Source organism: Mammaliicoccus sciuri (assembly GCF_002901825.1).
GTDB classification, from domain to species: Bacteria; Bacillota; Bacilli; order Staphylococcales; family Staphylococcaceae; genus Mammaliicoccus; species Mammaliicoccus sciuri.
In genome coordinates, this window is sequence record NZ_PPQD01000018.1 from 17,078 (window position 1) to 72,708 (window position 55,631).

Consider the following 55,631-nt stretch of genomic DNA (forward strand, 5'->3'; position numbering starts at 1 on the left):
ATACAAGTCTTGGGATATCAGAATGGCGCTATGAAGATGTGCCGTCTAAAGTTTGGGCCATTCAACCTTTACGAGACATGTGGGGAATCAATCGACGTACAGAAGCTAAGCTTAATAAGAAAGGTATATTTACGATTGGACACTTAGCTAACTATCCTGTGGAATATTTGAAGCGGGACTTTGGCGTTATTGGCGTTGACCTTCATTTGCATGCTAATGGTATTGATGAAAGTGTCATTAGAAATCCTCATCGTATATATGATAAATCTTTAGGTAAGTCCCAAATACTTATGCGTGATTACAGTATGAATGAACTTAAGACCGTATTAAATGAACAAGTAGATGAAGTTTACTTTCGTTCTAGAAAACTCAATTTATACCCTACACGTATTAGCGTGAGTGTCGGTTATGCAGACGTTGGAGGTGTGCGGAAACAATTTACAAACAAAACGGGATTTATGAATACTTATGTTATCACACAATTATTATGGGATTATTTATCTCAATGGTTAGAACCGGACAGACTTTATAGAACAATGGCTATATCATTTGGTAAATTTATTCCGAACCAAATTAAGCAATTATCTTTATTCGATGATCCGTATCAAATTAAGACAGAGACGCTCGAAAATCATTTAGATTTTATACGTATGAAATATGGTAAGGATGTTGTTATGCGCGGTTCAAGCCTATTAAATAGTGGAACATTATTAGAAAGAAAAGGTTTAATTGCAGGTCATAAAGCTTAATATTTATGGAGTGTATTGTAATGAAAGAACTTAATATAAACTGGGAAGCAGATTTTATTGAATACCAAACTTTATTATATAGTGGAGTCCATCCAGAATGGTTCTATGCTTGTATTAGAAATGATGTATTAGTACCAGCATATACAGGACAAGGCAAACAATATTTTTGGACTAAAGATATCCTCCAAGCTCATAAAATAATACCAATATTTTAAAAAAAACAACTATTTACTACAATTATTGTTTAATTTTACCAAATATTTTCTTTATAAGTGTTTAACGTATCTTCACTTTGGATATATATAAAGAAGTGTAAAAATAGGAGGTAATAATATATGGGCTTTATATTAATGTTAATCGTCGGCGGTTTAATCGGCTGGCTAGCAGGCGTTATTTTAGGTAAAGATATTCCAGGCGGTATTATTGGTAACATTATCGCAGGTATTATCGGTTCAGCAATTGGTGGTAAATTATTAGGAGATATGGGACCAGTAATAGGTGGAATTGCAATTATTCCAGCATTAATCGGTTCAATCATCTTAATCTTGATACTTTCATTCATTTTAAAAGCAATTAAAAAATAGAAAGTACAATAAATATAAAGAAGTATATCACTTAATTGATTTCGTGATATACTTCTTTTTTTAATACATATATATCTAACAAATAGAAGCACCACACAAATTTGTGCGGTGCTTATGTCATATACGAATAAATATTTTCAAAACCACTCTAGGTAAATAGCTTTGTAATAATAAAATACCCGACGTATATAAACTCTAAACATTATTTTAATAATAATCTAAAGAAATTCATGAATTTTTAACGTTTATTAGAACCTTTACTAAAAAGATTTCTTATAAGTCTCATGATTAGAACTGTACCAACATATCTTAAAATACGTTTTACTACGTTTCCCATCCTTATCAGCTCCTCTTACTCTATATCATTTACTATTACTTCTTCACTACTTTACCCAATTAAGTCTTTCATTACACATATAATAAAAAGATTTCGTAGTCCCGCCCCGGCAAGGATGACTAGAGTTAAAAAAGCTTGGTACAAGCGTATTTCAATTCAGTCATCTACTGATAAGATACTACAAGAGACTGAGACATTACATTATGTCCCAGTCTTTTTTATATGGAAAAATCAATATAAACGTGAGGTTCTATGTTGCTTGTTTGATGTGTCTTGCAACATACAGAGGCGCCTATTTATCTTGTTTCACATGTCTTGATAAATACGAAGCGTTTATTTATCTTGTTTCGCATGTCTTGATAAATACGAAGCGTCTATTTATCTTGTTTCGTCAGTCTTGATAAATACAGGGTCCTCAACATTGCTTGTCACACCTCACTTGCAATATTCAGACCTCCAACATTGCTTGTCACCCTTCACTTGCAATATTTAGCCCTTATTTCTAAAATATGAAAAAGAGTCTAGAACATTTCTGTCCCAGACTCTTTAATATAAATTAAGATTTTGTACTTTCGTTATGCCACCATAATGAATCTTTCGGATTTTCTACAGCATGAACAAATTCTTTTTTCGATGCTACAGTTGGATAAGATCCTTTTAATGATTTTTTAGAAGTATCTTCAAATAATGTTAAGACAACGATAAGGCCAATGACACTCACACCTAGTAAGTAGAATGCAGGTGCTAAATTATTACCTGTCACGTGTACTAACCATGAAGCTACTAATGGTGTTGTACCACCAAATAACGAAACTGAAATATTAAATGTCCATGATAATGTTCTATAACGAATATCTGTATGGAACAATGTTGGTAATGAACCTGGCATTGTACCTTCGTAGACTGACAATACGATACCTAACAATAGTAATCCAAAGAATAAGAAACCAAGTCCACCAATATTTAAGAATTGGAATGAAACGACAGATACTAATATACCTAAGATTAAACCGAAAGATATCACTTTCTTATTACCTATTTTATCACCAAGTCTACCAAATGTAAGCGCGAATGGTACCATAATCAGTAATACAACCGCTGTTATCGGCGTACTAATACGATCACTAATACCAACCGTTTCATCTAGGTATGAAGGCATGTAACCTAATAATACATAGTTTGTAATGTTGAAGAAGGCTACAAACACAATACATAATAAGATATCTTTTTTATATTGTTTTATAATTTCAATAACGCTTAGTTGATCTTTTTGATCAGCGATATCATTTTCAAAAATTGGTGTTTCTTCTAAATGTGTTCTCAAGTAAAGACCAATCAATCCAATTGGTGCACTTAAGAAGAATGGAATTCTCCAACCCCAAGAATTCATTTGAGCGTCCGATAGTGTCCAGAATAATACTGTAACAAGGATAGATGCCACAATATAACCAGATAAAGTACCGATTTCTAAACCACTACCTAATCTAATTCTTTTATTATCCGGTGAAGACTCTGCGATATAAACCATCGCACCAGCATATTCCCCACCTACTGAGAAACCTTGTAAAATACGAGCTAGCAATAATAAAATTGGTGCCCAAATTCCGATTTGATCATATGTAGGTAATAGTCCAATAATCAAAGTAGAAATTGCCATCATAATAATTGTAAATGTTAAGACAACTTTTCTACCTAGCTTGTCACCTATTTTACCAAAGACAATGCCGCCCACTGGTCTAAGTAAGAATGCTATCGCAAATGTTGCAAAAGTGAAAATTAATTTTAATTCATCATTTTGAACTGGACTGAAGAAATTCTTACTAATGATAACTGCAAGGTAAGAATATAGAGCAAAGTCAAACCATTCCATTGCATTACCAATACCAGTAGCAAACACACTTTTCTTTGCCATACCGATATCTACGACGTTGATTTTCTTTTTATTAAACTTCAAACGTATACAGCTCCTTTTCATGTTTAAAGAGTATACGCTCACTTTTTTATAGTGTCAACTTAATATTTAAATATAATAATATACACTTTTCATCTAATGGTATACAAATAAAAAATGTCCACGCTTACATCATAGTAAGCATGGACATTATAAATTTAAACAATTTTTACTTAAGTAAATAGTATATATGACAAATAAATAACAATTGAAACTGTGACTGAGCTCAATAATGTAGAGAATAATACAATTTGAGCATGTAGTTCTGGCTCCACATCATATTCAAAAGCAATCGTTGATGTATTTCTTGAAGTTGGAAAGGCACTAGCTATAAATAAAGATTGTGCAATAACGCCATCAATATGGAATAAATAAATTAAACTAAGTGCAATAAGCGGTCCAATTATCAACCTACCAATCAACGATCCCATAATTGCTCTATGCAATAATTTCAATTTAATATGCGCTAATTGAGCACCTAATAAAATTAAAGCAATTGGCGCAAAACTATCTGAAATTTGGTGAATAGGAATTAGAAACACTTGAGATAATTTAATATGCCCTACTTGAAATATAATACCTAAAATCAGTGCATGAAAAACAGGTAGCTTCAAAAAAGAAATGACTATATCTTTTAAACTTTTAGTAGTAGAAAGTAAATTATACATACCATAAGAATACGTAAGTAGATTTTGAAAAATAAGCACGAAGATTTGTACCGCAACACCAATAGGATTTTGACTAAAAATTAATTGACTGACCGGCAAACCATAGTTACCAGAATTCATCAAAGAGATACTATTCTTTAAAGCAGCACTCTCACCTTTTTGAAGGTTCAATACTTTAGCAAATAAATTACCAATTAAGATCATAACTAAACTATAAGCTACAATATAGTAAAGAACCTTTAACAGCAAATCCATCTGAATCGTAATATCATAAATATTCGCAAAAACCGCAACAGGCATTAAACAATAAGTAATCAGTGTAGAAAAATGTTTTAAATTAAATGCAAACTTTCTCTGTAATAAAAAACCAACAAAAATTAAAATAAGAAGCGGCAATAACACTTCCGTTAAAATGAAAACAAACATAATATCCTCTTTCTTTCTATATTTCCTTTATATTCAAACTATCACAAATAAATCATAATAAATATGACAAATTTAGTATTTTGAATGATAAGTTTAAGTTATGAATATAGAAATATAGATAACTAAAGCTTAGGTAGTTTTATTAAATTTTTCCATTCTATAAATACCTTCATCATCTTGAAATTTGATACCATTCTTGAAATCATAACCATACTTTCTATAGAATTCTACTGCTGTAACAGAAGCTGGAACCTCTATACGTTGTGCACGTTTATAATAATAGTCATTTTCAAGGGTTTCTATTATAAGCTTACCTATACCTCTTCCTTGATGATCTGGTGATACAAAAATGGTAAACAAGCTACTTTCAGTTTGGCTATCCCAATACGGTCCTATTGCACCTGTTGCTATTATTTGATTATTTTCTTCAAATATATAAAAATTTGTAAAACTTGCTCTTTTAATTATTGCTTCAGGTGTCATGCTACTCACAACTTTTTCTATTTCTTCAACTGGTTCGTCTTTTACATTAGTTGTTCTCAATGTGTGAATAATCATTTCACTAACTGCTTTAGCATCTTTTAAATCAAACATTCTAATTTTCATACAATCATCCTTTATATCTCACCAATTTTCTTATATTGAGACAAGTGGTTCACTTGGTTACATTCTAATATTTCTACTTTATCGTCTGATATTTTTAATGATGTAATACCACCGTTTGCAAGTTTAATTTTTCCTGTCCCTGTTTCTCCATTTGAATAATGATATAATATGGCATTAATAAAGGCACCATGTGATACGACTACTACATTTTGATTATGATATTTATCATGTATTTCAGCTAATCCTGTTAAAAATCTACGCTCGATGCTAGCCCCATCTTCACTATTAGGATATATTCGATCTGGGAAGCGTTCGAGTTTTTCAGCAAGCGTCATACCTTCAGCGTCACCAAATGATAATTCAATAAATGCTTCTCTTTCAATCAAATCTACATTCAATTGTTCTTGCACAATTTCAGCAGTTTTTTTAGCTCTTTTTAAAGGACTCGTAATAATCACATCAATTTTTTTATCTTTTAAAGCAGCACCGCTTTCCTTTGCTTGTAATTCGCCATTATGATTCAAAGGAATATCCGTTCTACCTTGAGTTCTACCTTCTAAATTCCAATCCGTTTCACCATGTCTTAAAAAATATACATTTGTCATCATTCAAACCTCACATTAAATAATTTAAAATCTATTGTATCACTTATAACGGTACATAACACGCTAAATTTCAGTATATATACATTTATAATTGAAAAGAAAGCTTTCGAATTGGACTTAACATTATTGTATAATATTTCCATATATTACAAACATGATAGCTTCCATCATGGTCAACACCAAACCCCCTTATTCCGTGAAAATAAGGGGGTTTTTTTAGTGTGGTTAATTATCTATTATTTCTAATTCTAATGGATACCGTTTCAACAACAATACTAATTAAAGTCATTACGATTAATAGTACAACTAAACTCCAAACATATCCTAATTCCAAATAATTAGTTAAAGTGGTACATCCCCAAATAGCTAAGAAATAGATTAATAACCTTAAGATAAAAAATATAATGTTATTATACATAATGATCTACTTTAACTAAGATACATAAAAATAAATTTAATTTACTTCACATGCAAAGTTATCTTTATCTCTATCTAGTTTAGCATTGTATGCTGGATGTGTGCTTGGTACGCCATTTGGATATACTTTTCTAAGTGCCGTACAGTTTGGATAATATTCTGACCCTGCATTTTGAGAAGTATTATTTGGTGTTTGTGTTGTAGCACTTCCTGCTCCATTTGAACTTTGCGTATTACTTGATGCTGGTTGCTCAGTTGTATGTTGTTGTGTACTTGCTTGATTATCTTCAAATGCACTTCCTAAACTCCAAATACCTAATTTTTCTTCTTTTGCTTTTTCTTGTGCACTTTCTAATTGATCTAAGTATCTTGTATTAGGTGGATATACATATGCTACTTTAGCTAATCCTTCTCTGACCAATATTTCATTAAGCATTTTACCATCTACATATATGTATGCTAAATAACGTTGATATTTATCTGTTTGTCCACCTACATCAAACTCTACTTCAATTTTATTTGCATTAGTTAACAATTCTTTCGTTCTATCTGATGCTTCTTGACCAAATGGCTGTTTACCTAATCTTGGGTGTTTCGTTTCAGGTGTATCAATCAGTAAAAATCTAAATGATTTTTGACTGCCATTATAAATAAATTTCGCAGTATCTCCATCAACTGTACCCGCTAAATCAACTGGAATTCTGTCTGTCGTACCAGGTTTGTATGATTTTTCTTGAGTACTATTTTGACTAGATTTCTCATTATTATTTGAATGTTTCTCGGAATTCTCTACTTTTTCCTTCAGCTTTTTATTTGTCTCTTCTAATTCTTTTTGTTTACTTTTTAATGCTGTATTCTCTTGTTTTACTTTTTCTTTTTCACTATTATCAGTACTTCCATTACTACAACCACTTGCAATGGTTGCTAAGAATAAAATACTTACACATAACAATATAATCTTTTTCATAACACTTACTCCTACTTAAATATTCATTTTACTTATTATACCAAATTTTGAAGATTTTATAATTATATTTTGAAATTTCGCTCAATTTAATTAATTTACCTTAAAATATCAAGGTTATTATATGTATTAACAAGGAATATCCAATGGCTATAATCTCAAAAAAATAAAAAACACCTTTACGATGTTTTTAGTCAAATAACCGAAATATGATTCTAAATATCCAGCCTATAGCTCTTGGAATTGTCACGAATATTGCTCTGATAATATCTCCTATATAAAAGAAGCCTTCTAAAAAATCTCCAAAAGATAATTTATCAGCTTTATGTTTTTTATTTTCTTTACCCATATGACGCCTCCTATCTTAATTTATAAATGTACTAAAACAAATTCAACTAGATAATTGATACCTTTTATAAATATATAAAATGCATAAGCCATAGTGCCTAAAATAAATAAAGCAGACATTATTTTAATTTTTTCTCCCTTTTCTCTATAAACAATATGGACAATAATAAACATTGTCATTAAAGAAAGATAAGCAAAAGCCACTGCTGTTAACGTACCTAACGCATTCCTTTTAGTAGGAAAGTGACTCGTAATCCATGTATCATAAAATGCATCTCTAATACCGATATGTTCAGTATAAAGATCAAAGCCTATTCCTAGTAATATCAGTAAACCTTCAAAAATAAATGCCATCAACAAAATGAATGCTTTCATTTAATCACCTTTAGTATTTTAATTAATTCTACAATTAATAAATAACATTAGTTATGGAATAATAGTAATATACTTATGAAATAAGGGCAACATGTCGAAACACATTGCCCTTCGAATATTTTTATTAATTTTTAGATAAGAATGGATATGTAAAATAAAGTAAGGATTTCACATTAATATCTTAACAGTTTATGATAAAATAATGATATTCAAAAAACATTCATTCTGACCAGACTGAGGCACTATGTACTTAATATGTGGCATTACGCTAATACTTATAAGCATTATCATATTTATCTGGGAAGGCAAAAGTTTCTTCAATATATTTATATTTGCTTTAGGAATTTTATTAACTTTAGGTTCTTTGTTAAACCTCCTTTTAAATTTAATATAAAAAACTAGTCATATGATCATAACAAGTTTTACGTACAAATATAAATCTTCTTCAATAGCACCGCTTCTATATCCACCAATATTCATATAACTACTCTCCTAAGATATCCTTTAAATTCAGCGAAAAATACCACTTAATCATAAAATAGTATAGTTATTTTAATATTTCTTTGTTATATTATTTAAAATAAAACATAACTAAGTGGTGTTGCATATATGGATAATTGGTTAAGTTTCGTAGTTATTGCTTTAATGATTATTATTATTCCAGGACCAGATTTCTTCATTGTATTAAATAATACTTTAAAAGGAAATGCTAAAAATGGCATTATGGCAGGTTTAGGTATATCAAGTGCACATGTTTTTTATTCAGCTTTAGCAGCATTTGGATTAATTTTCATATTAACTACATCATATTATGTATTTAGTGCTATCAAAATATTAGGTTCTGTTTATATTGCCTATTTAGGTGTAAAGACCATTTTAAATGCTAAAAAGACTTTTAACATTACAACTGAACCAACAATTCAGTCTAATATTAGTCTGACATCATCATATAAACAAGGGTTTTTAAGTACAATTTTTAATCCGAAAGCAATACTATTTTATGTGAGTATATTACCTCAATTTATTACAAAACAAGACGGATCAATGACAATAATCATTCTATCCACTTTATTTATCATTACAGTATTTGTGTGGTTCTTTATCTGTAGCTTCCTATTTAACTACATAAGACAATTATTTAATAACCATAAATTTAAATCCATCCTCGACTATGCAATAGGCACCGTCTTAATCGGCTTAGCCATCAGCATATTTAGATTGGAGAAATAATTAAAGTCCTGGCTAATAAAATAGCTAGGACTTTTGTTAAATATAAACATTCATTTTATTCTTCAATTACTCTAGTATCTATAGTTAGGAAGATACTTATAATAATATATTATTTTCCTTTTCATAATCTTCAATTTTCTGGCGACTCTCCTCTTCTTTATCTAAAGTAATATGTAATTCAAATGTTTTATTCGTATATTCATCTATGGAAAGATAAGTCTTTACATCGACCCCTGCAAAAACTTTTCTAAACGCATCAATAATCTCCTGATCTGCATCTGTTACAGGTACATTCAGTATCTCAGAATAAGGGTAATAAGGTTCGCTATTGAAATAATCATTTACTAAATCATGTAATACTCTATTACAATAGCTTGGTTGGTTACTTTGGAATTCAATAAAATGTTCTTTTGGGTCAAATAATAAATCATATATTTTTTTGCCTTTTAACATGTGATACAACTCATATAAACAATGATTAGTATTGTTTTTTATTTTCTTTACCCGTTCTTCAGACTTCTCTTTATTAACTCCAAAAAAACTAGTATGCTCTCCATCATTTCGAATCATATGAAAATATGGCTGAAATTCTTTTCTAAAATCTCCATATAAGCCAGATCCAAAGTTCACTTCATATTCATATATATCATAAAACATACAATACCAATCTATATAAAATTCAACATAAGCTTTATTTGTCAAAAGTAGCACCCCCAATAGGTTATCTCATTAAGAGCTATTAATTTATTTCAAACTCGGTCAAAATTAGTAATGATTATTTTTTATGTTTTTTACGAAATCCTGTTATTCATTATCAGCTGAATCATATTCATATCCATATTTTTCAGCATTTCGTTTTCTAATGTCTTCTTTTTCAGCTTCCGTTGCATTATTCCATTCGTCCTGTCCATTAACCCATTCTTCATGTGCAGCTTGTTCTTCAGGAGTTCTGTATACACCATTATTCTCATAATCGTAAGTTTCTTCTTCATCTTCATTAGCTTGTTCATCATAAATAGATTTTTCTTGTCCACTTTCAACTCTTAACGAACTTTCATATGCAGCTTGTGCTGGCCCTTCGAGTACATTGCCTTGAGGGATAACACCATTTGAAACTGCACTATTGTAAGCAATAATTTTCTGCTCTTCAGTATAATTACCATTCAAAATTTGAACTAATGAATTTCTATCAGTTATATTGTTGTAATCAATTGAGCTAGTTAACTCTTGTTCGTTTGAAGATTCTTGTTCATTAGTCATATTTTCCTCAGTAGACTCTTCTTCTGTTTTAGGTTCTGATTCCTTAGTTGTTTCTTTATCTTTCGAATCGTTCTTTTCTTTATCTTCTTTTTTAGTTTCTTTCTTTTCTTTTTTATCTTCTTTTGGTGCAGGATCTAATATTGATTCTTCTTTTTTCTCTCCACATGCGCCTAATACTAGTAATGATGATAATAATAAAACAATTAGCTTTTTCATATTTCTCCCCCTAATATAAGTATATTCTTATTAACTTGATTATAATCTAATTACACTTGATTAGTATATACTTTTTATATTTAATTTTGAGCGTAAATATTTTATTTATTCTTCTACACCTTCCACCTGTCATTTGAAATAGACAACATAAATGAAATATGTTAATTTATATATAGAAAAAGGGCGACACACATATTGTGTATCACCCAAGTGAGCCCGTTAAAAAGACGGTGACTTTGTAAAAATGCTTAAATAACCATCAAACTCGATCAAAGTTAGTGATGGTTATTTTTTTTGGTTTTCTTTAATCATGACTAAAGCAATGACAGTAAAGACTATCATTAAAATCTCATAGTCCGACATGTTATTCCTTTCTATGAGTAACAACTATAACCATAAGCTTCTACTATTGTTCAATATCAGAAGATTCTACAGTATATTTATTAGATGTGTTATTCACCGTAGAAATACTCGAACTATTTATTTCCCATTTTGCTTGAGTCGGCTCAATGTTTGGCATAAAGTTCATTTCCAAAGTATATTTATCATTATCAGGTACATCATATACGATATATCCAGAACCTGTATTGTCTTTATTTAGTTGATGTGAGAAACCAACTGCCCTATCACTATTACCAAACCATTCTTGATAGTTTTCTCCATTAACTTTCATGCTAAAACCATCATTTTGAATTAGTACTTGTGCATCATTATTATTCTTAAATTTGAAATAAACTTTCAAAGCTTTACCATTATTCGGTGGAAAATTTAGATCATCAGTAGGCTTTACAAATTCAGCTTTAACCAATGTTATTTCTACTCCATCATTCTTAACCGTATCAACTAATTCATAAATCTTGTTCGAAATTTCTTTACGAGCTATATGCACTTCCTCTTTTTCATTAATCTCTTCATCTATAGCAAAGAAAAAAAGAATTAAAATCACACCAACAATTGTAATTACAATCATAATTCCACCTAAACAACCTAAAAGTGCGTAAAGCCAACCATTTCCACTTTCAATTCTTTGATTTCACTTATCCATTCCACATTGCTCCTTTACCCTATATACAATCTACAATACCTATTTTTTACAATTTTAATAGCGCTAAATTGTATTTTCAACATTTACTATTCATTATTATTAAAAACATTAAAATTCATTTATAGTCAGTGAATCCCTATTATTTTTCATAAAAAACAACCAATATCACACGATGATATTAGTTGTTTCGTTTCAAACTATTTATTTACATTTTTGAAGGTTTTTAACCTGTCTTAATATATCATTTTCCATTCTCAGTTGTTTGAGTTCTTGTTCCATTTCATTTATTCTCTTTTGTTCTTTAGTTAGATTACATTTAAATAAAGAGAATCCACAAAAATTAATTTCCCTATATATTTGCTAATGATTATAATCATTCGTTAAACTAGAAATAGAAAAATATAGGAGTGTTAATATGAAACTTAGAGCACTAGAAGTTAGTGATTTACCATTTGTCCATAAATTGAATAATGAATATTCAATCATGTCTTATTGGTTTGAAGAGCCTTATGAATCTTTAACGGAACTTCAATATTTATTTGATAAGCATTTATTAGACGAATCCGAAAGACGTTTTATTGTAGAAGATGAAAATCAAGTTGTGGGAATAGTAGAATTAGTCGAAATTAATTATATTCATCGTAATTGTGAAATTCAAATAATTATCAAACCAGAATTTAATGGTAAAGGATATGCTAAATTTGCTTTTGAAAAAGCAACAAGCTATGCATTTGATATATTAAACATGCATAAGATCTATTTATATGTTGATACAGATAATGAAAAAGCAGTTCATATATACGAATCTCAAGGTTTCAATATAGAAGGATTACTTAAAGAACAATTTTATACAAAAGGTAAATACAAAGATGCATATATCATGGCATTGTTAAAACATGAATATATTTCGTAGCAACATATGTTTCGTTATAGATAATCATAATGAACAATATGTATAGTAGAAAATTAAAATTTATAATTCTTTTTATCGAAATATTTGTGTTAAATATAATTGTTTCGCCAGACCCCTCTCAACCATTGCGGTTGAGAGGGGTTTTACTATAGTAAATTTAACTGTAAATACATCATACTGTAAATACATCATACTGTAAATACATCATACTTTAAATAGTTTATAAATATCTACATCTAACATATCTATATTTATTATTGACATAAATATAAATAAAAGATACTATTTATACTAATCCTTAGTAAACAGATAGGATTAATATAATTAATGATTAAATGGAGGCTATTACATGAATAAAATTATTATATTTGCTTTAGCTGGATTTTTAGCAGAATTAGTAGATGGTTCCCTTGGAATGGGATATGGCGCTTCATCTGCATCAGTGTTACTTACATTTGGAGTTGCCCCTGCTATAGCATCAGCAACAGTCCATTTTGCCGAAATTCTTACGACTGCCGCAGCTGGAACATCACATTTAAAGTTTAAAAATGTCCACAAGCCATCAGTCTTGAAACTTGCTATCCCTGGTTCAATTGCTGCATTTATAGGTGCATTCTTTTTAAGTAATATTAATGGTGCTTTCATCAAACCATTTATCTCAATTTTCTTATTATCTTTAGGTATTTATATCATTTACCAATTTCTATTTAAAAATAAACCAGATGAACCAAAAATTACTGGTGTAAAAAAGATATCTAATTTTGTTTTAGTACCACAAGCTGCAGTAGCTGGATTACTTGATTCAATTGGAGGTGGTGGCTGGGGACCCGTAAACACACCTATGTTATTATCAAGTAAAAAAATAGAACCAAGGTACGTTGTTGGTACAGTTTCAGCAAGTGAATTTTTTGTTACCGTAGCCTCTTCGATAGGATTTTTAATATTTTTAGATTGGTCATCAATCAATTGGATTTTAGTATTATCCTTAAGCTTAGGTGGCGTAGTAGCTGCTCCTATATCTGCTTGGTTAGTAAAATCACTTCCAGTTAGTGTCCTTGCAATAGGTGTTGGAGGTCTTATAATATTTACAAATGTAAGTTCATTGGCAAGCTTATATATTAATAATGCACATATTATTTGGTCTATTAAAATAGTGATTATTCTATCTTGGTTATCATTAGTATTGGTAACATTTTATAAAAGTAAATTTAAAAAATTAAACACAAGTACATAAAAATAAGACAAAAACCCCTCTCAACCATTGCGGTTGAGAGGGGTTTTCTGAGGCATAAAGGGTTATAGGCTATATATTGGAGACGGCGTCCTTTTATAGAATATGTAAATGGTAGTAAAACGTTGTAAGTACAACGTTTATAAGAGTTTAACTTTGTAAAGAATATCACTAATCATAACTCAATTGACACTTGAGCGAATAAATTTACTTCAAAAAGCAGAATATTTGTTCGTATAATAAAATTACTAAAAACTATAATTTATATTCTGATCCATTCTTTTTCATAAAAAAATATAATACTTATTATGGTCTGAAAACTACATTTCTAGCGCCCATTTTCTTCTTATGAGCCTTATCTTTATAAAAAATATATTGAGTCATAACAGTTAGTCTATATTTATAACTATTTGCATCTTTTTAAAGAACAGCTTTATAATAAACGGTTCTCGCTGTACTTTGATAAAAGAAATTCGCGATATTAATTACCCATGTATAAGTTCTAGGTACTTTTGTAATTGCTGCTATGGTAATGGCTAATGCACCGATAGTAAGTTTTTTAGCTTTATTACTACCACTCCATGCTTTTCCTGATTGTACCATTTTGCTTTCTTTTTAGCCATCATTACAATATCTTTTTGAGAATTAGTTGTCGAGGTATTTTTTGTATTTATTTCTGGAAAAAACTATCAACTTTTTCTGAATAAATAATTTTACCGTCTTCATTTTTTTGAACTAATGTATCATTTTCAACTGAGTTATAAATTTTTTCAGTTAGATTCTTACTAGAAATATTATTTTTATATATTTTTGTCTCAACGAAGTAATCTCCAGTAAAATCTCTTCACAATATGTTGTTCCATCATCAACATATTGTGAAGAGATTTTATTACCTTGGATATAAGTTTTTTCTTCTATAGGTGTTACCTGAGCTTCTGCACTATGAAATCGCATACTTAAGGTATTTAACAAACCAGAAGTTGCTACGATACTTAGACATAACTTTTTCATTACTATCTTTTCCTTTGTCTAAATTTATCAATATAAATTTGAATAAAAATAAAAACAAAGTAAAGTATCCAGAAAATTACTGTATTTATATTACCTTGAACATAAGAAACTAAAACTAATATCATTAAAATAAGAATTATAATTTTAATAACATTTTTTATTAAAGTACTCATCTTAAAACACCTCCTGAAGCCCTTCTATATTAATCATACATTTTATGTTAATTTCTAAAAATACATAAAAAAAGCCCACCAATTATGGTGGGCTAATCTTTCTAACTTACTCAAATTCCAATGGATCAGGAATATTTATTTCAACTTTTTTATTCGCTGTATCAATAATGATCTCAGTATCATAATTTGTACTAGTAATTGAAATACTATCACCAATTACTTTAAACGATATAGATATTTCACCATCTTGATTAAGAATAAGTGCTTTATTATCACTAGTAAAAAAATCATAATTTCCTTTATAGTTTACTTGAATTTCAAAACCTTTAAAATTCATATGTATTCTCCTTTAAAATTTTATCACATCAACTTTTTACATTATATACCAATTATGCATAAAATGTATATAGCTACAATGAATATTTTAAAATTATAAATAGTTTGTATTATTGAGATATTTTAAAAACCATATTAATCTAATTGATATAGTGTATAATTAACTAACACACTAAGGAGAATATAATATGAAAATTAGTAAGCCACTTAAAGAAACTGGTTGGTCTGAAGATGAGATTAGCAAAAGATTAGATTCGATTATTGAAGAAGAGATAGTAGATGTAAGAGAAATTGAAGATATAGATGAGATATTAGAAGATTAAAAAAGAGGATGCTGCCTGTAGCAGTCTGCCTCTTATATATTTAAACCTCTTCCACCTAATTAAATATATCATAAAACCCCATCACATAAAGTGAAAGGGCAAGTATTGGAAGTTGTATTAAGAAATACTAGCACTAAAAAGTGCTTATATATAGTAATACTACGCTTTTATAAAATAAGCAAATATAATCCTATTCATTAAATTTTAATTCTCTATTCTAATTTTTCCATCAATTACGATTTTTGAAATTCCACCAAGTTTCAATCCATCTTCTTGCCTAATATAAACTCTGCCATTTCGGTTTATACATTCTCCTTGTGAATTGGAGTACTCTTTATTTACTATCAAACCATATAGTTCATTCACTGCTGCAACACACCCATTACCACTTCCACATACAGGATCTTCATTTACGCCTTCGTTAGGTGCAAATGATCGAACTTCAAAAGTTGTATCTTTATCATCTTCGTTTTCACCAAAAATCGTTACACCAGTCGTTCCTTCGTATATGTAATTTTTCATTTGCTCAAAATTAGGTTCAATTCTTTTAACAATACTAGAATTTTTTATATGTAAAGTTAGCCATTCAGCTCCAATGTTAACTTTTTTAGAGTGAATTACATCTTCACCATTTATACCTAAGCTTTCAATTATTCCCTCTAATTGCTTTAGTTCTATATCACTAATTTTTGGTTCAGGTAAGCTAAAATAAGTTTTATCTTCCGTGTAATCTATCTTTACTAAACCAACTCCACATTCTTGTACAAGATAACCTTTGTTTTTAGGTATTAAACCATTTTGTAATACTGCATAAGAAGACCCAATGGTTGGATGACCGGCAAAAGGCAATTCATTGTTAGGAGTAAAAATCCTTAATTTATAATCTGCATTTTCATCATCAGGCGTACAAACAAAAGTAGTTTCAGATAAATTAGTCCAACTAGCTATATCTTTCATTTGTTCAACCGTTAAGTCATCAGCATCAAAAATCACCGCAACTGGATTTCCCTTAAATGGTTCATTCGGGAATACATCAACTTGCTTAAAACTTAATTGTTTCATATACAATCCTCCAAAATTATTTTAAAGTTAACATAACACAATTTTTATATCACGGTATACTATTGAGACACATATAAAAACAACCCTACCTAGTTTTTTCGCTAGATAGGATTTAAAGTTCTATATAAATGTTAAGTAGAGCTAATTTACCATATACAAATTTACATCGCAAAATTTTGTATTATTTCTTTAATTTATCCATGCCTTTGTCTATATACTTCGAATAGTCTTTTCCACTTTTCTTTTTATACATATCGTTTGCTTTGTGTAATCCTTTTTCAAGTTGACCGTTTTTAACTAATTTATCGAATGTGTTTTTAATTTTATTTTTCACTGTTATCTCCTCATGTTTTCTATAAAATTATATTAGTTTAAAATATACCCCATTATACATAAGAATAAACAATTGTGATTAGTATCACAAATCATTATATATATCACTCAAAATTCTAACATTTATAGAAATTTTTCCTTGCTATCATTATTCCTCCTTATAAGAAAACCTCACGTAGTGGGAGGTTGGTTGGTTAATTCACTAATTCTTCTTAAGTCATTAAACCAATATTAACCCATGATTGATACCTTTCTGCTAGTTGGTCTTTGTCTGCTTCTCCATTTTGAACTCCTTTAGAACTTTCATATGAAGCTTGAGCTGAACCTTCTATTCTTCACTAAAATTTCCATTGTACCCTAGTACACGAAAAGAAATAGTAAAATATTTATAATTGTTACACTCTAAAATCTAATGTGATCTTGGGTGTATTTTTATATGTTGGGGCGTAACTAGGAAGTGAAAAATAAAAAGCCCATAACCACAAGGGTTATAGGCTATATAATGCAGACGGCATCCTTTTTTAGTGTATGTAAATGGTAGTAAAATGTTGTAAGTTTAACGTTTATAAGAATTTAACTTTGTATAGAAATATCACTAATCATAACTAAATTAATATGCGTTTGACACTTGAGCGAATAAATCAACTTTACAAAAAAAGTATCTTTGTTCGAATAATAAAATTACTAATTATACGTAAGATGTTTAAATTGAAAATCATTACTCATAGTATGCCAGAGCCTTATAAGTATGAAACGGATTATCGTAAGATACCTAAAAAGTATTTGAATAGTAATATCCCAGAATGACTTAAGATGATTAAGTGGGTGTCATTCGCGACGATGTCACAACAATATAAAACGATTAACGGTTTTATCGAAGACCAAAACAAAGTAGATAAGCCTGTGTTCGATAAATTAGCTTTACGTGATTTGAACGATGTGTTCGCACAAAAATTATTTTATGATGCACCAGCTACAATTAAGTATTGTGAAGATGGGTATTATAAAACGATTGAATGTGAGATTAATAAGTTAGAGGTGTCAAAGAATGGTAAGAAAGTGTTATTGAGTACAGATATATCACAAGGTGTTACAAAGGGTAATTTCGCTTGCAACTTGAATTTCAAATATAATATAAGTTTAATGATAAATTAATCATTCATTATCTTTCTTAATCGCAAAAACAAGTAAAACTAAAATAGAAACCCACATAAATGGAAAGAATACTGATACAACAAAAAATCCACCTATAATACTTGACCAAACAGAATCAATTTTATATTTACCTAATTTCATAAGCACACCAACCTTGCATTTTTTAAAATAACACCCCACTTATTTGTGAGGTGCAAAGGATTTTTAAATATGAGTTTAAATCTAAAACGGAGATAATAGATTCAAACTATAATTATTGTATCATTAAAATTATTTATTGAAATTAAAAACCTACTTATTTATATAAGCAGGCTCGCAATCATATGTGTTTAATATGTCTAAAGTTAGTTTAACATACTCAATCACACTTTTCTTTTAAAATCAGGACTTTGTATAATAGTGCTTTTTAATTTAGTAATGCAATCTTCTAATATCGCTATTTCTACATCATTATTGAAGTCTCCATTTAATTTTTGATTTAATAATGTAGAAACATACAATAAATCATCACTTAAATCTTGATAGTTAATTTCTTTCATAAAATTGGTCCCTTCAACTATACTTGTATATATTATAGATACAAGTTATAAATACCCACTTCTTCATCTAATAAACAAAAATAATTAGTTAATTTCAGAATGATTCATAATTTAATAACAGAATGACTTATATTAATCTAAAGTTCTCCATCCTATTATTTTATCCACCATCAGAAGTGCTGTTGTATGACTACCATTATCATAATTTTGTTCATCACTGTTTACAAATCTCCCAAATACTAATACAGCTTTCTCCTTAGAATTTTTTATGTTTTTTACTTTATCATATAATTCAGTTAAGTCCTCATTAGCTAAAAAATAATTATTTCCCTTTAAAGCAATCAAAATTTGGCTCATAACACCACTCCCAATTAAAAGATATAATAAGTAGATACCCTATTAACTTTTTTTATAACTTTAATTTCGGAAAATTTCTTTTATGAAATAATTTATTACTTTCATATAGATAACCCTAGCTAGTTTACGACCAGATAGGGTTTTATACTATTTCATTTGTAACCAAAAGGTTGCTATGAATACTATAACAAAAAATAACCCCACTCTGCGTAAAAGAAGTGGAGTTTGTGTGTATGAACTACCTAGTGGTTAAACTAAATAGAGTAAATCTATAATACTACTTTTTACTTGTAGTCTTCAAGTTAAACCATAATAAATTATTTTATTGTACCCCATAACGAACCAACTCCGTGATTTGGTGGATTTACTCCATTCCATGTACGTATTGGGATATAAGTACGTTTGCCTTTACTATCTGTATAACCTACCCAAACATGTCCATCTTGTAAACATACTTCATCATATTTTACAGATTGACCTGAAGTAATACTTCCAGCCTGTGGCATACTTCTAAAAGGACCATCATACCTCTTAATAATTAAAGTGTTAGATGTAAATGTTGCTGACTCTGATTTAAACCAAGTACCATATTGGTTTTGTTGCCAACCACTTGTCGAATTATTATTAAACGTCGGTCTTATAAACCACATTTCTGTATCATAGTTATGATTGACTCTTTGGGCTACTTCGGTTTTGTTTAATCCTCCACCATACCAATTTTGATCTAAGCTTTGGAACTTCAACAAATTACCATCAATATTACCATTCGTCACAATTGAAGTATGACCTGCTCCTTGACCATAATTACTATTAAAAACTGCTAAGTCACCTGGCTGTGCAATAAAACTTGGTGTATTTTTATATACAGTTGCCTCACCATTAAAATTATTTTCAAATGGTATGTCCTTTGCATAAGCGCCTTTTAAACCATGACCATATAAATAGTTCCAATAATAGTTTACTAAATCAAAACATTGCCATCCATAGTATCCATCAAAATCCCAACCTTTACCCTCTAAAGAATTTATGTAACCTATAGCTTGGTTTTTAGTTTTTGATGTTCCACTCGCATATGTATCTACATAAAATCTAGTACTTAAATTACTATTATCATTATTTTGCACAGGAATTTCTGCTGCATTTACTTCAAATAACGTTGAAGACGATAATAAAATAACAAATATAAAACTGAATATTTTAGTTTTCACTTAATTTTGCTCCTTTAAATAAAATTAAGAGAAGCAAAAAATGCTTCTCTTATAAAATTATATCACACCTATTTCTGGCTTGTAGTCTTCAAGTTAAACCATAATTTTGTTTCTTTTTCTAACCTCTCATCTTTGTGTGTAATAGATCCTAATGTACAATAAAGAAAACCAGCCTTAGTATTGGTTGGGTATTCAAACTCTGCCCACCAGTAGCCATCTTTTTTAGTTACTGAGAAGAAGTTGATATATTGACCTGCTAATATATTATTTGATGATGGTAATGCTGTTGCGTTTAAACCTGGTTTCTTTTTAGCTGCGGCCTGTTGAATATATTAGTAAGGGATTGGGACATGAAACAATTTCACAAATACTTGATACTTTCTCACATTTACTTGATGAATATAAAAAAACAGGGTCAAAAAGTAAGAGAATTATTCTCTTGACACCTTTTTTGACACCTGTTAGGTCAAACCCCGTCATATATGGGGTGAAATATGGAGACGGCGGGAGTTGAACCCGCGTCCAGAGATCCTGATACAAATGTTTCTACGTGTGTAGTCTAGTCGTTAAGGTTTCGCGTTGTCTCAGGGGACTGACACCCAAAGACAATGCTAGCTTGATTAATCTCTTTTCGTCAGACTTCAAACGGCAGTGACGAGCGTATCCTACTTAAGTTGAATCACGTTAACGGCACATAGGCGATGCGGTTAGGTGATGCAGAGTGCTATTACGCAGCTACTGCTAAATTATCTTGTTTGCCAGTTATTATAACTGTTGTGTTGATGACGAAGACAACCCTCCGACACGCTTCATAAGCTCGGGGACCCCTGTCGAATCCGTAACGTCCCCTCAATAAGAAATATACTCCTTTTAACAGAAGTATATTTAATCTTAACAATTTTTGATTGATTTTTCAATACAAATTGCTTAATATCGTTGTTTCATTGCTCTTTCAACGTCACGTTTTGCTTCTTTTGCTTTTAATGCATGTCGCTTATCATAGTCACGTTTACCTTTAGCTACTCCTAAAAGAACTTTGCAGTAACCGTTTTTAATGTAGAGTTTAAGTGGGATTAATGCATACCCTTTTTCTCTTGTAATACCAAAGAGTTTATCGATTTCTTTTCTTTTTAAAAGTAATTTACGGTTTCTCAATGGATCATGATTAAATCGGTTACCTTCTTCATATGGCGCGATATGCATGTTATATACATACATTTCTCCATTAAATACACGCGCATATGAATCTTTTAAGTTTGCACTACCTCGGCGAATGGATTTGATTTCAGTACCTTGAAGTACAATACCCGCTTCAACCGTATCTTCTATTGTGTAATCATGGCTTGCTTTACGATTTTGTGCTAATGGTTTATTTTGAACTTTTGGCACATCCATCACCTACTTTCTATTTTTTCTTTCGTCTTGCTTTGTTTTTCACAGCTTTTGCTTTGTAATAAGGCTTTTTATCTTTCTTACCTTGTTTACCTTGATTGCCGCCTTGTTTACCTTTAGCTCTACCTTTTTTATGCTTATTAGGTTTATCTTGTTCTTTAGCTGTACCACGTTTTTTAGCTTTGATTGTTTTTTCTCTTGCTAAACGTTCTCTATTCTTTTCAGCTATTGGCATACCAACAATTTGAAAATCAATCATACGCTCATCAACGTTAACATTAATTACTTTAACTTCGACTTTGTCACCAATTCTAAATACTTTAGCTTGGCGCTCACCTATAATTGCCATATTACGCTCATCAAAGTTGTAGTAGTCATCTGTTAAGTTAGAGATATGAACCATACCTTCAATTGTGTTCTCTAGCTCTACAAACATACCAAAGTTCGCTACTGAACTGATAATACCTGTAAACACTTCTCCAACGTGTTGAATCATATACTCTGACTTCTTCAAGTCATCTGTATCTCGTTCAGCGTCAATTGCTCTACGCTCACGTTTAGAAGTATGGTCAGCGATATCTGGCAACATTTCTTCCCAATGTCTAATTTGTTTACTGTTCATAGATTTTTCAATTAAATATTTACGAATTAATCTATGCACGATCAAGTCAGGATATCTTCTAATTGGCGATGTGAAATGTGTATAGTAATCTGCTGACAAACCAAAGTGACCTAAATTATCTTCGCTATATCTAGCTTGTTGCATACTTCTTAACATTAAAGTAGAAATAACCATTTCTTCTTTCTGTCCAGCAACTTCTTCTACAATTTTCTGTAATGTTGCAGGGTGTATGTCTTCACTTGAACCTTTAACAGCAAGTCCAAAGTTTGAAATAAATTCAAAGAATTGGTTTAATCTTTCTGCTTTTGGATTCTCATGGACACGATAGATAAATGGCACTTCGAGTTTACTAAAGTGTTCAGCAATTGTTTCGTTAGCAGATAACATAAAGCTTTCGATTAATCGCTCTGCATCATTTCTTTCTCTCACTTTAATGTCTGTAGGTATACCATCTTCATCTACCAATACTTGTGCTTCTTTAATATCAAAATCAATTTCCCCACGTCTTTTACGTTTAGCGATTAATTGTTTTGATAGTTGTTGTGCTAAATCAAGCATTGGTGTAATTTCTGAATACTTTTCACGAATTTCTTGATCGTCATTTTCAATAATGGCATTTACATCTGAATATGTCATTCTATAATCTGAGTGAATAACACTTTCAAAGATATCATGTCTGATGACTTCACCTTGTTGGTCTATTTCCATTCTACAACTCAATGTTAATCTATCTTCATGAGGGTTTAATGAACAAATACCATTACTTAATCTATGCGGAATCATAGGGATTACTCTATCGACAAGATATACACTTGTTGCTCTGTCATATGCTTCTTTGTCTAACTCACTATTTTCTGTTACATAGTAGCTGACATCAGCAATGCTAACTGTAAGTTCTGTTAAACCATTGTCTAAAGCTTTTACAGAGACAGCATCATCTAAATCTTTCGCATCTGCACCATCTATCGTGATTGTAAGTTCGTCTCTTAAATCTCTTCTACCTTTAATTTCGTCTGGACTAATTTGATCTGGTACATTTTCAGCTTCTTGAATAACATTATCAGGAAATTCAATATTAATACCATGTTGATATATGATAGATAAAATATCGACACCTGGATCATTCTTATGACCTAGAATCGCTTTAACATGACCTTCTGGATTATGCGTACCATCAGCATATTCTGTAATTTCTACTAGTACTTTGTGACCTTCAATTGCACCAAGATTTTTACCTTTAGGAATAAAGATATCTTGTGTAATACGTTTGTCATCTGGTAATACGAAACCGAAATGTTTCGCTTCTGTATAAGTACCAACGACTTGCGTAATATTACGTGTCGTAATTGCTTTAACTCTACCTTCAATCTTACCTTTATGATCTCCACGAGATGGCACAACTTCTACTAATACTTCATCGCCATCCATCGCTTTATTAATCTGATTAGGTGGGATAAAGATGTCTTCTATTGTGTCATCTTCAGGTCTTAAAAAGGCAAATCCTTTTTTGTGCTGACTCAAAGTACCTTTTACAAGGTCTGATTTGTTACTTTTCTTCTTATATCTATCCGTTTTTGTTCTTTCTAGTTGACCCGTCTGTTCTAAATCAACTAGAACTTTAATTAATTCTTTAAATGAATCAGCATTACTAAGTCCCATTACATCTTGAAATTCACTTACTGTCATAGGACTGTATTCTTTATCATTGATGATTTCTTCAACTTCTTCTCTTAGATTCATAGTGGGCCTCCTTTCTCGTTTATATTATGTGTGTTACTCGGACCAATCTAATGATTCTAAGAATTGATATACGTCTTCAAATACTTGTTCTTTTTCTTGTCCGATTGTTATAACATGACCAGATTTTTCATACCATTTAATATTTTTGTCATCAGAAGATGATTCATTATAAATAATATTAGCTGAATCAGGGTTAATCATTTCATCTAGTTTACCTTGTACAACAAACAATGGATCAAATACTTCGTCTACTTGATTTCTCACACCTTGAATTGTTTCTTGTAAATCTTTCAAAGTATTCGTAGGATGAAAATGTTTCATTTCTTCTTCAATTTGTTCAGGTGTTTTGCCTTCATACTTTTTAAATTCTCTAGCATAATCTAATACACCTTCAAACATCGTGCCTTCAGTTTTTATATACATAGGTGAGCACATAGTTACAATACCTTTTACATCTCTGTTTAAACTTAATTTTAAACTAAAGACGCCACCTAATGATAATCCAGCTACTGCTATTTCAGTATATCCTTTTTCTTCTAAAAAATCATATGCATCTAAACAGTCTTTAAACCATACATATGGACTTGATTCCAATATCTCTTCTGGTGGTCTACCATGACCTTCATAATGCGGAGCATATGATGTATACCCTTTTTTCTGTAAGTAACGTCCTAATTGTCTAACATCTGATGAATTACCTGTAAATCCATGTAAAAGTAATACTGCTCTTTTTCCTTCTTCAAAAAAGAAAGGTTTAGGTAATTGAATTCTCATGAATGACCATCCTTTAACATAATCTAGTTCTATTGTATCGTTTTTTTACTTGTATATAAATAAAAAAGTCCGACAATACAGTCGGACCACTACATTTTGAAGTAAGTAATTGCTAACATTAATAAGAAAAATAAAATTGCTAAAATAATTGTAACTCTGTGTAAAATTAAATCTATTCCACGTTGTTTTTGTTTTCCAAATAATTGTTCTGCTCCGCCACTAATTGCACCAGATAAACCAGTACTCTTACCTTCTTGAAGTAATACGACGGTAATCAATGCAATACAAACGATGATTAATAAGACGATTAAAAATGTATGCATGGACTCGGTCCTCCTGTCTATTATAACAGTAGCATTATAGCATATTTACAATATGCACTCAAGTTTTCGTTAATGATACTCAACCGATATACCTAACGATGCTAACATTTCAAAATATGTTGGGCAAGTCTTTGATACACATGAAGGATCTAATAATTTAATCCCATCAACTTTAGTACCCATTAGACTTAATGACATTGCAACACGGTGATCATCATAAGTATCTAATGTTGCTGCCTTTACATCACCCGGTGTGATAGTCCAACCATCTTGATGTTCAGTAACTTCAATACCTAATTTTGTTAAACTTTCTGTTAATGCAGTTACACGATTACATTCATGATGACGTATATGTTCTACACCTGTAATTGTAATTGGACCATCAGCAAATACAGCTAAACTACCAATTGTTAAAGCTTGGTCTGAGCAAGCATTCATATCAATTGTTAAGTTCCCTTTTAATTGTTCAGGACCAGAAATCACAACATAATCAGTACCTTTTTCAACAGTTGCACCCATTTTTTCAAGAATATCGACAACTTCTAAATCAGGTTGATAACTTTCCATATTTAAATGATTAATTTTAATCGTAGACTTATTAAGTGCTGCTAATGCCATGAAATAGCATGCTGTTGATAAGTCAGCTTCTAATGGTAGAGTAGCCGCTTCATACTCACCTTGTTCTACTTTCATATGTGTATAATCATCTGATACATCTACATGTATGCCAAATTGTTTCATCATTTCAATTGTAATATCCACATAGGCGCTTTGAACAATCTTAGTCGTAAGTTCAATTTCAGTTGGTTTGTTAAATAAAGGTGCCGCCATTAATAAACCACTTATAAATTGACTTGATTGATTACCAGCAATTGAAACTTTTCCGCCCGTTTCTGGTGCACCTTTGATTGTCACAGGTAACTGACCTTCCTTTTCAAGATACGTTAGTTTAACACCTAATTGTTTTAACGCATCGTGTAAAGTCTTATGAGGTCTACCAGCAAGTTGTTCAGTTGAAGTAATTGTGATTTCACTTTTCTCTTGAGTACCTAAAATACCTGGTAAGAATCGAGCCGTTGTACCAGCAGAACCAATAAATACTTGTTGTTTCTCAGGTAACTCTGAACGATTAATACCCGTAATATGAAGTTCATCACCTACAGCTTCAACAGTGGCACCTAGTTTTTTTATTGTTTCTATACACCAGTATGTGTCATCACTCTTTAAGTATCCAGATAATTTAGAAGTACCCTTACTAAAACCAGCCAAAATAAAAGCACGATTCGTCACACTCTTACTACCTGGAATCATGACTTCTTTATTGAATGCTTTTTTAATAGGATGAAGAGTTAATTGATCCACACCATCTAAACTAGACCAAGGTGATTTTGCACTTTTTAAATTAATCGTCATTATGATCCTCCTATAAAATTCATTGCCTCTATTATAGAACATTTTCAAATAGAATGAAATGATAAAATATTATTGATTTAAAGCGTTAAAGAATTTATTTGGTTATGTGGGAGATGGGAGGGAGATGGGAGGGAGATGGGAGGTATATAGTGTGTGGATTAAATTGTGTAGAGTAGGATCTATTGGCTTTATTCAGACGTTAAGCCAAGACTTGGGCCATCTCTTGGCTTTATTCGATAGTTAAGCTACGATTTGGATGATTTTTAAGTAATCAAAAGTGCTCATTCCTATATAATCATTTTAAATTTTGAAATGATGTGTGTTTACTACTTCTTTAACTCATATCTTAACCAATCTTGTGGGTTTACTCCATTTTTAACTCACATCTCCCGATACTCTGATACTCCCCCAACTGCTCCGACCGCTCCAACCTTCCTCTATCCATTTTCTCTATCAAACTCTAACCTGCCTTACCTACCAAAATTTCTATTACAACTATAAAAAGCCCAAAAGATGTGACGACATCTTTTGGGCTTTATGTGAACCATTTTATTTATATGCTCAATTATTTTGATAAGTTATAGAAAGCTTTGATTCCTTCGAATTTACCTGTTTCGAATAATTCGTCTTCGATACGTAATAATTGGTTGTATTTAGCAATACGGTCAGTTCTTGATAATGAACCTGTTTTGATTTGGCCAGCATTAGTTGCAACTGCGATATCAGAGATTGTAGTATCTTCTGTTTCACCTGAACGGTGTGATACAACTGCAGTGTAACCAGCTTTTTGAGCCATTTCGATTGCTTCGAATGTTTCTGTTAAAGTACCAATTTGGTTAACTTTAATTAAGATTGAGTTACCGATACCTTTTTCGATACCTTCAGATAATTTTTCAGTGTTTGTTACGAATAAATCATCACCTACTAATTGTACGCGGTCGCCGATACGGTCAGTAAGAAGTTTCCAGCCGTCCCAGTCATTTTCATCCATACCATCTTCGATAGTGATGATTGGGTATTTGTTTACTAATTCTTCAAGGAAGTCTACTTGTTCTTCAGAAGAACGTTTAGCACCATTTTCACCTTCGAATTTAGCATAGTCGTATACGCCATTTTCGTAGAATTCTGATGCTGCACAGTCGAATCCTAAGAATACATCTTTACCTGGTTCTAAACCAACTGCTTTGATTGCTTCTAAAATTGTTTCAACACCGTCTTCAGTACCTTCAAATTTAGGAGCGAAACCACCTTCGTCACCTACTGCAGTTACTAAACCACGAGATTTTAAGATTTTAGCTAAGTTATGGAAGATTTCTGCTCCCCAACGTAAAGCTTCTTTGAATGATTCAGCACCTACTGGTAAAATCATGAACTCTTGGAATGCGATTGGTGCATCTGAGTGAGAACCACCGTTAACAATGTTCATCATTGGTACTGGTAATTGAACACCGTTGAATCCACCAAGATATTTGTATAATGGTTGACCTAAGAAGTCAGCTGCAGCACGAGCTACTGCGATAGAAACACCTAAGATAGCATTAGCACCTAATTTAGCTTTGTTTGGTGTACCGTCTAAAGCGATCATTAATTTGTCGATAGAAACTTGTTCTAATACTGAAAATTCACCTTCAATGATTTCAGGTGCAATGATTTCGTTAACGTTTTCTACAGCTTTAAGAACACCTTTACCTAAGTAACGATCTTTGTCTCCGTCACGTAATTCTACTGCTTCATATTCACCTGTTGAAGCACCTGATGGTACTAAAGCTCTACCAAAAGCACCGCTTTCAGTTAATACTTCTACTTCTACTGTTGGATTACCACGAGAGTCTAATACTTCGCGTGCATAAATATCTGTAATAATTGGCATAATTAAAACTCCTTTATAAATTTATAATTTATTATTTAATTAATGATTCACCAGTCATATCTTCTGGTTTTTCTACTCCAAGTAAATCTATAAGTGTTGGTGCTAAGTCTGCTAAGCGACCTCCACTTCTTACTTCTACCCCTTCTTTTGTCACAATAACAGGAACTGGGTTTGTTGTATGAGTTGTCATAGGTGATTCGTTATCTGTTAATACTTCATCAGAGTTACCATGGTCTGCTGTAATGATAGCTGTACCATTCATTGATAAAATTTTATCAACAACTTCACCTAAACATTCATCAACTGCTTCAATTGCTTTAATTGTTGGTTCAAGCATACCACTATGACCAACCATATCAGGGTTCGCAAAGTTTAAGATAATTAAATCTAAATCACCTTTATCTAACTCACTGATTAAAGCATCTTTTACTTCATATGCACTCATTTCAGGTTTCAAGTCGTATGTTGCGACTTTTGGTGAATCGATTAATACTCTTCTTTCACCTTTAAACTCTGCATGATTACCACCACTCATGAAATAAGTAACATGAGGGAATTTTTCTGTTTCAGCAATTCTTAATTGATTTAAATTATTTTTCTCAGCTACTTCACCGATTGTATTTTTAATATCAACTGGTTTAAAAGCAACTTCGGCAATAACATCATCACTATAGTTTGTAAAAGTAACAAAGAATAAATCATCAAGTTTACGTTTAATTTCAAAACCTTCGAATTTTTCATTTGTATATACTTGGCTAAGTTGTGCTGCTCTATCTGGACGGAAGTTAAAGAATATCATAGCGTCATGGCTATTTACGCCAGTGTTTTCCACACCTTTTTCTTCGTCTTTAACGATAAATGGAACAACAAATTCATCTGTTAGACCTTCTTGATAATTAGCTTCTACACCTTCAACTGCAGTTGCATATACAGGTCCAACGCCATTAGACATTGCATCATAAGCTTTCTCTTCACGATCCCAACGTTTATCTCTATCCATAGCGTAATAACGACCAGAAATAGAAGCGAATTGACCAATACCTAGCTCTTTAAATTTATTTTCAGTTTCTTCAATATATTTAAGTGCTGATTTTTGATCAACGTCACGTCCGTCTAAGAATCCGTGAACATAAACTTTTTTAACACCTTGTTTTTTGGCTAATTCTAATAATGCAAATAGATGTTTGTAGTGACTGTGAACACCACCATCTGATAGAAGTCCCATTAAATGTAGCGTTGAATCATTTTTTACAACGTGATCCATTGCTTGTTTAAGTGCGTCAATTTCAAAGAAATCGCCATCTTCAATTGATTTATTGATTCTAGTTAAACTTTGATAAACAATTCTTCCTGCACCAATGTTTAAGTGACCTACTTCAGAGTTACCCATTTGACCTTCTGGTAGACCTACATCTAAACCACATGCTGATAATTCGTTATGTGGATATTTGTTGTAATATCTATCAAAATTTGGTTTGTTGGCTTGTTTTACCGCATTACCATGCTCTTCTTCACGATTAGCAAAACCATCAAGAATGATAAGTGCTGTTGGTTGTTTAGCCATTATTTAGCACCTTCTAATAATGCTACGAATGAATCAACTTTTAATGAAGCGCCGCCAACTAATGCGCCATCGATATCTGATTGAGCCATATATTCTTTAATATTTTCTGGTTTAACACTACCACCGTATTGTACACGTAAAGCATCAGCAGCTTCTTGAGAGAAAGCACCTGCAACAACGTTACGTACGTGTGCACACATTTGGTTAGCATCTTCAGAAGTAGAAGATTTACCAGTACCAATTGCCCAGATAGGTTCATAAGCGATTACTGTCGCTTTAACTTGATCTTCTGTGAAGCCTTTAAGTGCTGCTTCAACTTGACCACCTACTACTGATTCAGCTTTACCTGCTTCTCTTTCTTCTAATGTTTCACCAACACAAATAATTGGTGTCATATTATGAGAAAATACAGCTAATGCTTTTTTATTAACATCTTCGTCAGTTTCGTGGAAGTATTCACGACGTTCAGAATGTCCTAAAACGACATACTTAACACCTAAATCTTCAAGTGCTGCTGGAGATGTTTCACCAGTGAAAGCACCATTATCTTCAAAGTATGCATTTTGCGCACCAATTTGTAAGCCTTGTGCTACGCCTTCTTTAGTTAAGTTAACAAGTGCATCTAATTGTAAAGTTGGTGCACAAATTACTGAATCTACCTCATTAGTATCTGGTAATGCTGGAAGTTCATTAACAAAGTCTTTTGCTTCTTGAACTGTTTTATTCATTTTCCAGTTACCTGCGATAATTGGTTTTCTCATGATATATAAACTCCTTTTATGATTATTTTTCAGAAATTGCTTCAATACCTGGTAATGCTTTACCTTCTAGATATTCTAGAGAAGCTCCGCCACCTGTAGAAATGTGTGTAAAATCATCAGCAAATCCTAAGTCCATCGCTGCTGCAGCTGAATCTCCACCACCGATAATTGTTGTAGCATCTTTTAAGTTAGCGATTGCTTTACATACGCCAATTGTACCTTGTGCAAAGTTACTAAATTCGAATACGCCCATTGGACCATTCCAAACAACTGTATTTGAACCTTGTAGAGCTTCACTAAATACTTCAACTGATTTAGGACCGATATCCATTGCTTCTTGATCAGTAGGAATTTCATCTGCAGAAACAACTGTAATTTCAGCATCATTTGAAAATTCTTTAGCTACTTTACAATCAACCGGCAAAATAATTTTATCGCCAGCACGTTCAAGTAAATCTTTAGCAAAATCTACTTTGTCTTCTTCAAGAAGTGATAAGCCGATTTCTTTACCTTGTGCTTTGAAGAATGTATATGCCATTCCTCCACCGATGATAACTTTATCAGCAATTGTTAATAAGTTTTCGATAACACCAATTTTATCAGACACTTTCGCGCCACCTAAAATTGCTACTAACGGACGTTCAGGTTCACTTACAACGCCGCCGATAAATTTGATTTCTTTATCCATTAAGAAACCTGATGCTGTTTCAATATTAGATGCAATACCTACGTTAGACGCATGTTCACGGTGAGCTGTACCGAATGCATCATTGATAAATACATCACCTAATGAAGCCCAGTATTTACCTAATTCAGGATCATTTTTAGATTCTTTCTTACCATCAATATCTTCAAAACGAGTATTTTCAAATACTAATACATCGCCTTCAGATAATCCGTCGATTGCGCTTTCTAACGCTTCACCACGAGTTTCTGGTACAAATGTTACTTCTTTATTTAATAATTCACTTAAGCGTTCTGCTACTGGTTTAAGTGACAATCCTTGTTTATCTTCTTCAGTTTTCACTTTACCTAAATGTGAGAATAAAATAACTTTACCGCCTTGCTCGATAATGTATTTTATTGTAGGAAGCGCTTGAACGATTCTGTTATCGTTTGTAATTGCACCATCTTTCATTGGTACATTAAAATCTGCTCTTACAAGTACTTTTTTACCTTTTAATTCTACGTCTTTAACATTCTTCTTTGCCATGACTTGTCTTCCTCCTCTAGATAATAGAAAATACTTTACGATTAAAAATAAGCGGAGAAGCGTTGTGCTCCCCGCTTACTCATAAGCATAACCTATTTAGTTCAATTATTTAAATTATTTGTTAGCTTGAGCTGCTAAATATTCTAAAGTACGAACTAATTGTGAAGTGTAAGACATTTCATTGTCATACCAAGATACAGTTTTAACTAATTGGCGATCTCCAACTGTCATAACACGAGTTTGAGTTGCATCAAATAATGAACCGTAAGTGATACCAATGATATCAGAAGATACGATTTCGTCTTCAGTGTAACCGAATGAATCATTTGTAGCATTTTTCATTGCTGCATTGATTTCTTCAACTGAAACTTCTTTGTCCAATACAGCTGTTAATTCTGTTACTGAACCAGTTGCTACTGGAACACGTTGAGCTGATCCATCTAATTTACCTTTTAATTCTGGAATTACTAAACCGATTGCTTTAGCAGCACCAGTTGAGTTAGGCACGATGTTTTGAGCAGCTGCACGAGCACGACGGAAGTCACCTTTAGCATGTGGAGCATCTAAAGTATTTTGGTCACCAGTGTAAGCGTGAATTGTCATCATTAAACCTTCAACGATACCGAATTCATCATTTAATACTTTAGCCATTGGAGCTAAACAGTTAGTTGTACAAGATGCACCTGAAACGATTTCTTCAGATCCGTCTAATTCGTCATGGTTAACGTTATAAACGATAGTTTTTAAGTCACCTGATGCTGGAGCTGAAATTAATACTTTTTTAGCACCTGCTTCGATGTGAGCTGAAGCTTTGTCTTTGTCAGCGAAGAAACCAGTACATTCTAATACTACATCGATATCTAAATCGCCCCATGGTAATTCTTTAGGATTAGGATTTTCGAAAGTTTTGATTTCTCTACCGTTTACGCGGAATCCGCCTTCGATAACTTCTACTTCGTCTTTGAAACGACCTTGTGTTGAATCATATTTTAATAAATGAGCTAACATTGCGTCATCTGTTAAATCGTTGATTGCTACTACTTCGATATTTTCAACTTCTTGTAATCTTCTAAATGCTAAACGACCTATTCTACCAAAACCATTAATTGCTACTTTAGTTGCCATTATGATGGCCTCCTTTTAATTTTTTATTTCAAAAAGGTTAAATAACCTTTTATTCCAAATTGATTATTGCTTTTGCAGCACCTTCGTCGGTAATAAGAATTGTATTCTTAGGCGCAATCTCAAGATAAGCTTTTATCGCTTCTGCTTTAGATGTCCCACCTGCTACTGCAAAAATGTTTGTCTTTGTTGTTAAGTCTTCTAGTTGCAAACCGATTGTCTTAACACGATGTACGACCTCACCTTTGTCATTAAAATAATAACCAAAAGCTTCACCGACAGCATGATGATGTTTCAATTGACTTAATACTGCTTCAGAAGTCTTCCTTCTTTCCGCCATCTTCAGCGCATCACCAATACCGTGAATAATAAAATCTGAACGACGTATTGCATCTAGCACCTCAATTACTGCAGGTTCTTTCAGCAAAGTTTCGTATGAACTTTCACTCACTTGGTCTGGAACATACAAGACTTTATATGACCCACCTGTACGATTTGCCATACTTGCACAAATTGTATTTGCTTGAAACACAACGTTTTCACCCAAACCACCACGCGCTGGCGTGAACAAAATGTCTTTATCTAATGGATGTAATGACTCACTTACTCTTGCCATTGTTGAACCACCAGTTACTGATACAGAAGCATGATCGTATAATGACTGTTCTAGTAATTCAGCTGTAACATTACCCATTTCTGCTTTAACCATCTCATCTAAATCCGAATTACCTCTCACTATATGAGCTTTGACACCATATCGATTGAAAATTTCTTCTTCGATATGATTAAAACTAGAATAAAGTGTTAAATAATGTGATAAAGAATCAAGCGTTTGCTCGCCTGTTTCAGTCAATTTCATACCAGTTGACCGAACGCTGATTAAATCTTGTTGTTTTAAAATTTCTATTTCAGTTCTCAATACCCGTTCAGTGACATTCATAACATCACTCAACGTTCTTCGACCTATAGGCTGCTTCTTCTCGATTGTCGATAAAATATTAAAGCGTCGATACATCTTGTCAATCAAATCAGGAACTAGTCTATGTTGTACTTTTAGTAAATCTTCCATAAACAAGTCGCCTCCTCAAAGATTAACAGATGGGCAATTTCTAACCTGGGTTAGACGTTTTTTGTCCCATGCGGGTCAAAAAAATAATATCTGTTTACAGTTTTATAATACACCCCTTATATATAGAATGCAAGTTAAAAGCGTTTCCTATTATTTCATTTGATTATATGCCTCTGTCAATGTGATGAAATCGATATTCCCTTCTTGTAAAACTTGCCCATCGTATTCAACAACAGGTATCCTTAACATATATTTTTCAAGTAATGTATCATCTTCTTCAATATTAATAGTATCTATTTTTATTTCATAATCGTACGATTCTTTAAAAAATTCAATTTGAATCTTAGCATCTTCACATAAACCACAATTTGTCCCAACATAAAATTTAATTGCCATCCAAATCACCCTTTACATAATAAAGCCTCCCCGAGACGAATCGAACGCCCATTTCAAGAACCGGAATCTTGCGTGTTATCCGTTACACTACGGAGAGATAAGTCTTAATAAATACTTTATATCTACTTAATATATTGTCGATATAATAGAATTATCAACCATTAAGGAGTGAAGCAATATGAATACAACTCAAAGGGAGTATTTCATCAGAAAAAGATGTGACTATTTTAATATAGAAGTCACACAAATTCACTGCACACAGCTCGTTGATTACGGAAACTATTATATCATTTATGCTAACATTGACAACTCATATCACAAATTCCCAGTGTATAAATCAGCTATTTAAGTTATAATATTCATCAGTAGGTCATATTTTTTGACCATGTTTGACTTTGTAGTGTATGATATGGTCATTAAGATATTCAAAGGAGGATTAACTGATGAATTTAATACCAACAGTTATTGAAACAACAAATCGCGGAGAACGCGCTTATGATATTTATTCACGTTTATTGAAAGACCGCATTATTATGTTAGGGTCAGCTATCGATGACAATGTAGCAAACTCAATCGTTTCACAATTACTATTCTTACAAGCTCAAGATTCTGAGAAAGATATTTACTTATATATCAACTCTCCAGGTGGTAGTGTAACAGCAGGATTTGCTATTTACGATACAATTCAACACATCAAACCTGATGTTCAAACTATTTGTATCGGTATGGCAGCATCTATGGGTTCATTCTTACTAGCAGCTGGTGCTAAAGGTAAACGTTATGCATTACCAAATAGTGAAGTTATGATTCACCAACCACTTGGCGGTGCACAAGGACAAGCTACTGAAATTGAAATTGCAGCTCGTCATATTTTACGTACACGTGAGAAATTAAATAAAATATTATCTGAAAGAACTGGACAACCAATTGAAAAAATTGAAAAAGACACAGATCGTGATAACTTCTTAACAGCTGAAGAAGCTAAAGAATACGGTTTAATCGATGATGTTATGCATCCAGAAGATATTAAATAATTCATAAAAATAGAAGCACCTGAGACAGGAATTGTCCCAGGTGCTTCTTTTATTGTTGAATTGTCTCGCCGTTTCTAATTTTATCAGCCATTTCATTTAATTTACGTAATCTATGATTAATACCTGATTTAGAAATTTTACCTGTGCTTACCATTTCACCTAATTCTTTAATTGAAACATCTTGATTATCTATTCTAAGTCTTGCAACTTCTCTTAAGCGATCTGGCAAGTTATCAATACCAATTTCTTTATCGATGAGCTGAATGCTCTCAACTTGTTTCATGGCGGCGCTCACTGTTTTGTTCAAGTTAGCCGTCTCACAATTGACTAATCGATTTACTGAATTTCTCATATCTCGAATAATTCTCACATCTTCAAACTTCAATAACGCTTGATAGCCACCAATCAAACTTAAGAAATCGGAAATTTTTTCAGCTTCTTTCAAATAACTGATAAAACCTTTTTTGCGCTCTAATAATTTAGCATTTAATTCATATTGATTCATGAGTGCGGTTAAATCTGCTGAATGTTCTTCATATAATGAAAAGACTTCAAGATGATATGAAGAAGTTTCTGGGTTATTAACAGAACCTCCTGCTAGAAATGCACCTCTTAAATAACTTCTTTTACAACAATCTTTTTGTAAAATATCTTTATCTATTTCATGTTTAAACATGCCATCTTGTAAAATACCAAGTTCATCTAATATTTCTTTAGCTTTTACTTTTATTCGACTAATATATATATTATTTTTCTTAAGTTTCATTTTCTTTCTCACTAATAATTCAACTTCAACACCGAAGCATTTTTTTATTAATGAAAATATTCGACGTGCTATCGCTGCATTTTCAGTTTGTACATTTATAACAAATTGCTGATTAGATATGCTTAAATTACCATTCATTCTAATCAAAGCTGAAAGTTCTGCCTTGGCGCAACAATCATCTACTTCAATTCTTGTTAATTCATTTTTCATTTCTGAAGCAAAGCTCACAGCAGATCATCCTTTCTTAGTTTATAAGCACATAAAAATAATGATATGCCAAAAGACATATCATACGTTTTGTATCTATTTCATATTACATGGAATAGCCGGGCGTATCAAGTTTTTAAACTTGAACTTTTTATGTTTTACTTGAAGGCTCTTTAATAACGCCCAATAATACCATCGCTAAACCAATGATTAAAAAAGTAATACCTATCTGCTGATTTGCGATTAAACCTACGAGTAAAAATATACAGCCAATAATCACCATTAATATCTGAACTCTTTTCATGACCCATCACCCCAAATTGAAAACCCTTACATTTATATTACTTGATTTCCATAAAAAAATGAAGCAAATTGACAATCATTCATGCCACATTTGCTTCATGTAATATCATTTTTTAAGTTTGACTGTTTTCTCTAGACGAAATGATTATTTATCTTTCTTGTATTGGATTGTACTGATTTCTCTTAAGGCAATTTCGTAAATGAGTTGTGCCAACACTTTATTGTTATGTCTAATGTATTGATGAGGTGTGATACTCACTAATTCATTATCATGAATACACTGTACACCCATGTCTTTCAACTTCTCACCATCAAATTCAACTTGTTTAGCTTCTTCCTGTTCATATCTTAATAGGATATCTTTATTGAAACGCTCATTTTGACATATAACAAAGTCAATGAATGATGCACCTACATGGTCATGAATCGCTTTAACATGATCACTTACTGAATAACCCGTTGTCTCACCTTTTTGAGTCATAAGGTTACATACATATAGTCTTTCTGCTTCAGTATTAACAATGGCATCTTTAACTTTATTCAAAATTAAATTAGGCATAATACTTGTATATAAAGAACCTGGTCCCATAACGATTAAATCTGCTTCTTCAATCGCATCTATTGCTTCTTTCATCGGTTCAATATCTTGAGGTGTCAAAAATACTTTTTCAATTTTCTTTTCAGTCTTAGGAATATTAGATTCCCCAACAATGATTTCACCATCTGACATAACTGCATTTAACACGACACTTCTCGTTGTGGATGGAATGACTTGCCCTTTAATATTCAATAACTTACTCAATTCTTTTACAGCATGTCCAAAATCATCCGTAATATTTGTCATAGCTGCTAACAATAAATTTCCGATTGAATGACTACCAAGTTCTTCTTCTTCAAAACGATATTGGAATAACTTTTCAAGCATTGGTTCTGTGTCACTAAGTGCTGCTAATACATTTCTGATATCGCCAGGAGCAGGTATATCCATCACATCACGAATTTTACCAGTACTACCGCCATCATCTGCTACAGTTACGATGGCTGTAATATCTATTGGATAATCCTTTAACCCTCTTGCTAATACAGAAAGGCCGGTTCCTCCGCCAATTAAGACGACTTTTAATCTTTTCATGTTCTTGGCTTACTTTCAATATGTGCATCGCGATGTGATGTATACACAACATAGTCAAAGTTCTCTTTAATATCTTCCCCTAAACGTTTTGCAAGTGCTACAGATCTATGTTGACCACCTGTACAACCAATTGCAATCGTCAATTGAGATTTCCCTTCTTTCTTATAACCAGGCAACATAAACATTAACAGATCACTAAACTTTTTATAAAATGTATTCGTCTCTTTCCATTTCATAACATATTGATAAACTTCATCGTCGAGACCTGTCATAGGTCTTAATTCTTCAACATAATATGGATTTGGCAAAAATCGTACATCAAAGACTATATCTGCATCAATAGGCATACCATGTTTGAAACCAAAGCTCATCACTCTTACTTGAAATGTTGTAGAAGGATCTTCTTCAAATGTTTCTACAAGTTCTTGTTTCAATTCTTTAGGCTTCATTTCAGTCGTATCAATCACAAAGTTACTGATACCTTTAATATCACTTAGTAATGCTCTTTCTCTTTCAATTGCAGATAATAAACTACCTTCCTCGCTTAAAGGATGTGTTCTTCTCGTTTCTTTATATCTAGAAATTAATTTTTTATCACTTGCTTCTAAAAAGATAATGTCTACTAAGACTCTTTTCTCACTTTGTATATAATCTAATTCATCTCTTAAATCTCCAAAGAAATCCTTACCTCTTAAATCGATACCAATTGCAACTTTTGATAAAGAAGGATTACCCTGGTCCATTAAATCAACAAATTTTTGCAATAATATAGGCGGTAAATTATCAACACAAAAATATCCTAAATCTTCTAAAGCTTGTAGTGCGACTGATTTACCCGCACCGGACATTCCTGTAACTACAAGAAGTTCATTTTTTACATTAGTTTTGTCGATAGGTTGCATAACAGTTCTCCTTTAACGATCATATATACCTTTATCTTACATGATTACACCATAAAAAACATTAAATAAATGGCCAATACAAGTGTATCTTTCCCGTTATATAAAGGTAGTAATCACTTATGAAATAGAGTTGATTATATTGATGTTACGTTTTCGGGTCGGTAATTTTATTTATCGGCCTGAAAATCCTGTTTTCGGGTCTATAATTATTTTTATCGGCCTGAAAATCTCATTTCTGGACCGATAATTTTCCGTATCGGTCCATATTTTCCGTTTCTGGACCGATAATCACAATCCGCACCTTTTACCATCCACATAAAAAAAGAGGCGGGACATGTGTCCTCGCCTCTTCACTACTCAAATTATATTAATTGTTCTTCGTCTTCTAATGATTCGATATATGCTTGTGCATTTTGTGCTGCGATACTTCCGTCACCTGTTGCTGTAACGATTTGACGTAAAGTTTTTTCACGAACATCGCCTGCTGCATATACACCTGGCACTTTAGTTTCCATTTCATCATTTGTTTCGATATAGCCATTTTCATTTAAAATACCTAATGATTCAAATGGTTTAGTTAATGGTTTCATACCGATATAGATGAATACACCGTCAGCTTGGTGTTCTGACTCTGATCCGTCTTCAGTTGAAACTAATGTTACTGATCCAACTTTACCATCTTTTTCATTAATTGTTTTTAATGTAGTGTTCCAAATGAAATCAATTTTATCATTTTTAAATGCACGGTCTTGAATGATTTTTTGAGCTCTTAATTCGTCTCTTCTGTGAACAATTGTAACTTTGTCTGCAAATTTAGTTAAGAAAATACCTTCTTCGACAGCTGAATCTCCGCCACCGATTACGTATAAGTTTTTCCCTTTAAAGAATGCACCGTCACATACTGCACAGTAACTTACACCGCGTCCACCTAATTCTTGTTCACCTGGTACACCTATTTTTTTGTATTCTGCACCAGTTGCAATGATAATTGCACGAGCTGTTAATGTTTTGTCACCCATATTTACAACTTTATAAGAACCTTTATCTTCTATTTCTTTAATGTCACCATATTCATATTTAGCACCAAATTTTTGTGCATGTGTAAACATTTTAGTTGATAAGTCTGGACCTGTTATTAAATCAAAGCCAGGGAAGTTCTCTACATCTTCAGTGTTTGCCATTTGTCCACCTGGCATACCTCGTTCTATCATTACAGTTGATAAATTTGCTCTTGAAGCATACACTGCAGCAGTCATTCCTGCTGGTCCTGCCCCAACTATAATTACATCATAATCTACTTGTGTAGTCATTTATAAACTGCCTCCTCTTATTAATTCAGTAGAATTGTACATCATAATCATTACTATTCATAACTATATGCTCAAAATAGCATTGATCGCTTTATTCAAACGATACGTAGTAATATGAAATGTATCTTTAATCTCTTTTTTAGTTATTTTTTTATTTAGCATCTTTAAATAAATATAAATGGATGCTGCAACATAATGTTCAACTTGTTCAATCGATTCATTATCTGCAATGAGCATTTCTGCATGTTCAATCCATGATACAAAAATCTCTTTTCCATATTTCTGATATATGGATTGTTCGATAAGCTTCATACCTTTATCAATAAAGCCTAACTTATTTAAGTGTAAATCTTGAAAAGTATACGTTATATATAACCTTTCATAGTCTGGTAAACTTTCTAGAACTTCCCATATTTCATGAGACATAACGAGTTCTCTATGTTTCATATGCCCTAATAAAAATATGCCATATAATCTATATCGATAGTCTTCGTCTTTTAATAAAGGTAATACATGACAATCTAACATATCTTTTAGTTCGTCAATTTTCCAAGGTGGCAATTGACTATGATATTGTACACTATCTTCAAATCTTTGCCAATGTCTTTTCGCTTCATCTAAATAACCTAAATGATAGAAGTTGTAACTTAAGGCGTGGTGTAGTTGTGGCGTAGCAGCTTGTGCTTTTTTTAGAAGAGGCACTAATAATTGATTAGAAGGTTTATGCTTTCCTAAATAGCTTAGAACAACACCCAATTTAAAAGATTCTTCATCGTTAATAGGATGTAATTTACTTAATTGATTCAGATATTGCTCATAACGTTCTATCTGTTGCGTGTTATAAAGCAATAATGTCATATGACATAAAGCGTAAATATCAGAAGGATTATCTTCCAATATCGTTTGTAATAATATCTCCGCTTCGTCATATTGACTATTGTATAACATAGACATCGCTTTTAAATTCATAATATGCTTATCTTCTTGTATTTTAGCACGTTGTCTATCAATATATTCATTCGCTTCTTGTAACCTACCATGTGAAAATAAGTATTGAAAAATATGTTGAATAACAAATCTTTCCGCTTCTTCTTCCACAATTGTTTGATCATCATACTTTACTTCAAACATTTGAATCATTTCTTCAAAATAATCTTGGTCGTCCTCTTCTGTTACATACCTTAAACCAAATAAAAATGCTTTATTAGGTTCATTCGTCTTTATATACATTTGACTTAAATAAAAATAATAATCCGTTACAAAATTTTCTTTCACAATTTGATTGAACATCATTTCTTCTGCTTCGGTATTTTTATTCAGCTCTACAAGACATTCAGCATAAGGCGGTATAATAACAAAATCATTAGGTGATAGTTCAAGCGCTTTTTTAAATAAAGACTCGGCATATCCGAAATCTTGTTCTCTCATTTTTTCCATTGCTTTATGATAATAGAAGTCTTTATCAAACTTTACGTGTATGACATTTGAATTTTCTCCCAACGACTGACTCACCGCCTTTTTTTAAGTTCCATAGGATTGCCATATGCCATCATATCATCAGGTACATCTTTCGTCACGATTGTACCACTTGCTATAACAGCATTATCACCTATACTCACGCCTGCAAGTATAGTGGCATTTGCACCAACTAATACATTATCTCCAATGTTTACACGGCCAATTCTATATTCTTCGACTAAATATTCATGACATAGAATGGTTGCATTATATCCTATTACACAGTTTTTACCGATAGTTATAAGTTCAGGATACATAATATCAGGCGTTGCTTTAAATGCAAAAGCTGTCTTTTGTCCAATTTTCATCTTAAGCCCTTTTCTGTATAGAAAATGTTTCCATTTAACACTCGGTAAATATCTACTAATTTCAATGATAATAACATTTTTAAATACTTTTATAAAACGTACTGTTTCATACATTTTCCATAATGGATTCTCACCATCTACTTTTTTAGTCTTTAATGCTCTCACGTAAACACTTCTTTCACATTAGTTATGATAATAACCTTTAACATCTCTGAATTTTTTCGGATTATAACGTACTCTTCTATATATAATACAAGCAATAGAAACAACAATAATTACAATAGAGATAACTTGAGCAATTCTTAAATGTTCAGTAAGCATCAAGCTATCCGTTCTTAAACCTTCTATATAGAATCTACCAATTGAATAATAAATTAAATAAGCAAAGAATGTCTCCCCAATTTTCAATTGAGGTCTAATGAGTAATAAAATGACAAAGCCGATTATATTCCAAATAGATTCATATAAGAATGTTGGTTGGTAATAAATACCATCTATTTGCATATGGCTAATGATAAATTCAGGTATATGTAAATTTTCAAGGAAACTACGTGAAACAGGTCCACCGTGAGCTTCTTGATTCATAAAGTTACCCCATCTACCAATCGCTTGTGCTAAAATAATACTTGGCGCAACAATATCAACCATTTGGAAGAATGATAAATTCTTTTTACGACATATGATGAAACCTGTTAAAAAGGCACCAATCAATCCACCATGAATAGCTATACCACCATTCATAATAAGTGGTATCTCTGCTAAATGTTGACTGTAATAATCCCATTCAAACGCTACGTAATAAATACGTGCACAGATAATTGCCATTACGACACACCATATAATTAAATCTATAAGTGATTCTTCTTTTATTCCAACTTTTTTAGCAGTTCTTTGTGCGATAAGATATCCAATTAATATACCTGAAGCTATGATAATACCATACCATCTTATTGCTAGCGGCCCTAATTGTATGGCTACGGGATCAATGCCTAACACTTCCATTATTCATTCTCCTTACGTGCATTTTTCAAAATTTCTGCATTAAGACGATTATTAAACTCTTCAGCAGTATTAATACCCATATTATTTAAACGGTAGTTCATTGCAGCAACTTCAATGATGACTGCTAAGTTTCTACCAGGTCTAACAGGAATTGTCTTTTTAGTTATTTTTGAATCTAATATTTTTAAAGTTTCTTCATTCAATCCAACTCTGTCATATATTTTTTCTTTGTTCCATGTTTCTAAATTGATGTTTAACTTGATTCTTTTCTCCATCAAGATAGATCCCGCACCAAATAAAGTCATAACATTAATAATACCAAGACCTCGTATTTCAAGTAAATGTTCGATGATCTTAGGTGCTTTACCAATTAATTCATTTTTATTGATTTCTTTAATTTCAACATTATCATCAGCAACAAGTCTGTGACCTCGTTTAACAAGTTCTAATGCAGTTTCACTTTTACCGACACCACTATCACCAGTAATTAATACACCTACACCGTAAACATCTACGAGTACGCCATGTAATGATGTTTCAGGTGCTAGTTCACGTTCTAAATATCCGGTTACTTGCCCCATCAATTTAGTCGTTGAAGACTCACTTTTTAAAAGTGGTGTGTTGTTTTCATTACAACTTTGAATGAGTTCTTCTGGTGCATCTAGGCCTCGTGTGATAATGATAGCTGGTGTTTCGGGTCTACACAATTTAGCCATTCTACCTTTTTTCTCTTCATCAGGCAACAAATTATAAAATGACAACTCAGTTGTGCCTAATACTTGAATTCTATCTGATGAATAATGTGAAAAATACCCAGCCATTTCTAGACCAGGACGTGATATATCTGTTTCTGTTACTTTACGATGTAAGCCATTTTTCCCGGCAATAACTTCCAAATTAAATTGCTCTATTAATTTACTACTTGATATCATAGGGTTCACCTCTAGGTTAATATATGTTAATTCTAATGAACTTTAACCTTAACTGCAATCATTATCAATATTACAACAGTTTCAGCAAATATAAAAACCCTAGAAACTTTTTATCGTTTCTAGGGTTAAAAATTAAATATCTTTGTTTTGGTCGTTATTTTTGTTGAAATTTCTAATGATATTTCTTAATGATTCATCTAATTGTTGAATAGGATCTTGACCTGATCCTTCATTATCCTTAAACTGCTTTTCAAATTCAGTTTTACCTGATTTGGCAGTTGTCTTAAATTTATCTAATAAGTCTTCAAATAAATTTTCTACATTTTCTTTAGATTTCTTATCAAAAGGTGATGATGATTTTTGATTATTCGATGTTGCATCAAGTAACTTCACCGCTTCATCAACAGTAATTTTCCCACCTTCAATAAGGTCTAAAATTTTTAATTGTACTTCGTTCATAAATAACCCCTCCTGGTTTATGATCGATCTCGTTCTAAAATTGGTTTTAAATATTTACCAGTATAAGATGCTTCTACTTCAACAATGTCTTCTGGTGTTCCAGTAGCAATTATTTCACCGCCACCATCTCCACCTTCTGGACCTAAATCTATAATATAGTCTGCTGTTTTAATGACATCTAAATTATGTTCAATAATGATAACAGAGTCGCCATTTTCAACGAGTCTATTTAACACACTTAATAAACGTTTAATATCATCTACATGTAAACCTGTTGTTGGTTCATCAAGTATATATAAAGACTTACCATTAGATCGTCTATGAAGTTCTGAAGCAAGTTTCACACGTTGTGCTTCACCGCCTGATAAAGTTGTTGCAGGTTGACCTAGTTTAACATATCCTAAACCAACATCTACTATTGTTTTTAATTTTCTATTTATCTTAGGTAAACTTTCGAAAAAGTGATAAGCATCTTCTACTGTCATTTCTAATACATCAGAAATACTTTTTCCTTTATAAGTTACTTCTAATGTTTCTCTATTATAACGTTTTCCATCACAAACTTCACATGGTACGTATACATCTGGTAAGAAATGCATTTCAATTTTAATGATTCCGTCACCTTTACAAGCTTCACAACGGCCACCTTTAACATTAAAACTGAATCTTCCTTTTTGATAGCCTCTCACTTTTGCCTCATTCGTTTGGCTAAATACATCTCTAATATCATCAAATACGCCTGTATAAGTTGCGGGGTTTGAACGTGGCGTTCTACCAATTGGTGATTGGTCAATATCTATAATTTTTTCAATTTCATTTACACCTTTTATAGATTTATGTTCACCTGGTTTTGTTTTCGTGTTATACAATTGTTTTTGCAAACCTTTGTATAATACTTCATTTACTAATGAACTTTTACCAGAACCTGAAACACCTGTTACACATGTCATAACTGATAATGGGAAGTCTACATCGACATTTTTCAAGTTATTACTTGTCGCACCTTTAACAGATATTTTACGTTTCGTGATTTTTCTTCGTTTAGACGGTACAAAGACTTTCTCTTTACCGCTTAAGTATTTACCTGTTAAAGATTGTTCATTTGCCATAACTTCTTCAGGTGTACCACTCGCAACTACTTCACCACCATGTACACCTGCTTTTGGACCTATATCAATTAAATAATCCGCCGCTTTCATCGTGTCTTCATCATGTTCAACGACAATTAATGTATTACCCATATCTCTCATAGATTTCAATGTATCAATTAATCGATCATTGTCTCTTTGATGTAAACCGATAGAAGGCTCATCTAGCACATATAACACACCTGATAATCTAGAACCAATTTGAGTTGCCAGTCTGATACGTTGTGCTTCCCCACCAGATAATGTACCTGATGCTCGATTGAGTGTTAAATATTCTAAACCTACATTATTTAAGAAAGATAATCTTTCATGTATTTCTTTTAAGATGAGCTTCGCAATTTTACGTTCTGTTTCATCTAAATCTAGATTATCAAAATGTTTGATTGCATTATAAATTGAATACCTGACTACTTCACCGATATGTTGGCCATCTACTTTGACAGAAAGTACTTTTTCATTTAAACGATAACCATCACATGTTTCACAAGTTTTTTCTACCATGTATTTTTGCATCACTTCTCTAACGTATTCAGATGGTGAATCATGGTAACGACGTTCAATATTATTCAGTACACCTTCAAAAGCCATCGTTCTCTTTCTTTCTGTTTTAACGCCATAATCTTGATTGAATTTAAATTCTATTTCATCATCATGACCTCTTAAGACGATGTTCTTTTCTTTTTTCGTTAATTTATTAAATGGTTTATCCATGTCAATATTAAAATGTTCACAAGCTTGTTTTAATAAAGTTGGATAATAATTAGAACTGATTGGCTGCCATGGTAAAATTGCACCTTCATTTAAACTTAAAGTCTTATCTGGCACAACCAAATCAATATCTACAGTTAGTTTACTTCCTAATCCATCACAAGATGGACAAGCACCAAATGGATTGTTAAATGAGAACATTCTAGGTTCTAATTGATCTACTGAGAAACCACAAATAGGACAAGCATGGTGTTCAGAAAATTTAATTTCATCACCATCAATAATATCAGCAACTGCATTACCATCAGCTAATTCTAGCGCTGTTTGTAATGAATCAGCTAACCTCGCTTCAATACCTGGTTTAATGACAAGTCTATCAATCACGACATCAATAGAATGATTTTGATTTTTGTTTAAATCTGGAACATCATCTACATCTAAAATATCGCCATCTACTTTTAACCTTGCATAGCCTTTTTTAGCAATGTCTTCGATTAATTTCTTATGTGTACCTTTACGTCCTGAAACGATTGGTGAAAGAATTTGTATTTTTGTTCTTTCTTCTAACTCCATGACTTGATCGACCATTTGTTGAACCGTTTGTGATTTAATTTCAATACCATGGTTTGGACATATTGGTCTTCCAACTCTCGCATATAATAATCTTAAATAATCATATATTTCAGTTACGGTAGCAACAGTTGATCTTGGGTTTTTACTTGTTGTCTTTTGATCGATTGATATAGCTGGAGAAAGACCATCAATTAAATCTACATCTGGTTTGTCCATCTGTCCTAAAAATTGTCTCGCATATGCACTTAATGATTCTACATATCTTCTTTGACCTTCTGCATATATCGTATCAAATGCTAAAGACGACTTTCCTGAACCAGATAATCCAGTCATAACAACAAGTTGATCTTTAGGTATTTCTATATCTATATCTTTTAAATTATGTGCTCTTGCACCTTTTACGATGATGGATTTGTTTTTCATCTCAGTCACCTTTCTGCTTTTAGTTCAAATAATATATCTCTTAGTTCAGATGCACGCTCGAAATCTAAATCTTTCGCAGCATCTTTCATTTCTTTTTCTATGCGCTCAATTGTCTTTTCTCTTTCTTTTTTCGTAAGTTTCTTAGGCGCTTTTTTAGTATCTTTTTCGGTTACTTCATCCGTTTCTACTGTTGCTGATATGACATCACGTATTTTCTTATTAATTGTTTGTGGTGTTATATTGTGTTCTTCATTGTACGCTTCTTGAGTAGCACGTCTTCTACTTGTTTCATCTAATGCTGTTCTCATAGAATCTGTAATTTTATCAGCATACATAATAACTTTACCTTTATCATTACGTGCAGCTCGACCAATCGTTTGAATCAACGAACGCTCTGATCTCAAGAAACCTTCTTTATCTGCATCTAAAATCGTCACAAGCGAAACTTCTGGGATATCTAAACCTTCTCTTAGTAAGTTAATCCCAACTAATACATCATAAACACCCATTCTTAAGTCTCTAATGATTTCTATTCTTTCTAATGTTTTTATTTCTGAGTGTAAATAATTCACTTTAATGCCGGCTTCTTTTAAATAAGTCGTTAAATCTTCACTCATTTTTTTAGTTAATGTTGTAATTAATACACGTTCATTTCTTTCTATTCTTTCATTAATTTCAGCCATTAAATCATCTATTTGATTTTCACTTGGTCTGACTTCAACAATCGGATCTAACAAACCAGTTGGACGAATAATTTGTTCGACCATTTCATCAGTATGTTCAATTTCATATGGTCCTGGTGTTGCTGAAACATAAACCAACTGTTTCGTTTTTTCTTCAAATTCTTCAAATTTAAGCGGTCTATTATCTAAAGCACTTGGTAGTCTAAAGCCATGTTCTACTAAAACATTTTTTCTCGCTTGGTCACCATTATACATGCCTCTAATTTGAGGAAGTGTTACATGAGATTCATCAATCATCACTAACCAATCATCACCAAAGTAATCTAATAAAGTATATGGTGTAGAACCTTTTGGTCGTAACGTTAAATGTACAGAATAGTTCTCAATGCCTGAACAAAAACCCATTTCTCTCATCATTTCTAAATCATAATTCGTTCTTTGTTCAAGTCGTTGAGCTTCTAAAAGTTTATTTTCTTTTCGAAGTTCTGCCAATCGTTCTTCAAGTTCTTTCTCAATACGCTCAATCGCAACTTTCATTTTTTCTTCACGTGTTACGAAGTGAGATGCGGGATAAAATAGAAAATGTTCTCTTTCAGCAATAACTTCACCTGTTAAGTAATTCACTTCTCGAATTCTATCGATTTCATCTCCAAAGAACTCCACTCTGACACATAGTTCATCACGTGATGCTGGAAATATTTCTACAACATCTCCTCTAACTCTAAATGTCCCACGTCTAAAATCTATATCATTACGTGAATATTGGTTATCAACAAGCTTTCTTAACAGTTCATTACGTTCCATTTCCATACCAACACGTGTACTTACAACTAAGTCTTTATATTCTTCTGGATTACCTAAACCATAAATACAGCTGACACTCGCAATAACGATAACATCATCTCGTTCAAACAATGCACTAGTAGCTGAATGTCGAAGTTTATCAATTTCATCATTTATAGAGGCATCCTTTTCAATAAAAGTATCCGTTTGAGGTACATATGCTTCAGGTTGATAATAATCATAATAACTTACGAAATATTCTACTCTATTCTCAGGAAAGAATTCTTTAAACTCACTATATAACTGTCCAGCCAACGTTTTATTATGTGCAATGATCAATGTTGGTTTACCGACTTCTTTAATGACATTACTCATCGTAAACGTTTTACCTGTACCTGTCGCACCTAGTAAAGTTTGATGTCTCTTGCCATCATTAATGCCTTTTACAAGAGATTTAATCGCTTCTGGCTGATCACCTTGCGGAGAGTAGTCAGAATGTATTTTAAAAGGAAAATGTTGCATAGGAACCTCCTCATTTTCTGTAATATATATATATTTATTTTATCAAAAATTTGTAAAAATGACCAAACATTTGTTCGTTAATTTTAAAATTACATACAAATAAGAGGAAAAATCTAAATGATTATTCCTCTTATCTATCTTGATTCAATTTTATCTATTTTAAGTGTATCTACTATATAAAAGCCAGCTACTAAACTCAATACATCTAACAACATAATGAGCTCATTATTAAAAAAGCCTTTATAAACCGAAACACCAATTATAATACTGGATACAAGTAAACCAATCCATTTATTTTGAGCAATTTGCGTGAAAATAATAACCATTAAACAAGGAAGAAACAAAGCTAGAATCGGCCAAATCATTCAATTCACTAACTCCTTTTTGTTTCACGTTTCTCAAGTATCGTCATTGTTATCTCTCTTAACTCTGAACGTGGTATAAATTTTTCTTGTAACATATCAGGTATAATATGTTGAATAAAATCTTGTACAGATGCTAAATGATCAAATTGCATGATGGTTTCCAATGAACTTTCATAAATTTCGAAGAATAAAGGTTCTGGATTTCTCTTCTGAATTTCACCAAAAGATTCATACAATAAATCAATTTTATCAGCAACACTTAATATTTGCCCTTCTATACTATCATCTTTACCCTCTTGTAGTCTATGTCTATATATATCTTGATATTGCTCAGGAAATTCTTCTGTTATAAATTTATCGATCATCTCTTCTTCAACTTGAGAGAATAATTTTTTAATTTCATAAGACGCATATTTTACAGGTGTCTTAATGTCACCTGTAAATATTTCAGGATAATCATGGTTCAAAGCTTTTTCATAAACAAGTTTCCAGTCTATTTCTTGACCATTTTGTTCTTCTACTGTTGCTAAATATTGCGCTATTTTCGTTACTTTAAAGGAATGAGCTGCAACATTATGGTCTTGATATTTAAATTTACCTGGACATCTTACTAATTTCTCTAAATCAGACAAACTTTTAAAATATTGATGTACCCCCATTAAATTTCCTCCTTAACTTGTGTAACTAAGTTGTTTAGTGTCTTTTCAGATAATTCACCTAAATACACTTTTTTGATTTCGCCATTTTTATCTACAAATAAAGTTGTAGGTATATTATACGATTTGAACTTTTCAAGAAAATCATCTTGCGCAACGTAAACATCATAATTCACATTTACATCGTCCATTAATTGTTTAGCTGGTTTTCGTTTATCTTTAACATTTAAACCAACTAATTCGACACCTTTATCTTCATGTTTTGCATATTTTACAAGTTCAGGCATTTCTCGTTTACAAGGGTCACACCAAGAGGCAAATAAATTAATAACTGTAATATCATTTTTAGATGTTACCTCTTTTAATTGTTTTGATTTTTCAGTTGAAAAAACATTTACAGTTTCATTATTTACATTCATGCCTGTAGCTGGATGACTATTTTGAAACGATTGCTTCCCTTGTTGCTCTTTAAACTGTTCGTCCGTTTGAAACTTATTGATATCTAATACTTTATAAACACTGACACTAATAATCAATAACAAAAGTATAACTAATATGATTTTTAACCTTTTTTTCATGTTTTCAAACCTCTACACTAACATTTACGTTTATTATATCAACTATAATGATAAAAAAAAGCAAATAGTTAAAATTCTTAAATGGAATTAACTACTTGCTTATTTATTAAATTTCTATAAAAACTAATGAATATAATTATATGAACCAGCTGCTGATGCTGAAATTGTACGTGAAGATACAACGCCTACACCTTGGTAGTTCATTTCAGAAACTTGAATTGAACCATCTGAATTCACTTTATCTACATAAGCTACATGTCCATATCCACCAGCAGTTGATTGTAAAATTGAACCAGCTGATGGGCTGTTGTTTACTGTGTAACCAGCTTGAGCTGCTGCATTAGCCCAGTTGTTAGCATTACCCCAAGTATTACCTAAATCTGGACGTTTACTAAATGCATAGTACGTACATTGCCCAGAAGTGTATAAATTACTTCCGCCACCAGAATTTGGTCGGCTGTATGAAACAGGTTCTGTATATTGTGTTGATTGACTGTGATTAAATGTCGGTGCAACATAAGCAACTGAGTCTTCACTATTGTAAACATTACCATATGATGTTTGTTCAAATACGTATCTTAATAATGAATCTTCTTGAGCAGGAGATTCAGGTGCACTAACTGTCAAACTAGTAGGTTCAGCAGTTGGTTCTGAAGTTTCTGCTGCAACTTTTAATTCATCACCTACTAAAATTAGATCTGAAGATAAATTGTTCCATTCTTTTAAGTCTGATACATTAACATCAAATTTTTCAGCTATTTTGTTAAGTGTATCACCATCTTGAATTGTATAGATGTTATCTTCTAATACCTTTAATGTTTGTCCAACCTTAACATTTACGTCGATGTTATTTAAAGATTTAATTTCAGATACTGATGTTCCATATTCTTCTGCAATATTCTCTAATGATTGTCCTTCTTTTACTTTAATATCAGCTGCATAGGCAGATGAATTTGCTAAAGTTGTTAAAGCAGTTACAGATGCTAATGTAATGAAAGTCTTCTTCATGATGAAATATCCTCCCGAAGTGTATGTATTTACGTTTATATTTTTAATTTATATGATGTTCCTCAATTAATACTGGAAATAATATAGCACAATATCTTTCTCAATATTGTATTGTTACAAATCTGTAATATAAACGTTAACATTCTATAATTTTATAGATAAAAATGTTACTAAAGACTGTCATGTAGACATTTAAAAAGACAATGTTAATTATTTATACACAATTAACATCGTCTTTTTGATTTATCAATATTCAATTAAAATACTTATGTTTTAACAAAGTGAAATTTCCAATTTGTATGCAAAATGAATATAAATGATTATTTTTGTTTAGCTAACCATTTAGCAACTTCTTTTGCATCTTTTTCATCTACAACTTTGCTTGGCATATTGCCTTTACCTTCGTTGATAATTTTTTCAATATCAGACTCAGACATTTTGGCACCGACTTTTTTAAGTGATGGTCCAGATGCACCATCTAAATCTTTACCATGACATCCTACGCAAGAATTGTTTTTAAAGATTTTTTCCCCTTGTGAACTGTATTCTTCTTTGCTGCTATCATCGCTTGATTGTCCACATCCTACAAATACTAACGATGATAATGCTATTACAGAAATCATGCCCATTTTGATTTTCATGTATAACACTCCATTCATTTTATTATCAACTATATTTTACCATGTAAACCATCCTCTGACATCATTTTGTTCAATAATTCACAATTTAAATTATCATAAAAGAAACTAGGATATTAAAAATCATCCTAGCCTCTTACTTTAAATTATTTTTCATTAATTTGACTTCTTAAATATGCATCGATAAATGGATCTAAGTCACCATCCATAACTGCATTCGTATTACCTGTTTCTTCATTAGTTCTATGATCTTTAACCATAGCATATGGATGAAATACGTATGAACGTATTTGACTACCCCATCCAATTTCTTTTTGTTCGCCTCTAATTTCATCTAAAGCTGCTGCTTGTTCTTCAAGTTCTTTTTGGTAGAGTTTAGCTTTTAACATTTTCATAGCTTGTTCTCTATTTTTAATTTGTGATCTTTCGTTTTGACATGTTACGACGATACCAGTTGGTTGGTGTGTAATTCGAACAGCTGAATCAGTCGTGTTGACGTGCTGTCCACCTGCACCAGATGCTCTATAAGTATCGACTGTAATGTCTTCAGAATTAACTTCTATTTCTATTTTTTCATTATTAAATTCAGGTGTTACATCACAAGATACAAATGATGTATGACGTCTTCCTGATGAATCGAATGGCGAAATACGCACTAATCTATGGACACCTTTTTCAGCTTTTAAATATCCATATGCATTATGACCTTTGATAAGAATTGTGACACTTTTAATGCCCGCTTCATCTCCAGCTTGATAATCTAACGTTTCTACTTTGAAGCCTTTTTGTTCTGCGAAACGTTGATACATTCTAAGTAGCATTGAACCCCAATCTTGAGATTCTGTACCACCTGCACCTGGATGCAATTCTAATATAGCGTTGTTTTCATCATGTTCACCATTAAGTAGCAGTTTCAATTCAAATTGATCGATGTCTGTTTGTAACGCTTTTAAATCCTGCTCAAGCATTTCGTGCATATCTTCATCATATTCTTCTTGTAACAATTCAACAGTTGTAAGCAAATCTTCAATCTGTTGATCTAAAGTATGAAAATCACCGACTACAGACTTTAATGCATTGTTTTTGTTAATGATGTCTTGTGCTTTATTTTGATCGTCCCAGAATGACGGATCAACCATCATTTCTTCGTATTCTTGAATGTTCGTCTCTTTATTTTCTAAGTCAAAGAGACCCCCTGATATTCATTAATTTTTCATTATTTTTATTTAATGTTTGTCTAATTTCCGTTAATTCCATAAAATTACTCCTTTATGCTTGACCATGACAGTTTTTATATTTCTTACCACTACCACATGGACATGGATCATTTCGGCCAACTTGTTCATCTTTTACGATTGGTTTTGGTTTAACTTTTTCTTTACCATCGTTTGCACTCACATGTTTAGCTTCACCTATTTCAACTTGTTCACGTTCAACTTGTTCGCCACGATCAATTGTTGATTTAAGAATGTATTTACTTACTTCATCTTCTATTTCATTCAACATTGTTTCAAATAAATCCAAACCTTCATTTTGGTACTCTCTAAGTGGATTGATTTGACCATAAGATCTTAAGTGGATACCTGTACGTAATTGATCCATTGTATCAATGTGATCAGTCCATTTACGGTCTATTGTTCTTAACACAATCATACGTTCAAATTCAGACATTTGATCACCAAAGTCTTCTTGTTGAGCATTGTATTGTGTTTTAATTTTTTCTAATACAATTTCTACGATATCTTCATAATCTCTACCACGAATATCATCAACTTTAATTGCACCTTGTGGTAAATATGAATCTTCAATATATTGAACAAGCGCTTCAAAATCAATTTCTTCTTCATTTGTTGCGAAGTGATAGTTCACGCCACGCTCTAATGATGATTTAATCATGTCTTTAACAATGTCTTGTACATCATCTTTTTCGATAATATCATTACGTTCACCGTAAATGATTTCACGTTGTTTTCTAAGTACATCATCGTATTCTAATAAACGTTTACGTGCATCGAAGTTATTACCTTCAACACGTTTTTGAGCAGATTCTACTGCTCTAGAAACCATTTTAGATTCAATTGGTGTATCATCATTCATACCTAATTTACCCATTAAAGATTGCATACGTTCTGATCCGAAACGAACCATCAACTCATCTTGTAATGATAAGTAGAATCTACTTCGACCAACGTCACCTTGACGACCTGAACGTCCTCTTAATTGGTCATCGATACGTCTTGATTCGTGACGTTCTGTACCAATAACAGCTAAACCACCAAGTTCAACAACGCCTTCACCAAGCTTGATATCCGTACCACGACCGGCCATGTTTGTTGCAATGGTTACTGCACCTTTTTGACCTGCATTTAAAATAATTTCTGCTTCACGTTCGTGGTTTTTCGCATTCAATACGTTATGCCTAACGCCTTTTTTCTTTAATAGTTGTGAAATATATTCACTTGTTTCAACGGCAACTGTACCTAATAATACTGGTTGACCTTTCTTGTAGAGCTCGATTACATCTTTAACAACTGCATCAAACTTACCTTTTTGAGATGCAAAAATTAAGTCCGCTTCATCTTTACGTTGTATCGGTCTATTTGTTGGAATTTGCGTAACAGTCATATTGTAAATATTTCTGAACTCTTCTTCTTCCGTCTTAGCCGTACCAGTCATACCTGATAATTTGTTATACATTCTAAAGAAGTTTTGGAACGTAATAGATGCCATTGTTTTAGATTCATTTTGAATCTCGAGTCCTTCTTTTGCTTCAATTGCTTGATGCAAGCCGTCAGAGAATCTTCTACCTGGCATTGTACGACCTGTAAATTGGTCGACAATCATAATTTCTCCATCTTCAACAACGTAATCTTTATCTTTAAACATTGTTCTATTTGCTTTTAATGCAATATTAATATGATGCATTAAGTTAACATGTTTCACGTCAAACAGGTTATCAATTTTGAACATACGTTCAGCTTTATCAATACCT

The 55,631-nt window shown here is 31.9% G+C and carries 61 protein-coding genes, 1 other RNA gene and 2 pseudogenes; 10 read left to right on the forward strand and 54 right to left on the reverse strand.

Translation table 11 applies throughout. The features are described 5' to 3' along the window. The 3 genes from CD035_RS14110 to CD035_RS04570 all read left to right on the forward strand — a co-directional run. Positions 1–749: DinB/UmuC family translesion DNA polymerase (locus CD035_RS14110; RefSeq protein WP_462498458.1), on the forward strand; the 749-nt coding region annotated here is incomplete at its 5' end. A gap of 20 nt (positions 750–769) precedes the next feature. Beyond that, complete coding sequence (locus CD035_RS04565) at positions 770–964, forward strand: hypothetical protein (protein ID WP_048539879.1); 195 nt, start codon at positions 770–772, stop codon at positions 962–964. 120 nt (positions 965–1,084) lie between these two features. Then, positions 1,085–1,333 (forward strand): GlsB/YeaQ/YmgE family stress response membrane protein, encoded by a 249-nt coding sequence (locus CD035_RS04570; RefSeq protein ID WP_048539880.1) that lies wholly within the window; start codon positions 1,085–1,087, stop codon positions 1,331–1,333. 893 nt (positions 1,334–2,226) lie between these two features. Here CD035_RS04570 and CD035_RS04575 read toward each other — a convergent pair. The 8 genes from CD035_RS04575 to CD035_RS04600 all read right to left on the reverse strand — a co-directional run bounded on the left by CD035_RS04575 (position 2,227) and on the right by CD035_RS04600 (position 8,030). Beyond that, positions 2,227–3,624: an MFS transporter gene (locus CD035_RS04575; protein WP_048539881.1), complete on the reverse strand. Its 1,398-nt coding sequence runs from the start codon at positions 3,622–3,624 to the stop codon at positions 2,227–2,229. 170 nt (positions 3,625–3,794) lie between these two features. Further along, positions 3,795–4,715 (reverse strand): AEC family transporter, encoded by a 921-nt coding sequence (locus CD035_RS04580; protein WP_048539882.1) that lies wholly within the window; start codon positions 4,713–4,715, stop codon positions 3,795–3,797. A 129-nt stretch (positions 4,716–4,844) separates the two neighbouring features. Next, positions 4,845–5,321 carry a GNAT family N-acetyltransferase gene (locus CD035_RS04585; protein WP_048539883.1) on the reverse strand — a complete coding sequence of 159 codons (477 nt, stop codon included), beginning with the start codon at positions 5,319–5,321 and terminating at the stop codon, positions 4,845–4,847. 11 nt (positions 5,322–5,332) lie between these two features. Further along, positions 5,333–5,926 (reverse strand): histidine phosphatase family protein, encoded by a 594-nt coding sequence (locus CD035_RS04590; RefSeq protein WP_048539884.1) that lies wholly within the window; start codon positions 5,924–5,926, stop codon positions 5,333–5,335. Between the two features lie 229 nt (positions 5,927–6,155). Beyond that, positions 6,156–6,344, reverse strand: a complete 189-nt coding sequence (locus tag CD035_RS13810; RefSeq protein ID WP_142242769.1) for a hypothetical protein — start codon at positions 6,342–6,344, stop codon at positions 6,156–6,158. A 36-nt stretch (positions 6,345–6,380) separates the two neighbouring features. After that, complete coding sequence (locus tag CD035_RS04595; RefSeq protein WP_048539885.1) at positions 6,381–7,310, reverse strand: thermonuclease family protein; 930 nt, start codon at positions 7,308–7,310, stop codon at positions 6,381–6,383. Between the two features lie 187 nt (positions 7,311–7,497). After that, a complete protein-coding gene (locus CD035_RS13895; RefSeq protein ID WP_153653764.1) occupies positions 7,498–7,656 on the reverse strand; it encodes a hypothetical protein in 159 nt (52 codons plus the stop codon). A gap of 20 nt (positions 7,657–7,676) precedes the next feature. Continuing rightward, positions 7,677–8,030: a hypothetical protein gene (locus CD035_RS04600; protein WP_048539886.1), complete on the reverse strand. Its 354-nt coding sequence runs from the start codon at positions 8,028–8,030 to the stop codon at positions 7,677–7,679. A 609-nt stretch (positions 8,031–8,639) separates the two neighbouring features. Between CD035_RS04600 and CD035_RS04605 the strand changes: the two genes are divergently transcribed. Next, positions 8,640–9,260 (forward strand): LysE family translocator, encoded by a 621-nt coding sequence (locus CD035_RS04605; RefSeq protein WP_048539887.1) that lies wholly within the window; start codon positions 8,640–8,642, stop codon positions 9,258–9,260. 96 nt (positions 9,261–9,356) lie between these two features. On the opposite strand, the gene CD035_RS04610 is transcribed toward CD035_RS04605, so the two are convergent. From CD035_RS04610 to CD035_RS04620, 3 genes are all read right to left on the reverse strand, one after another. Beyond that, entirely contained in the window at positions 9,357–9,962 is a 606-nt protein-coding gene (locus tag CD035_RS04610; RefSeq protein WP_048539888.1) for a hypothetical protein, read from the reverse strand. 102 nt (positions 9,963–10,064) lie between these two features. Further along, complete coding sequence (locus CD035_RS04615; protein ID WP_048539889.1) at positions 10,065–10,736, reverse strand: hypothetical protein; 672 nt, start codon at positions 10,734–10,736, stop codon at positions 10,065–10,067. 406 nt (positions 10,737–11,142) lie between these two features. Then, on the reverse strand, positions 11,143–11,706 hold the full coding sequence (locus CD035_RS04620) for a DUF4352 domain-containing protein (protein WP_053076865.1): 564 nt from the start codon (positions 11,704–11,706) through the stop codon (positions 11,143–11,145). A gap of 490 nt (positions 11,707–12,196) precedes the next feature. On the opposite strand from CD035_RS04620, the gene CD035_RS04625 reads away from it, so the two are divergent. Next, complete coding sequence (locus CD035_RS04625; protein ID WP_048539890.1) at positions 12,197–12,694, forward strand: GNAT family N-acetyltransferase; 498 nt, start codon at positions 12,197–12,199, stop codon at positions 12,692–12,694. A gap of 349 nt (positions 12,695–13,043) precedes the next feature. Further along, positions 13,044–13,928: a sulfite exporter TauE/SafE family protein gene (locus CD035_RS04630; RefSeq protein WP_048539891.1), complete on the forward strand. Its 885-nt coding sequence runs from the start codon at positions 13,044–13,046 to the stop codon at positions 13,926–13,928. A 417-nt stretch (positions 13,929–14,345) separates the two neighbouring features. Here CD035_RS04630 and CD035_RS04635 read toward each other — a convergent pair whose 3' ends face one another. The 3 genes from CD035_RS04635 to CD035_RS04645 all read right to left on the reverse strand — a co-directional run bounded on the left by CD035_RS04635 (position 14,346) and on the right by CD035_RS04645 (position 15,446). Then, positions 14,346–14,528 (reverse strand): hypothetical protein, encoded by a 183-nt coding sequence (locus CD035_RS04635; RefSeq protein WP_048539892.1) that lies wholly within the window; start codon positions 14,526–14,528, stop codon positions 14,346–14,348. A gap of 171 nt (positions 14,529–14,699) precedes the next feature. Then, entirely contained in the window at positions 14,700–14,936 is a 237-nt protein-coding gene (locus CD035_RS04640) for a hypothetical protein (RefSeq protein ID WP_048539893.1), read from the reverse strand. A gap of 279 nt (positions 14,937–15,215) precedes the next feature. Next, positions 15,216–15,446, reverse strand: a complete 231-nt coding sequence (locus CD035_RS04645; protein WP_048539894.1) for a hypothetical protein — start codon at positions 15,444–15,446, stop codon at positions 15,216–15,218. A 187-nt stretch (positions 15,447–15,633) separates the two neighbouring features. On the opposite strand from CD035_RS04645, the gene CD035_RS14215 reads away from it, so the two are divergent. After that, positions 15,634–15,768 carry a hypothetical protein gene (locus CD035_RS14215; RefSeq protein ID WP_255209530.1) on the forward strand — a complete coding sequence of 45 codons (135 nt, stop codon included), beginning with the start codon at positions 15,634–15,636 and terminating at the stop codon, positions 15,766–15,768. Between the two features lie 204 nt (positions 15,769–15,972). Here CD035_RS14215 and CD035_RS04650 read toward each other — a convergent pair whose 3' ends face one another. Next, positions 15,973–16,830, reverse strand: a complete 858-nt coding sequence (locus tag CD035_RS04650) for a PhzF family phenazine biosynthesis protein (protein ID WP_048539895.1) — start codon at positions 16,828–16,830, stop codon at positions 15,973–15,975. A 181-nt stretch (positions 16,831–17,011) separates the two neighbouring features. Next, positions 17,012–17,164 (reverse strand): Rv0909 family putative TA system antitoxin, encoded by a 153-nt coding sequence (locus CD035_RS13815; RefSeq protein ID WP_075577747.1) that lies wholly within the window; start codon positions 17,162–17,164, stop codon positions 17,012–17,014. Between the two features lie 839 nt (positions 17,165–18,003). On the opposite strand from CD035_RS13815, the gene CD035_RS04655 reads away from it, so the two are divergent. Continuing rightward, positions 18,004–18,318, forward strand: coding sequence for a YolD-like family protein (locus CD035_RS04655; RefSeq protein WP_053076866.1), 315 nt, complete (start codon positions 18,004–18,006; stop codon positions 18,316–18,318). Here CD035_RS04655 and CD035_RS13900 read toward each other — a convergent pair whose 3' ends face one another. The 6 genes and pseudogenes from CD035_RS13900 to CD035_RS14280 form a co-directional block, all read right to left on the reverse strand. Continuing rightward, on the reverse strand, positions 18,319–18,459 hold the full coding sequence (locus CD035_RS13900; protein ID WP_167401695.1) for a hypothetical protein: 141 nt from the start codon (positions 18,457–18,459) through the stop codon (positions 18,319–18,321). Between the two features lie 221 nt (positions 18,460–18,680). Beyond that, positions 18,681–18,857 (reverse strand): hypothetical protein, encoded by a 177-nt coding sequence (locus tag CD035_RS13905; protein ID WP_153653758.1) that lies wholly within the window; start codon positions 18,855–18,857, stop codon positions 18,681–18,683. 132 nt (positions 18,858–18,989) lie between these two features. After that, entirely contained in the window at positions 18,990–19,214 is a 225-nt protein-coding gene (locus CD035_RS04660; RefSeq protein ID WP_048539896.1) for a hypothetical protein, read from the reverse strand. Between the two features lie 317 nt (positions 19,215–19,531). Next, positions 19,532–19,864 carry an SH3 domain-containing protein gene (locus CD035_RS14115; RefSeq protein ID WP_269668962.1) on the reverse strand — a complete coding sequence of 111 codons (333 nt, stop codon included), beginning with the start codon at positions 19,862–19,864 and terminating at the stop codon, positions 19,532–19,534. Then, positions 19,847–20,233, reverse strand: a pseudogene (locus tag CD035_RS14120) (CHAP domain-containing protein); the annotation flags it as partial. The gene CD035_RS14115 and the pseudogene CD035_RS14120, both read right to left, overlap by 18 nt. Before the next feature lie 257 nt (positions 20,234–20,490). Continuing rightward, a complete protein-coding gene (locus CD035_RS14280; protein WP_443874743.1) occupies positions 20,491–20,751 on the reverse strand; it encodes a hypothetical protein in 261 nt (86 codons plus the stop codon). On the opposite strand from CD035_RS14280, the pseudogene CD035_RS14125 reads away from it, so the two are divergent. After that, positions 20,742–20,865 (forward strand): annotated as a pseudogene (locus CD035_RS14125) (site-specific integrase); the annotation flags it as partial. The gene CD035_RS14280 and the pseudogene CD035_RS14125 sit on opposite strands and share 10 nt — an antisense overlap. Before the next feature lie 49 nt (positions 20,866–20,914). Here the strand turns inward: CD035_RS14125 and ssrA are convergent. The 13 genes from ssrA to CD035_RS04735 form a co-directional block, all read right to left on the reverse strand. After that, positions 20,915–21,271, reverse strand: a transfer-messenger RNA (tmRNA) gene (ssrA, locus tag CD035_RS04675). Positions 21,272–21,349: 78 nt separating this feature from the next. Continuing rightward, positions 21,350–21,811, reverse strand: a complete 462-nt coding sequence (smpB, locus tag CD035_RS04680) for an SsrA-binding protein SmpB (RefSeq protein WP_229412515.1) — start codon at positions 21,809–21,811, stop codon at positions 21,350–21,352. 16 nt (positions 21,812–21,827) lie between these two features. Then, positions 21,828–24,176 carry a ribonuclease R gene (gene rnr, locus CD035_RS04685; RefSeq protein ID WP_048539898.1) on the reverse strand — a complete coding sequence of 783 codons (2,349 nt, stop codon included), beginning with the start codon at positions 24,174–24,176 and terminating at the stop codon, positions 21,828–21,830. A 33-nt stretch (positions 24,177–24,209) separates the two neighbouring features. Further along, entirely contained in the window at positions 24,210–24,950 is a 741-nt protein-coding gene (locus tag CD035_RS04690; RefSeq protein WP_048539899.1) for an alpha/beta hydrolase, read from the reverse strand. 89 nt (positions 24,951–25,039) lie between these two features. Next, a complete protein-coding gene (secG, locus tag CD035_RS04695; protein WP_025906376.1) occupies positions 25,040–25,273 on the reverse strand; it encodes a preprotein translocase subunit SecG in 234 nt (77 codons plus the stop codon). Between the two features lie 69 nt (positions 25,274–25,342). After that, a complete protein-coding gene (gene aroA, locus CD035_RS04700) occupies positions 25,343–26,686 on the reverse strand; it encodes a 3-phosphoshikimate 1-carboxyvinyltransferase (RefSeq protein ID WP_048539900.1) in 1,344 nt (447 codons plus the stop codon). 565 nt (positions 26,687–27,251) lie between these two features. Beyond that, positions 27,252–28,556: a surface-displayed alpha-enolase gene (gene eno / locus CD035_RS04705; RefSeq protein ID WP_025904549.1), complete on the reverse strand. Its 1,305-nt coding sequence runs from the start codon at positions 28,554–28,556 to the stop codon at positions 27,252–27,254. A gap of 31 nt (positions 28,557–28,587) precedes the next feature. Beyond that, a complete protein-coding gene (gene gpmI / locus CD035_RS04710; protein WP_048539901.1) occupies positions 28,588–30,120 on the reverse strand; it encodes a 2,3-bisphosphoglycerate-independent phosphoglycerate mutase in 1,533 nt (510 codons plus the stop codon). Next, positions 30,120–30,881, reverse strand: a complete 762-nt coding sequence (tpiA, locus tag CD035_RS04715; RefSeq protein WP_025904547.1) for a triose-phosphate isomerase — start codon at positions 30,879–30,881, stop codon at positions 30,120–30,122. The genes gpmI and tpiA overlap by 1 nt, the downstream gene beginning before the upstream one ends. A gap of 22 nt (positions 30,882–30,903) precedes the next feature. After that, positions 30,904–32,094, reverse strand: a complete 1,191-nt coding sequence (locus CD035_RS04720; RefSeq protein WP_048539902.1) for a phosphoglycerate kinase — start codon at positions 32,092–32,094, stop codon at positions 30,904–30,906. Positions 32,095–32,208: 114 nt separating this feature from the next. Then, on the reverse strand, positions 32,209–33,219 hold the full coding sequence (gene gap, locus CD035_RS04725) for a type I glyceraldehyde-3-phosphate dehydrogenase (RefSeq protein ID WP_025904545.1): 1,011 nt from the start codon (positions 33,217–33,219) through the stop codon (positions 32,209–32,211). Positions 33,220–33,268: 49 nt separating this feature from the next. Next, positions 33,269–34,285, reverse strand: a complete 1,017-nt coding sequence (locus CD035_RS04730) for a sugar-binding transcriptional regulator (protein WP_048539903.1) — start codon at positions 34,283–34,285, stop codon at positions 33,269–33,271. Between the two features lie 150 nt (positions 34,286–34,435). Continuing rightward, positions 34,436–34,681 (reverse strand): glutaredoxin family protein, encoded by a 246-nt coding sequence (locus tag CD035_RS04735; RefSeq protein WP_048539904.1) that lies wholly within the window; start codon positions 34,679–34,681, stop codon positions 34,436–34,438. Positions 34,682–35,124: 443 nt separating this feature from the next. Between CD035_RS04735 and clpP the strand changes: the two genes are divergently transcribed. Then, complete coding sequence (gene clpP / locus CD035_RS04740) at positions 35,125–35,715, forward strand: ATP-dependent Clp endopeptidase proteolytic subunit ClpP (protein ID WP_025904542.1); 591 nt, start codon at positions 35,125–35,127, stop codon at positions 35,713–35,715. A 49-nt stretch (positions 35,716–35,764) separates the two neighbouring features. Here clpP and whiA read toward each other — a convergent pair whose 3' ends face one another. The 19 genes from whiA to CD035_RS04830 form a co-directional block, all read right to left on the reverse strand. Then, positions 35,765–36,709 carry a DNA-binding protein WhiA gene (gene whiA, locus CD035_RS04745; RefSeq protein ID WP_048539905.1) on the reverse strand — a complete coding sequence of 315 codons (945 nt, stop codon included), beginning with the start codon at positions 36,707–36,709 and terminating at the stop codon, positions 35,765–35,767. A gap of 130 nt (positions 36,710–36,839) precedes the next feature. Further along, on the reverse strand, positions 36,840–36,992 hold the full coding sequence (locus CD035_RS13910) for a hypothetical protein (protein WP_167401696.1): 153 nt from the start codon (positions 36,990–36,992) through the stop codon (positions 36,840–36,842). 144 nt (positions 36,993–37,136) lie between these two features. Then, positions 37,137–38,123 (reverse strand): gluconeogenesis factor YvcK family protein, encoded by a 987-nt coding sequence (locus tag CD035_RS04750; RefSeq protein ID WP_048539906.1) that lies wholly within the window; start codon positions 38,121–38,123, stop codon positions 37,137–37,139. Beyond that, on the reverse strand, positions 38,120–39,025 hold the full coding sequence (gene rapZ / locus CD035_RS04755; RefSeq protein ID WP_048539907.1) for an RNase adapter RapZ: 906 nt from the start codon (positions 39,023–39,025) through the stop codon (positions 38,120–38,122). The genes CD035_RS04750 and rapZ overlap by 4 nt, the downstream gene beginning before the upstream one ends. A 362-nt stretch (positions 39,026–39,387) precedes the next feature. After that, positions 39,388–40,335 (reverse strand): thioredoxin-disulfide reductase, encoded by a 948-nt coding sequence (trxB, locus tag CD035_RS04760; protein WP_048539908.1) that lies wholly within the window; start codon positions 40,333–40,335, stop codon positions 39,388–39,390. Between the two features lie 63 nt (positions 40,336–40,398). After that, the gene (locus tag CD035_RS04765) at positions 40,399–41,835 is read right to left on the reverse strand and encodes a tetratricopeptide repeat protein (protein ID WP_048539909.1); all 1,437 of its coding nucleotides are present in this window, start codon (positions 41,833–41,835) and stop codon (positions 40,399–40,401) included. Positions 41,836–41,843: 8 nt separating this feature from the next. After that, on the reverse strand, positions 41,844–42,326 hold the full coding sequence (locus CD035_RS04770) for an acyltransferase (protein WP_048539910.1): 483 nt from the start codon (positions 42,324–42,326) through the stop codon (positions 41,844–41,846). 18 nt (positions 42,327–42,344) lie between these two features. Beyond that, positions 42,345–43,163 (reverse strand): prolipoprotein diacylglyceryl transferase, encoded by an 819-nt coding sequence (gene lgt / locus CD035_RS04775; RefSeq protein WP_048539911.1) that lies wholly within the window; start codon positions 43,161–43,163, stop codon positions 42,345–42,347. Next, on the reverse strand, positions 43,163–44,095 hold the full coding sequence (gene hprK, locus CD035_RS04780; protein ID WP_048539912.1) for an HPr(Ser) kinase/phosphatase: 933 nt from the start codon (positions 44,093–44,095) through the stop codon (positions 43,163–43,165). Before hprK ends, lgt begins: the two co-directional genes overlap by 1 nt. A 132-nt stretch (positions 44,096–44,227) precedes the next feature. Next, complete coding sequence (locus tag CD035_RS04785) at positions 44,228–44,554, reverse strand: SHOCT-like domain-containing protein (protein ID WP_048539913.1); 327 nt, start codon at positions 44,552–44,554, stop codon at positions 44,228–44,230. 17 nt (positions 44,555–44,571) lie between these two features. Next, a complete protein-coding gene (gene uvrA, locus CD035_RS04790; protein ID WP_048539914.1) occupies positions 44,572–47,406 on the reverse strand; it encodes an excinuclease ABC subunit UvrA in 2,835 nt (944 codons plus the stop codon). Between the two features lie 5 nt (positions 47,407–47,411). Further along, positions 47,412–49,394: an excinuclease ABC subunit UvrB gene (gene uvrB, locus CD035_RS04795; RefSeq protein ID WP_048539915.1), complete on the reverse strand. Its 1,983-nt coding sequence runs from the start codon at positions 49,392–49,394 to the stop codon at positions 47,412–47,414. Between the two features lie 134 nt (positions 49,395–49,528). Further along, entirely contained in the window at positions 49,529–49,759 is a 231-nt protein-coding gene (locus CD035_RS04800; RefSeq protein ID WP_025904530.1) for a DUF2198 family protein, read from the reverse strand. 8 nt (positions 49,760–49,767) lie between these two features. Next, complete coding sequence (locus CD035_RS04805) at positions 49,768–50,418, reverse strand: HD domain-containing protein (protein WP_025904529.1); 651 nt, start codon at positions 50,416–50,418, stop codon at positions 49,768–49,770. Further along, positions 50,418–50,993, reverse strand: a complete 576-nt coding sequence (locus tag CD035_RS04810) for a TlpA family protein disulfide reductase (protein WP_048539916.1) — start codon at positions 50,991–50,993, stop codon at positions 50,418–50,420. The genes CD035_RS04805 and CD035_RS04810 overlap by 1 nt, the downstream gene beginning before the upstream one ends. Positions 50,994–51,116: 123 nt before the next feature. Next, complete coding sequence (locus CD035_RS04815; protein ID WP_048539917.1) at positions 51,117–52,001, reverse strand: LysM peptidoglycan-binding domain-containing protein; 885 nt, start codon at positions 51,999–52,001, stop codon at positions 51,117–51,119. A 320-nt stretch (positions 52,002–52,321) separates the two neighbouring features. Then, positions 52,322–52,642, reverse strand: coding sequence for a c-type cytochrome (locus CD035_RS04820; RefSeq protein ID WP_048539918.1), 321 nt, complete (start codon positions 52,640–52,642; stop codon positions 52,322–52,324). A 143-nt stretch (positions 52,643–52,785) separates the two neighbouring features. Continuing rightward, positions 52,786–53,896 (reverse strand): peptide chain release factor 2 gene (gene prfB, locus CD035_RS04825; protein ID WP_103354192.1). Its coding sequence is split into 2 segments (ribosomal slippage): positions 52,786–53,823 and positions 53,825–53,896, totalling 1,110 coding nucleotides; the frame shifts between segments, so codons are not numbered across the junction. 12 nt (positions 53,897–53,908) lie between these two features. Continuing rightward, positions 53,909–55,631 (reverse strand): preprotein translocase subunit SecA (locus CD035_RS04830; RefSeq protein WP_229412516.1); only part of this gene is annotated, 1,723 nt, incomplete at its 5' end.

Coding starts and splice junctions, on each gene's coding strand:
- CD035_RS13905 (WP_153653758.1), bottom strand. CDS start 18,857: ATGAAAGAAATTAACTATCAAGATTTAAGTGATGATTTATTGTATGTT.
- CD035_RS04640 (WP_048539893.1), bottom strand. CDS start 14,936: ATGAAAAAGTTATGTCTAAGTATCGTAGCAACTTCTGGTTTGTTAAAT.
- CD035_RS04750 (WP_048539906.1), bottom strand. CDS start 38,123: ATGAAAAGATTAAAAGTCGTCTTAATTGGCGGAGGAACCGGCCTTTCT.
- CD035_RS04605 (WP_048539887.1), top strand. CDS start 8,640: ATGGATAATTGGTTAAGTTTCGTAGTTATTGCTTTAATGATTATTATT.
- CD035_RS04720 (WP_048539902.1), bottom strand. CDS start 32,094: ATGGCAAAGAAGAATGTTAAAGACGTAGAATTAAAAGGTAAAAAAGTA.
- CD035_RS04600 (WP_048539886.1), bottom strand. CDS start 8,030: ATGAAAGCATTCATTTTGTTGATGGCATTTATTTTTGAAGGTTTACTG.
- CD035_RS04650 (WP_048539895.1), bottom strand. CDS start 16,830: ATGAAACAATTAAGTTTTAAGCAAGTTGATGTATTCCCGAATGAACCA.
- CD035_RS04645 (WP_048539894.1), bottom strand. CDS start 15,446: ATGAATTTTAAAGGTTTTGAAATTCAAGTAAACTATAAAGGAAATTAT.
- CD035_RS04815 (WP_048539917.1), bottom strand. CDS start 52,001: ATGAAGAAGACTTTCATTACATTAGCATCTGTAACTGCTTTAACAACT.
- CD035_RS04590 (WP_048539884.1), bottom strand. CDS start 5,926: ATGACAAATGTATATTTTTTAAGACATGGTGAAACGGATTGGAATTTA.
- gap (WP_025904545.1), bottom strand. CDS start 33,219: ATGGCAACTAAAGTAGCAATTAATGGTTTTGGTAGAATAGGTCGTTTA.
- clpP (WP_025904542.1), top strand. CDS start 35,125: ATGAATTTAATACCAACAGTTATTGAAACAACAAATCGCGGAGAACGC.
- CD035_RS13910 (WP_167401696.1), bottom strand. CDS start 36,992: ATGAAAAGAGTTCAGATATTAATGGTGATTATTGGCTGTATATTTTTA.
- CD035_RS04595 (WP_048539885.1), bottom strand. CDS start 7,310: ATGAAAAAGATTATATTGTTATGTGTAAGTATTTTATTCTTAGCAACC.
- CD035_RS04660 (WP_048539896.1), bottom strand. CDS start 19,214: ATGAGCCAAATTTTGATTGCTTTAAAGGGAAATAATTATTTTTTAGCT.
- CD035_RS04690 (WP_048539899.1), bottom strand. CDS start 24,950: ATGAGAATTCAATTACCTAAACCTTTCTTTTTTGAAGAAGGAAAAAGA.
- CD035_RS04585 (WP_048539883.1), bottom strand. CDS start 5,321: ATGAAAATTAGAATGTTTGATTTAAAAGATGCTAAAGCAGTTAGTGAA.
- eno (WP_025904549.1), bottom strand. CDS start 28,556: ATGCCAATTATTACAGATATTTATGCACGCGAAGTATTAGACTCTCGT.
- uvrB (WP_048539915.1), bottom strand. CDS start 49,394: ATGCAACATTTTCCTTTTAAAATACATTCTGACTACTCTCCGCAAGGT.
- tpiA (WP_025904547.1), bottom strand. CDS start 30,881: ATGAGAAAACCAATTATCGCAGGTAACTGGAAAATGAATAAAACAGTT.
- trxB (WP_048539908.1), bottom strand. CDS start 40,335: ATGACTACACAAGTAGATTATGATGTAATTATAGTTGGGGCAGGACCA.
- CD035_RS04800 (WP_025904530.1), bottom strand. CDS start 49,759: ATGATTTGGCCGATTCTAGCTTTGTTTCTTCCTTGTTTAATGGTTATT.
- CD035_RS04785 (WP_048539913.1), bottom strand. CDS start 44,554: ATGAACGAAGTACAATTAAAAATTTTAGACCTTATTGAAGGTGGGAAA.
- aroA (WP_048539900.1), bottom strand. CDS start 26,686: ATGACGATTAATTTAAAAAGTGCAAAATCACCTTGGTCTAGTTTAGAT.
- rnr (WP_048539898.1), bottom strand. CDS start 24,176: ATGAATCTAAGAGAAGAAGTTGAAGAAATCATCAATGATAAAGAATAC.
- CD035_RS04820 (WP_048539918.1), bottom strand. CDS start 52,642: ATGAAAATCAAAATGGGCATGATTTCTGTAATAGCATTATCATCGTTA.
- uvrA (WP_048539914.1), bottom strand. CDS start 47,406: ATGAAAAACAAATCCATCATCGTAAAAGGTGCAAGAGCACATAATTTA.
- CD035_RS14215 (WP_255209530.1), top strand. CDS start 15,634: ATGAAAATTAGTAAGCCACTTAAAGAAACTGGTTGGTCTGAAGATGAG.
- CD035_RS04630 (WP_048539891.1), top strand. CDS start 13,044: ATGAATAAAATTATTATATTTGCTTTAGCTGGATTTTTAGCAGAATTA.
- CD035_RS04580 (WP_048539882.1), bottom strand. CDS start 4,715: ATGTTTGTTTTCATTTTAACGGAAGTGTTATTGCCGCTTCTTATTTTA.
- CD035_RS04565 (WP_048539879.1), top strand. CDS start 770: ATGAAAGAACTTAATATAAACTGGGAAGCAGATTTTATTGAATACCAA.
- CD035_RS04625 (WP_048539890.1), top strand. CDS start 12,197: ATGAAACTTAGAGCACTAGAAGTTAGTGATTTACCATTTGTCCATAAA.
- CD035_RS04615 (WP_048539889.1), bottom strand. CDS start 10,736: ATGAAAAAGCTAATTGTTTTATTATTATCATCATTACTAGTATTAGGC.
- CD035_RS13895 (WP_153653764.1), bottom strand. CDS start 7,656: ATGGGTAAAGAAAATAAAAAACATAAAGCTGATAAATTATCTTTTGGA.
- CD035_RS04620 (WP_053076865.1), bottom strand. CDS start 11,706: ATGATTGTAATTACAATTGTTGGTGTGATTTTAATTCTTTTTTTCTTT.
- CD035_RS04730 (WP_048539903.1), bottom strand. CDS start 34,285: ATGGAAGATTTACTAAAAGTACAACATAGACTAGTTCCTGATTTGATT.
- CD035_RS13810 (WP_142242769.1), bottom strand. CDS start 6,344: ATGTATAATAACATTATATTTTTTATCTTAAGGTTATTAATCTATTTC.
- rapZ (WP_048539907.1), bottom strand. CDS start 39,025: ATGCAACCTATCGACAAAACTAATGTAAAAAATGAACTTCTTGTAGTT.
- CD035_RS04655 (WP_053076866.1), top strand. CDS start 18,004: ATGTCACAACAATATAAAACGATTAACGGTTTTATCGAAGACCAAAAC.
- CD035_RS04635 (WP_048539892.1), bottom strand. CDS start 14,528: ATGGTACAATCAGGAAAAGCATGGAGTGGTAGTAATAAAGCTAAAAAA.
- lgt (WP_048539911.1), bottom strand. CDS start 43,163: ATGGAAGTGTTAGGCATTGATCCCGTAGCCATACAATTAGGGCCGCTA.
- hprK (WP_048539912.1), bottom strand. CDS start 44,095: ATGATATCAAGTAGTAAATTAATAGAGCAATTTAATTTGGAAGTTATT.
- CD035_RS14115 (WP_269668962.1), bottom strand. CDS start 19,864: ATGTGGTTTATAAGACCGACGTTTAATAATAATTCGACAAGTGGTTGG.
- secG (WP_025906376.1), bottom strand. CDS start 25,273: ATGCATACATTTTTAATCGTCTTATTAATCATCGTTTGTATTGCATTG.
- gpmI (WP_048539901.1), bottom strand. CDS start 30,120: ATGGCTAAACAACCAACAGCACTTATCATTCTTGATGGTTTTGCTAAT.
- CD035_RS04810 (WP_048539916.1), bottom strand. CDS start 50,993: ATGAAAAAAAGGTTAAAAATCATATTAGTTATACTTTTGTTATTGATT.
- CD035_RS04805 (WP_025904529.1), bottom strand. CDS start 50,418: ATGGGGGTACATCAATATTTTAAAAGTTTGTCTGATTTAGAGAAATTA.
- CD035_RS04735 (WP_048539904.1), bottom strand. CDS start 34,681: ATGGCAATTAAATTTTATGTTGGGACAAATTGTGGTTTATGTGAAGAT.
- CD035_RS04570 (WP_048539880.1), top strand. CDS start 1,085: ATGGGCTTTATATTAATGTTAATCGTCGGCGGTTTAATCGGCTGGCTA.
- CD035_RS13900 (WP_167401695.1), bottom strand. CDS start 18,459: ATGAAATTAGGTAAATATAAAATTGATTCTGTTTGGTCAAGTATTATA.